This is a genomic window from Paenibacillus aceris, assembly GCF_017874035.1.
Classification (GTDB): Bacteria; Bacillota; Bacilli; order Paenibacillales; family NBRC-103111; genus Paenibacillus_E; species Paenibacillus_E aceris.
The window spans coordinates 1-57,671 of record NZ_JAGGKV010000017.1; the positions used below are offsets into that span (position 1 = coordinate 1).

Sequence of the window (57,671 nt, forward strand, 5' to 3'; positions counted from 1 at the left end):
CGTTGTTACGTTGTCTCATTCCGCTCGCCTCCCTTTATATGAATAGTACCTTATTTCCCTAGGTACTCTCCAATTTAATTAGGGGGCTTAATAGTGAAGGGACACTACAATCCTCTATTCTGCTATTTTCGCTGAAATGTAAGCTATTTCGGGCAAATAAGGCCCTGTAGTTCCCTCTGGGGGCTGAAATTGCCCGTTTTGCTCAAATAGCGCCCTGTAGTTCCCCTATGATCAAGCGAGAATCCCCTGCCAAGCACACAAAGGGCTGTACAGAAAGTAGAACTTTCCGTACAGCCCTTTTCTATTTTAGCTAGATCAAGCCGCTTTCTTGCTTTGATTGCGGCCCATCGCCCACAGGGTGAGCCAGATCAGGATGAAGCCCGCGAGCTGGCCTACGGTTAGCTTCTGCCCGAAGACAACCCAGTTCATGAGCACACCAACTGCCGGGAATGCCAGTTCCGCGAGTGTTGCGAAGAACGCCTTGGTCGAGGACAGCCCCTTATAATACAGGAGCATAGAGAGCAAGCCCGGGAAAAACGCCTGGAACAACAGATTCACCGCAATAAGCGTCAGTCCTCCGCCAGTGCCGGTTACGTGCCAGACATCTCCGCTCGCCAGAAGCACAACCGTCAGCAATGGAATAGCGAGCAGGAATCGAAGTGAAGTGACGATGGGGAAGTCCAGCTTTTTCTGCAGCAGGAACTTGCCCATGACGGTCGAGCCGCCCCATAAGACAGCAGCCAGAATCGAAAATAGGCAGCTTATAGTGCCTAAATCCTTGAGGCCCATTTCTGGCGATGAAAAGCCGAACGTCAACAGATACGTGCCAAGTAGCGCAACGGCAATATAAGCAAAAAATTTAGAAGGCAGCGTTTCTTTGAGCATCACGCGGGCCAAAATAATTGCGAATAAAGGCTGCAATTTCTGCAGGAGCAGTATGGCGTTCGCATTGCCGTGCGCAAAAGCCGCCGTGAACAAAATGGTCGCAACCGCCGATCCGCCCCATGAGATGAACAGCAAAGCGCCAATGACCGCAAATGTCAGCTTACCGGCTAAGGTCTTGCGGTACTTTACCAGTACCGGCAGCGCATAACAGGCAAGAAGCAAATGCTCGATAAACACGATTTGCGCCGAGGTAAAGCTTTTTAACAATAAGATCCGAAAGAGCGGGTCGAGCCCCCAGAGCGTGGCTCCAAGTGCCACATACCAAACTCCGCTGATACCGCCCCAGCGTGTTGAAACCACATCTGCACGCTTTGTTCCTAGCTTAAATGCATTTTCCAATTCAAAAACCTCCTAAGGAATTTTGAATTGAACCCTCTGAAAGAGACAATGCCCCCGCTCGTCGATCAGCGGGGGCATTGACAAACAGACCTGCCAAAAACATAAGTTTTCGGGCAAGCTGTTATTCACCTTCTCCCATCCGGACTTTAACCGTCGGCCTTGGAATTCCACCAAGTCAGTCCCAGCCTAACAGGCCGGGAGTCGCGGGCTTAGATACAAACGCACGTATCCTCACCGCCGGTAGGGAATTTCACCCTGCCCCGAAGGTTCAACTTCTATTGAAGTGTATCTTATCATGTTACAGTTTAACTGGCAATACATTTTTCGGACCGTTGGCGTGAAAAATCTAACAGCCTTTACTTCATTTTGGAAATCGGAATATGGAAATACAGGATCAAAAAGGCGGCTCCGGCAAAACACAGCAGCCACGCCCACAATGGCTTTGTAAAATGCAGGCGCAGCCCAATGAACATGAAAACCCAGACCGCAATGGACCACCAAAAATTCCAGTTATTATGATAGGTGAGCATTTTTATTAGCAAGAACAGACCTTCAATGCCTGTAAATATAGCAGACCAAATAGCAGCATAAACGATTTGTTTCCAAAGATGCGATTTGAACGGATACTTGGAAAGGTACACCAACACAATGCAAGGAAGATTAGTAAATGCAATAAGGAAATCTGCAATCGTATGATTAGGAGTGACCGCGGATTGATGAAATTTCCAAAGTGAATAATTATACATAAGAAGGCTGATGAAAAAGTCCACGCAGATAGCAAACAGAATGGTCGGATAATAGGTTCTCCAATTTCTCCAATCCCCTAAAAGCCAAGCTGCAATCAAGCATAACAAGGCAATAATTATAGGTAAATACGAAGCAATTAACGCTGTTACGTGACCCATCACATAGCTCCATTCCTGCAAAGTTTACTCCCCTGTTCAAGCTAAACAAATGATACTATGGTTATTATTTCTATTCATGCCGATTCGTATGAAACAGAGAGCAATTAACTTACAGGCCTGCACATCTACGCGGTTTTTCTTCTTTGCATCAACGGCTTCAAGCTGTCCAAATTCGCACAAATCGTTCCGGCGATAACGGTCAACACGCCTGCAGCCGTTACCCAAGTGATTGTCTCACCGTAAAAAACGACCCCAACGGCCAAGGCAATCAACGGAGATATGTACAGCCACGTTGCCGGAAAGACCGGGTTAGTTTTGGCAACTAACCAATAGAACAGACTATGTCCCACCATCGAGCCGATTACGATTAAATAGAGCAAAGAGCCGGCCGCTTTTGGAGAAAATATAAGCCGGACATCCACATGTTCTGTGAACAATGACAAAAGCAGCAGCAGCAAGCCCCCGCAAATCATCTGGGCCGCGTTCAACGCAATCGGCGAAGCCTCAGGGAATTGCTGAATGACACGTTTGGAGTACAGGGCGCCACAGCAATAGAACAGCTCACCGACCAGAATCGCCGTGCTGCCAATCACCCAAACGATATTAGCGGATACCGCGAGTTGCGGGAGCAGCAGGATGACAATGCCTGCGAAGCCAAGTATGCAGCCGAATACGGAGAGCGCTGTCGTCTTCAGCCGCAGCACAAAGGTTTGCAGCACGAGAATCATAATCGGACCGGTAGCCGATAAAACGGCGGCAATCCCTGAAGAAACATATTGCTCGGCCCAGTACAAGGTGGAGAAGGTTCCGAAGGTGAGACCGATCCCCGTAAGCAGCATTTCTTTGCGGAATAAAAGGCCTAAGCTCGCTTTTTTCCTCCAGATCAACCAACAGAACAGAAGCAGACCTGCAATGAAAAACCTCAAACCCGCTGAGAAAAAAGGTGGCGCAGAAGCATCTACCCCAACCTTAATCGCCAAAAATGTCGTGCCAAAAATAAGACATATAAGCAAATAATTAAAAATAATCATAGCTGTTCCCCCTTGGTATGTATCTTGGTATGTATCATACTAGGTAAGGAACAGAACAGTTGCTTGAGAGCAGAACAGATCCCCAATGATTCCTTTATTATAAAATTAAAAGAGGGGGGCACGATCGATGAAGAATTCGCTATCGTCCGGGAAAGAAACTAACCTGCTTTTCTTACAGGCCTATGACTATATTGTTACCCGAATGGATCGCGGGGAGTGGAAAGCACACGACAAGCTCCCCTCCATCCGGCTTCTTGCGCAGGAGCTGCAGGTGCACAGGCTGACCGTTTTTCGAGCTTATCAGCTGCTGAAACAGAATGAGAGAGCTTATGTCAAGGAGAAATCCGGCTACTTCGTAAGTCCTTGTAAACCGGAGGAGCATGTCCTGCCTGAGCATGCGGATGCGGAAAGCACCCGTTTGTTCACATCATCCAGCGCCTTAAAAAACTCCTTGTCTGAAATTCAACAGATACCCGTCGAATATCAATTCTCACAAGCACTGATCGATCCCAATCTGCTGCCGAATCTTTTTCTGTCTGAGCATGTGAAGAAGGTTTTCGACATCTATCCAAAGCTCATGGGCACCTATTCCAGCGCCCAAGGGGATGAAGAGCTTCGCGAGTATCTGTGCCGTTACATGGTTCGGCATCATAATATCCAGCTAACTGTAAACGATCTTCTGATTACCACAGGAGGCCAGCAGGCGATTGACCTCATTTCACGGATCTATATCCGTCCGCTGGATTCAATCTTAGTCGAGCGGCCGACATACAGTGCTGCCCTCGATATTTTCCGCCAGAAGGGAGCGCGGTTTATTCCTGTCGAAATCACCCCGGACGGCTATGATCTGGCGAACGTCGAGAGGCTCATGGAGAAACACAAGCCGCGACTTTTCTACATGAATCCCACCTTTCATAATCCAACGGGGTATACCGTCCCCGCGGCACAACGCAAGCAGCTGGTTGAACTGGCTGAACGCTATCGCTGTCTGTTGATTGAAGATGACGCCATCCACGAGATGTACTTGGATCAGCCGCCCCCTCAACCCATGTTGACTTACGACACAGAAGGATGGGTGGTGTACCTGCGTAGTTTTAGCAAATATATCGCGCCTGGGCTGCGTATTTGCGCTGTTATGGGAGGTCCCTCGATCATCAAGTCGCTCATTACGGCCAAATCGTTGGCCGACAACGGCACACCGCTCGTCAACCAGAAGATGTTCCTGCATTACTTTGAATCGCCCCGGATGCAGCAGCATTTGGAGAAGCTGCGCATCGCCCTGCAAATTAGAAAAGAAATCGTGGAAGAGGAATTGGCCTCTACGGGATGGCATTGGGTCAGTCCCCAAGGCGGCTTCAATCTGTGGCTCCAGCTCCCGGATTTCATACCGGTTGATCAGCTGTTGGAAGATTGCCTCCGGGAGTCTGTCTCTTTCGTACCGGGGGAGATCTGCGATCCGCTCAAGGAAATGAGGTCTTGGATCCGTTTAAGCTATTCCTTCGTGAATGAGGAGCATTTGCGGGATGGCGTCAGACGGCTAATAAAAATTGCCGGACGCTATGAAGCCCAGTAACATCATTAGCTTTAGGCAAGAAGCGAGGAAGAAAAATAGTTGGCGTAGACCGCGCCCATGTTGCGCACAATCCAATCCGCATTCACGCGCGCTTGCTGGGATTGATGAAAAAGGACGCAACTTGGATGTGAACGGCGAGGCTGAAATCTCTATGTTGTACTCTGTACAACATCTTGGCAGTGATTAAGCCCCGATAGCCCTCTATGTTGTACTTAATACAACGTTATGAGCGGAAAGAGGCCGATTTCGAGGCCATTCCGTTAAAATGATTGTATTTCATGCAATCAAATGCGGCTATACAGGGTGAATATGGCTTTTACATTGCACAAAATAGAACATAGACCCTAGCCCCCTTCCTTGCAAAAAAGAAAGCCAGCGCGATGTTTATTCACGTTCCCTTTTGAAGAAACTAACGGATAAACAATAATGGGTGTTTCTACTCACTTTAGGGGCTTTTTCCGTGATCTTATTTACCAATCTAATATTCGTGATAACTGCAATCCTTACACGAGCCTATAGACAATGGCAAAAATATTATGATGTCATGCTCTTTGTTTCTTTCTGCAACCTGCTCTATAACTTCATCTGTAAGGAACACTTAAATTGGGCATATAATCCCGATCTTTTGTTAACCCACAAAACGGCTGACATTTTGAATACATTCGTTTTGCTTCCCACCACAACTCTCCTTTATCTGTGCCACTTCCCTACTGACAAACTCAAAAAAGTAATCTATTATCTCATTTGGGTGACCGGTTTTTCGGCTATTGAATATATCTGGTTTTTTTTCGGCCGAATCACCTATCATCATGGATGGAATTTTGTATGGTCAATCGGATTCTACTTCCTCATGTTCCTTACGATCAGATTGCTTCACACCAAGCGCGCGATTGGGCTGTTTATATCTCTAATTTCGGTCGTGTTCTTGGTCATTTACTTTAAAGTCCCTTTGCAGGAATAAAAAAAGCTGTTCCAGTTGGTCAGATAAGACCTTCCGGGACAGCTTTTTAGTCTAGTGATTAAGCTTTAACCTTCGCTTTAATTTCTTCAAGCGGCTTATGATTACCGTATTTCGGATACTCACGGGTAGATGGAGCAGCCCACTGAACCGCATTGGAGATGACGCGGCGGATTTGCTCATTGTAGTACGTACGGTATGTCTCATGACCTGGGCGGAAGTAGAAAATCTTCCCGTTGCCGCGATTGAACGTACAACCGCTGCGGAATACTTCCCCGCCTTCGAACCAGGAAACCATAATCAGCTCGTCCGGCTGCGGGATATCGAAGTGCTCGCCGTACATTTCCTCAGCTTCAAGATCGATGTACTCCCCAATGCCTTCCACGATCGGATGGCCCGGAGCCACAACCCAAAGGCGTTCTTTCTCGTCCGCTTCACGCCACTTAAGATCGCAGGATGTGCCCATCAGCTTCTTGAACACTTTGGAGAAGTGTCCGGAGTGCAGCACGATCAGCCCCATGCCCTGCCATACACGCTTTTGAACGCGATCTACGATCTCGTCCTGCACATCGCCGTGTGCTTTATGTCCCCACCAGATCAGAACATCCGTGTTATTCAAAACTTCCTCGGTCAAGCCGTGTTCTACATCATCTAACGTCGCATAAGTGATCTCGACATTTCCGCTGATGCCTTCGCCAATTGCTGTATGGATCCCGTCCGGATACGCGGCGCGTACGATTTCACTTTCTTTTTCATGACGAAACTCGTTCCAAACCGTAACTTTTAGCTTCTGACTCATCTTCTTATTCCCTCCAAGAAAAGCGTATTCATTCATATTGTTGAGTATAGTCCGTCCCTTTCCTGAATGAAAGGCAAGATTGTGCCTATTTATTATTCAATAGTGTCCTTTGCATGTAAACAATGTTATACTTTCTCTTGATAAATCTTACCTTTAGCGACATTTTACATATTCAAAAATGTCCTTCCCCATAGAGAGGTACTAGAATCCATGGAATCCCTACACAGCGCTTTCACTGAAATTGTCAATGAAGAAGTCATCTATCAGAATCCGCTGCTCTTCCTAAAAATATGGGAGCTAAACTCGGACTCTGCCCTTTTCGGTCCGCCTGCCCCCTGGTGCTGGCATTCACATCGGCAAGTTGAATTCCTTGTCGTCATGGAAGGCCTGCTCGCTATTCAAACCAAGCACGAACATACGGTATTATCGGCTGGAGATGTGATGGTTTTAGGTTCCTCTCAGCCCCATCGGACGTACAAATACTCCGCAGGCCCCTTGCGCCAAATCGTTTTCCAAATCGATCTGAAGCAGCATTTTGACCTCAGTACGATGCCTTATCTACACTGCTTTTCGGAGCTGACGCACCCGCTTGAGCAGTTTAATGAGCTGTTTCGGGGCAACCCGGCTGTGAAGCAAGCGGCCTATGATCTCATTCTCCAGATTTACGAAGAGTCGCTATCCCGTAAGATTGGCTACGAACTGGCCATTAGCGCGGCGATTAAAAACCTGCTGCTGCTTTTGCTGCGCAATGACAATCGCGATCTATCTGCGCATGCCGAGGAGTCCGGAATCGCTCGCTTGCGCCCGGCGCTTGATTTCATCGATGAGCATCTGAGTGAACGGATTACGGTTGAAGACGTCTGCACCCTGCTCAATTTAAGCTATCATTACTTTATTAAGTATTTCAAAAAAGTGATGGGGATATCCTTCGTGGATTACGTGAATTACAAGCGCATCAAAAAAGCCGAGCGTCTCCTGCTAACAGGCGACCTCAGCATGATGGAAGTAAGCTTTGAGGTTGGCATCCTCAACATGGCACAGTTCTATAAGCTGTTTAAGCGGCATAATCAATGCTCGCCCAAAGAGTTCAAACAACGCATGCGCAGTCAAGCGGGGGCTCCCCCCCTTCTGACGCATGCGGATTAAATGCATCAGCCTGGCAAGAACCCTTGCTGGCTGACGAGGACACGCTCCTGCGGGAAATGCCGCAGGAGCTGTTCGTGCACGCGCTTGTAAGCATCCGGACTGTACCAGTCCAAAAGCTCCAGCGCGTCATAAATCGCGCGCACGCCGATACGTGCCGTGCGCCTGCCCCCACTGCCATCGCCCATGAAGTAATCGTCGATGCATACCCGCTCCACGATGCCCGCCAGCCGCTCGGCGAACTGCTCCGAGCTCGGCAGCGCCGGCGCAATCGTGGCCTGCACGGGAATGCCGCGTGCTGCCAGCTCGCGGAGCGCTTCCATCCGCGCCGGTATCGGCGGCGCGGACGGGGTGAACGCTCGGCGGACATCCTCGCGGTCCGTCTCCACCGTCATGCTGACTCGGACGCGGTCGCCGAGCAGCTCCAGAAGGTCCGCGTCCCGCTTCACCAGCGGGCTGCGGGTCTGAAGGAACAAGAAGTCCGGCGGCTGCACGGACATCGCCTCCAGGAGCGAGCGGGTGATCCGCTCCTTATGCTCGCTCGGCTGGTACGGGTCCGTCGCCGAGGACATGAAGATCGTGACCCGGCCTTTGCGCCTTGCCTTGGCCAACTCTTTCTCCAGAAGGGCGGCCGCATTTTCCTTCACGTCGACCCATGAACCCCAGGGCTCGCTGCGAAACAGCGCCACCGGCATCTGTCTCACATAGCAGTAGGAGCACGCAAAGGCGCAGCCGGTGTACGGATTCAGCGTATGCGTATATCCCTCCAGAAAGCCGCTGGCTTTGGTCAGCAGCTGCTTCGCCGACTTGCGGTTCACATCGATCTGCATGCGTTCACCTCTCTTTTCTCTTTCCCGTGCTCTCACAGGATCGCTTTTTCCAAAACCAACAGCTTCTTCTTATTCACCAATCCGCCTCGATAACCGGTTAAAGCGCCATTCTTGCCTACGACGCGATGGCATGGCACTACAATGAGCACCGGGTTAGCGCCAATCGCGGTGCCGACAGCTCTAACAGCGCTCGCTTTATCCAGCTTCTGAGCGATCTGTGAATAACTGACCGTTTCACCGTGTGGAATTTCGTTCAATGCCCGCCATACGTTTTGTTGAAACGCAGTGCCGCGCAGATCCAAAGGCAGCGTAAAAGTCTTGCGCAATCCTTGCAAATACTCTTCGAGCTGCTGCACATAAGGCTCTAACAAAGCCTGCTCCTCAGTCCAGCTATAATCCGGGAAATGATTACGCGCCAATTTGGTTAGTTCGGACCACGCATCCTCTTCGTCAGCAGTCCCCTGCTCAGCGTCTCCCTCCTGATATTGCAAATAGATGAGCCCTTCGTTCGTTGCTGCGATCAAAAAGCTGCTGTCCAACAAACGAGCGACTCCCCAGTAAATGGACTTAGCGGCTATCCCAGCTTCTTTCGTTTGCATCATGGAACCCTCCTCGGTTATGGTTAGATGGTGGAAGTTTGACGGTATTCGGATGGGGTGAAACCCGTCTTTTTCTGAAAAAGTGTGGCAAAATGGGCCGCGTTCGCAATGCCCACCTGTGCACCGATCACATTCACTGGCTTATCCGTTTCTATTAACAGCCGTTGAGCGGCTTCAATCCTGAGTTGTTGCAAGTAAGTGAGCGGCGTAACGCCCTTCACTCGTTTGAAAGTCCTTTGCAGGTGATAGACACTGGCATAGAAATGCTCGGCCAGAACCGAGAGCGTCAACGGCTCGGCATAATCTTCCTTCATATGGTCAGCTATCAGCTCGATCCACTCTTCATCCGGCAGGCGGATGCCGTCCGGCCTGCATCTTTTGCAGGGACGGTAATGTTCAGCGACCGCTTCTTGCCGATCATGAAAAACCCGGACATTCTCTCGCTTCGGCAGCCTCGATTTGCAGGAAGGTCTGCAGAAGATGCCTGTTGTCTTGACCGCATAATAAAACTTACCATCATAAGCGGTATCATTCGCCACAATTGCTTGCCAATATCTGTCTTGCATGACCATCCATCGCTCCTCTCAGCGCCTTTTCTCTACTAGCTCAGTATACCCAAACGGGTCCCTTCTTGTAAGGGATGCGAGATGAGAAAGCAAGATTACGAAAGTCCCTTTCAGCGATAATGGGGAAGACCAAATAACCGATTACAGGAGAACTGACGATGCAGTCCTTTGACCCTTCGCTTCTAACTTGGTGCGAGCAGACAAGCACCCTTACGCTGCCGCTGCCAAAGCCTTTTCAATTCGAGCAAAATCTTGGCTATCTGACTCGCTCCACGAATGAGTGCCTATTCTATGTGGATAACTCTGATATTTATAGGCTGCTTCTCATTGGGGATAACCGTGTACTTATCGCTGTCAACAGTGAGGATAACTTGGATCTACGTATTCGCATCCTGTCTACGGACAACGCCATAACCGAGGCTCTTCTTGAGGACACAGCTCGTTATGTGTGGGAATGGTTTGATCTTGGTACGGACCTTACGCCGTTCTATGAGCTAGCCGGGCATGATCCTTTGCTGCGCCAAGTCACCCAGGACTTTTATGGACTGCGCCTGCTCGGGATCCCCGATCTTTTCGAGGCGATGAGCTGGGGCATTATCGGGCAGCAGATCAACCTGACTTTTGCCTACACGCTCAAAAGACGCCTTGTCGAAGCCTTCGGCACGCAGCTGGATTGGCACGGACGAACGTACTGGGCGTTTCCTGCGCCTGAGCGGATTGCCGAGCTTGCTCCCGAAGCCTTGACCGCCTTGCAATTCACGGGTAAAAAGGCCGAGTACTTAATCGGCGTTGCCTGGATGATGGCGGAGGGTCGGCTTGCCAAGGACGAGCTGCTGCAGAGAAACGATTTTACAGATATGGAAAAAGAACTGCTAAGTATTCGTGGCATCGGCCCGTGGACAGCCAATTATGTGCTAATGCGCTGCTTGCGCAATGCAGCCGCCTTCCCGATCGCGGACGTTGGCTTGCACAACGCGCTAAAGCATGTGCTTGGCTTGGAGCAGAAGCCGACGCTTCCCCATATTCGCCAGCTTGCTGAGGGTTGGAAGGGCTGGGAGGCCTATGCTACTTTTTATTTATGGCGTGTCCTCTATTAGAGCGTAAGAAGGAGCGAATTCACCGTGAAATTTCTGGGGTTAATCGAACATTTATTTGCTCAGTACGGCTACTTGGTCCTGCTGCTCGGGCTGCCTCTGGACGTTATCGCGCTTCCAATCCCTCCCGGCAATACGACGATGACGTATACAGGATATTTAGCTTATAAAGGAGTGCTGAGGTGGGCTCCGGCGATGATTGCTGCCTGGGTCGGGTCGATGATCGGCATGACGATCACGTATTGGATCGGATATAAGCTGGGAACGCCGATTATCGAGCGTTATGGCAAGCTGCTGTTCCTGAAGCCCAGCCATTTGGAGAAGACGCGGAACTACTATGAGAAGTTTGGCAATAAATTGCTGCTTTTCAGTTTTTTCTTGCCTGGCATCAGGCAGTTTATTTTTTACTTCGTAGGCATCATCCGCATTCCATACCGTATTTTTGCGGTTTATGCTTTCACCGGCTCTGCGTTATGGGTCGTCGTCTTTTTTGGAATCGGCTACCTATTCGGTGATCAGTGGCATGCGATTTTCATGTGGGTGGAGCAGTTTTTGATTTATGCCATGATTGGCTTGTGTGCTGTGTTGGCGGGGATTCTGTTGTTTAAGTGGCGGAACCGCTTAAAGACGGGGATTTGATGGCGCTCTTAACATACAAAAAGGTTGCCCCTTCGTTCTTGAAGACCGAAAGAGGCAACCTTTTGTAGTAGATAAGAAAGTATAAGCTTTATACTTTTGCTTCGCATCTACCTCGACAAACGCGCTCGTCCTAAAAGGACGACGAAGTCGTTTATCCTTGGTTACTGTGGTGCTGCCGTTGGTGCCGGCGCTGCTGGCTGAGCTGGCTTCCCTTTAAACTTAAAGCCGTTATGCTCCGATTTCATCGTGGGCACGCCGCCTTTGCGCTCAACGAAGCTTTTCAGCTCATCCGTTAAATTGTCTTTGAGCTTAGCGATTAGCTGGTCTTCTGTGATTCCCTTATCCTGCGCGATTTCGGCAAGTGACTTTCCTGCTTTGCGCTGTGTGTTCAACTCATCTTCCGTGATCCCCAGGATCGTGGCGATTTCAGCTGAATTTCCGAACATTCCGCCAGGCATCATGCCTCCACGTGGTCCCGGCACCGCAGCGCCTTTGAAATCCATCACACGCGGTTTGGATTCGACGATTTTTTTCAAACGATCCGCCAGTCCCGCTTTCATCTTGTCGGCCTGCTCTTGTTTGATTTTCCCGGCAGCGAGCGCGTCGTCAATCTTTTTCGTCTCGGTTTCGGTTAATTTGGCCAGGAGCGCATCTTCCGTTAAATTCGCTTTGTCCTGAGCAATTTGCACGAGCGTTTTGCCTTGCTTGATCTCTTCTTTCAACACAGACGGATCAATGCCAAGAACGGCAGCGAAATCGAAAGGACCTCCTTTACCGAATTCAAAACCGCCTTTGACTGGTCCATGTCCCTGGTCTTTATGACCGCGGAAATCTCTATGCTGGTTATCCTTGAGTTTGTCCTGCTGTGGTGCAGGCGTTGCCGTACTCGTTTCATCCGCGAATGCCTGATTATGCTGAAGCACAAGGCCACCACTAATAAGCAAACCTGCTGCGAGCGTACCGACCAGCACTTTCTTGTGAATAAGCTTCATCCTGTAACTCCACCTTTTTCATGAAATGGTCTATTTTGCTTCAGTATACAGGCCAATTGTGAAAAAAATTTGAAGCTAATCGTCATTCAACAAAAAAGTTTACGCCGTCTTCCTGCCCTTCGTCATCCCTACAAAGCAAAGAATTGCCCCAATCTCCATCAAAACAATAATGATGCCCAGCGGAACTGCGGTATGGCTGCCGCCAAGACCAACAAACGGAGCAATCACGCCCCCGATGATAAAAGAAAGCAGTCCGAGCAGCGCTGCTGCGCTCCCCGCCGTTTTCCCTTGACTCTGCAGTGCGAGCGAGGAGGTGGCGACAGAGACGGGCCCCACGCTGGAAACAATGAAGAAAAACGCAACAAGAATCGCTGGAAGCCCCGCCCCGGTGAGAACGGCGATGAGCAGCAGCAGACCGCCACAAGCAGCCATAGCCAGTCCCCCGGCCAGTAAGCGATGGTCGCTCACCTTACCTGCAAGCCTTCCCGTCACTTGACCGGCAATGATGACACCCAGCCCGTTAACTGCGAAGCAAACGCTGAACATTTGCGGAGAAACCCCGTAAATCTCCTGCAGCACGAATGGCGAGCCGGATATGTAGGCGAACATGCCGGCAAAGACGAGCCCTTGCGTGAGCGCATAGCCCATGAACATCCGGTCTGTAAGGAGACCTCGGAACGTTCGCAGCGTGTTGGCTAGGCCGCCCTTCGAACGGCGCTCCGGCGGATGCGTTTCCTTCAGTCCCCACGTGGCGGCAATAAGCATGAGCAGGCCGATAATGCCGAGTACAAGGAACACGCCACGCCACGATGTGAACTGCAAAATCTGCCCTCCTGCGATTGGCGCAAGAATGGGCGCAGCCCCGTTGACCAGCATGAGCAGCGCAAAAAACTTCGTCAGCTCCACCCCTTCATACATATCGCGAACGATCGCTCGGGAAATGACGATCCCCGCTGCGCCTGCCAAGCCCTGAAGGAATCGGAGACCGAGGAACACCCCGATGGATGGCGCGAACATGCATAGGACCGACGAGACCGCATATAGGATAAGTCCGATCAGCAGCGGCATTCGTCTTCCGCGCACATCGCTCGCGGCCCCGGCTATGAGCTGGCCGATGGACATGCCGAGCATGCAGGCGGTTAGGCTCATTTGTGCCAGTGAAGTGCTGGTATGGAGATCGCTTGCCAGATCCGGCAGCGCCGGCAAGTACATATCCAGCGAGAGCGGCCCGAAGGACGCCAGTGAACCGAGCACGAGCACGATCCATAACCGGCTGTAACGACCTGCGGAAAGGCCGGTTTGGGAAGCCATTTGGTTGGACATCTTGATCACAAACTTTCATTTAGTAGTTAATTTAAGCTATCACTGTGCTTGGATTTTGTCTAGTCCGTTTGGGGCGGAGATGGTTGCGTTCAAACTCTAATTCAAGCAGCCCTCACGCTTGGTTTGAACCAAACGTGAGGGCTGTATGATAAATAACTTGTTGTTATATTCGGCTGCTAAGAGCGCCTTTTTCTGACCTCTCAACGCCTGAAGAGTCGCTTCCCCTTCCCGAGACGTCCAAAAAGGACTTCTCAAGTGTAAAAAGCTACTTCGTCACCTTCACTGTCAACTTCTCACTCGAGGTAACGCCGCCCGCATTGACCAATTCACAGCGGTACTCGTACACGCCAATGGCACGACCGGCGATCGCACTCACCGCGCTTTGAGCACTAGGCGAAGCTGCGCTTAACGCCTTCGTTTCGATCAATACTCCATTTTCGTATAAGCGGTACTCCGTAGCATTGGTGCCCCACCACATGTTCATCGACACCTTATAGCTGCCGTCTCCATCCCAATTGTCTTGGGAAAGCACCGGTTTGCCAGGTGCTGCATCGGTGATCTTCACGACAAGCGGAGCGCTTGTTGTCGTTCCAAAAGAATTAATAAGTTCACTTGTATACGTATAAGTGCCATTCGCTTTGCCTTTCACTTCCACTTTGGCCACTTGAGCCGCCGGAGATGCATCCGTCAGCGCTTGTGTATGAATGAGCGCGCCATTTTCGTACAGCTTGAACACGGAACCGTTGTTGCCCCACCACATGTTCATCGTCACTGTGAAGTTGCCGTCTTTCAAGCCAGTCGCTTGACCGCTGTTGTCCGACAGCACCGGCTTGCCTGGTGCCCCTAAGGACAATGGCTTCACAACTGTAAGGGTGACAGCGCCTGTTTGCACCGTTGTTCCATTCAAGGTTACGGCTGCTTTAATCTGCGTCGAACCTTCCGCCACCGCACTGACTTTGCCCTGTGCATCAACGGTCGCTACTGCTCCGTTACTTGTGCTGTAAACAATTGCAGCACCGCTAAGATCAGCAGGCGCTCCATTGCTTAACACACCCGCTACATGGGTAGCTGTCGTTTCGCCCGGTTTGAGCGAAGTTGCATCAGCCGTAAGCGTTGCTTGGCTGAGCGTAACACGCGCGCTCACCTGGAACGGCACGGATGCTTGCGCGATATTACCCGCTTTGTCCACAACTCGATACCCCACTGTGTGTGTGCCGAGCCCTAAGCTGCCTGCCGAAATCGTTTGGCCGCTGTTGATCGCAGCGCCATCCAAAGTCAACGACTGTTCGGCAACGCCTGAAACAGCATCGGTACTAACCAACGCAAAAGTTAACGTATCCGCATCCGTTACATCCCCAACCGGATGTCCGGACTGCGTTAAGACGGCTTCCGGAGCGGTTTTATCCAGTTTCACCTGCAGCGTTTTTAGAGCTTCGGCATTCCCAGCCGCATCGGTGGAAGAATAAGCCAGTGTGTTCGCACCTTCCGTTTGAATCACCACAGGCGCCTCATAAGGAACCGTTCCGCCGCCGTTCAAGCTGAATTGGGTTGTAACTGCACCTGCTTGATCATCCACTGCTGATAAAGAAACGGTTACATCATCCTTGAACCAGCCCTCGCCATTCGGAACACCTGACAAAGATGCCGTTGTCACAGGTGCTGCGGTATCCGCCGCCGCTGTAAAGTCGCTTAAGCCGCGTGGCTTTAACTGGAATACACCTTTAAAGATGGCAGCGACCCCTTTGATGCTCACCGTTTGTCCCACTTGATAAGGGAATGTGCTCTGTGTCAAACCGGTCCTAGCATCAACACGGATGTGATTGCTCACCGAGCCTTTTACTGCATCGAATTCAAAAGACCCCGCTGGTGTAGCGCTAATCACATTGCTCACAGTAACATTGCTAAGCTCGATCAGTTGTCCTTGATTGTCGCTCGTGACCGCTGCCACTGCTGCAGCCGCCGGAAGAGCAGAGACACCTGTTTTTTCAATAGCAACCGGATCCGTTAATTCCAGCTCCGTATTGAATACAGCTGTAGGTGCCGTAACCTTCACTTTATCCCCCTGATGAAAACCGCTCAAGCTTTGGAACACATAGATTCCGCCGGTTTCATCCTGCAGGTAGAATGCCTGGCCGCCAAAAGCGCCCGGTTCTGTCGTTACAATCCCTTCCACGGTCACTAAAGTGCCGGCTGCTTTACTCCGAGCATCGGAGATATCAATCTTCGCAGGGATTGGGTTTTGCTCTTCGGGTAAAGACTCCGCAGGTACGTTGCCTAGGGTAACACCCTCGGTTTTCAAATTCGTAGAAGCTTGACGCAGGCGTAAATTCGCCGCAGCCGTTGTTCCCGGCTTAATGCGAACCAACAAATCCTTCGTTGCATGGCCGTTGATATCCGAGGTCACACTGAACTGTGCACTATACCCGTATGCTGTAGGCCATGTGCCGTCTGCATTCTGAACCATCGCAATTTGCGTGCCACCGCTAGCCAAATAAATACCTACGTTGAACCCAGTAGCCGTCGTAGACGGAGGCAGGTTATCAACTACGACCCGCAGCGGGAAGTCCACTGCATTCGGCAGCGTCGCTTGATGCACGAAGCTGTAGGCCGCGCTCGCCGTTGCCGCAGGTCCACCATAGGAGCCCGCCTTGAAGGTGCTGCGGTCATACCATTTGTAGCCGGCATTTGGTGCAGCCCATGGCTCAGGTTGTGGCTCCGTGGAGGCAGCAGGCGCTTCAAAAGGCAGCAGCGCCGTCGGCTGATCCAACTGCAAGCCGCTAACTTCTGATAAACTTGTGTAGCTTTCTTTTTTCGAAAGCCAATTCACCATATTGATAAGCAGGACGCCATCGTCCACTTCTTTGAAACCGTCGTACGTCGTCTTCTTCGCACCTGTATCCTCGCGCAAATACTTCGGCGTCGCATCCTCAACCGGTGAGGAGTCACCGATGAATCCAGCTTTGCCTGCCCCTGATTTCGCTACGGCAACGAACGGGCCTTCGGCCACGCCGCCTCCGTTATATACACCTTGATCGACTGCATTCGCCCAAGCTTCGTTCGTTTGCGGCAGGTACACGATCCCTTTGGCTTTAGCAGGATCGATGATCGCCAGCGTTGAGCCTGCATGCATGGCTACACTCGATACGCCTGTCGTAATACCGAAAGATTGTGCAGGCGGAACGATCTGATTTGCATTAATATCGCCTAAGGCGTTGTAGCGGAAACGCAAGCCGAACTGGGTCGCCAACCAATCCGAGCTGGCTACATCCTGCATGGCCGATGAAGTGCTTTCTTCGGCGCTCATGCCGCTGGCCGGGTTCGTCCACGCACCGCGGCGATAGCCGTTAAACACTTCCGAACCGTCCCAACGGTTCTTATTGCGGTCCGCATTGTAATGATCTCCAATGAAGAAAATACTGCCGCCACTCTGCACATACTGTGCCAGAGCCGCTTGCTCGCTTGTCTTGTAAGGAACATTAGACTCCGCCACGACGAAAACATCATAGCCGCTCAAATCGCTGAGTGTGATGGGGGTTGTTTTACGCAGCTCTTTGACGTAATAGCCGTTATTCGCTAAAGCATTCGCAAAATCGGAAAAAGCACCGTCGATCACCCAATCCGCCGCTCCTGCGGTCTGTTCATGCGTGTTGTCGAACAGCACCTTCTTCCCAGCATTTTCGTTTACTACTTTGGCTTCAATGAAAGGAGCCGGATCACTTGGCCCTTCCGCCATTACCGCCTGCCAGCCGCTAGTCGCCAGCACTTGAAGAGGCAGCGCTACCGTCAATGCTAGCACTGTTTTTAACGCTTTTGCTTTCCATCCCGCTCTCTTACCCATTACAATTCCTCCTTAGCTACTAATGAGACAAGCCTAGTACCACCCCTTATTTTACCATGGTTCAAAAAGCAATAGTGCAATTATTTTGTAAAGATAAGGAAATTTGTGCAGACCGCCAAGATTATTTTCTTCGGTATTACAAACCTCCAAATCTCCAGATTTCATTTCTCCTCCGACTATCACATTGAATCATCCGTAGTCGTCCCATATTGTGTCATCAGGAACAACAGTCCTCTATTTGCCTCACATTCAGCCAACTAGCCAAGGAGAGGGAACCAGGGTCCGCTATTTTGCCCATTTTGGTCAGAAACAGCCTGCCAATAGCAGATAAGACCCTGCAGTTCCCCCAAGAACATGAAATCGGACCATTTAGCTCAAATAGCGCCCTGTAGTTCCTCATCGCAAAAAAAGAGGGCTGTCTCGGAAGGTCAGAAAGACCTGAGAGACAACCCCAAGATAACCCCATATATCGCTCGCTCACAGCAACTTAACGCTGTAAAATAAAACAACTTAAACTCATCCGCACACGCGACACTCATGCACAACAGCCCTGCGCCCAACAGCACTCACGACGACGGAGTCCCCTTGGTCTGCCCGCGAAAGACATTCGGCACTGTTCCCGTATGCGCCTTGAACAGCTTCCCGAAATAATTTTTATTTTCGTAGCCCAGCATATCGGCGATTTGTTCCACGGTTTTATCCGTGATTTCCAGTAACTCCTTCGCCTTCTCCATTTTCATTCGTGTCACATACTCCACGAAATTCTCGCCGGTTTCTTTCTTGAAGAGCCGGCTTAAATAGCTCGGATGAAGGTGCAGGTGCGCCGCTGCGTCTTCAAGCGATATTTTCATATGCAAATGATTATAAACGAAGCGCTGACACTCCAAAATCTCCCGGTTGTGCGACTCGCGATATACTTGTCCTGCCCACTGAATCGCCTGCTGCAAATAATCCTTCAGCCACAGCTCAAGCTCTCTCACGGAAGACAGCTCATGCACATCATGATGCAAAAGCTCAGAAGAGAACGTGGATTGGTAATGCTGCAGCGATTTAAGCCGCATGCGAACATCAAGAATCATCTTCAGCAGCCATTCCTTCACTTCCATTGGACGAAATCGGTGATATTGAATGAAATCAATCCACTTCGAGACATACATATCAATCAAATCCGACCGTTCATCGAACACGACACTTCGAAATTCCTCCAGTGTCTGAGCATATTCCGCAAGCAGGAGCCCTCCGTCTCCAAAGCCTGCCCGGACATGCTCCAGCTTCACGACTGAGCTTTCCGGCAGATAGAAGCGCAAGCTTCTCGCTTCCACCATCCGAATCAGCTGATCTTTCAAAGACCGCACGTCCTTGGCCGGACTTCCCGTAATGAACGAGAACGACACCTTCGCATATTGCTGCAAACAGCTCTGCAGATGACGCAGTGTCTGCTCGACTTTCTGGCTGTTGTTCACATGCATGCTGCCAAATTGCGGGAAAAACAAAATAATTTCGCCTGTATCATACGTGAACAGCGTCGTCTCCTTCTGATCGACGAGCAGCTCTTCGATAATATTTTGAATCGTATAATCGAATAGATCCTTCGTTTGGAAGCGCTGATTCGCCTCTTTCGCTCGATTGGCATAACCGAAAACCGGCAGTACGCCGTGCTGTCCAAGGCGCAGGCCGAATCCTTCCGCCTGTGCGCTCCACTCCTCCGAGTCGAATAACGGTTCATTCACCGTACTACGGATAAAATGGCGCTTGGACGAGCTGCGGTGCAGCGCGGCTTCCCTCTCGAGCTTGCGGCTTTTGGAGAGCACGTGATCCTCTGCATCAAGCTGCTCCTTCAGCCGGCCAAGCACCTCAGAAATGTTGCTTATATTCATCGTTTCTTTCAGGATATATTCGCTCACCGAAAGCTTCATCGCTTTTTGCGCATAGTGAAAATCATCGTGACACGACAGGATGACCGCCTTCACGTGAGGATCTCCTTCGCGGAGCGTCCGGATCAGATCCAGCCCGTTCATTTCCGGCATGCCGATATCACTGATCAGCACGTCGGTCTTTGTCTGCCGCCCCGCTTCCAGGGCGTCCAGCGGATTTTCAAAGGCTCCCGCCAAGCGGAACCCCAGCTCTTCCCATTTAATCGCAGAGCTTAAAAATTCAAGTACTGGTAAATCATCATCCACAATCATCACGGTATACATGCCTAGCCCTCCTTTCTTGCCTGCTGCGGAAAGCGCAGCACAATCCTTGTTCCCTGATCCGTCCCGATTTCGACTTCATAATCGAAACGATGGCCGTATATGATCCGAAGACGTTCTAATACATTGTGTAAACCAATTCCGGACAAAGTGGGGCTTCGTGAATCTTGGTGATGCTGCGCTGGTACGTTCACAAGATGTGTGCGGAGCTCTTCCAACCGTTCTTGCGTCATACCTACACCCGAATCCCTCACTTCCAGCTGCAGACGTCCATCCTCGCAGATCCTGGAAGCGATTGTAATTGCTCCCGGTTTGCTCTTAAGGCCGTGAATATAAGCATTCTCAATCAGCGGTTGAAGTAAAAACCTTGGGAGCTCAATTAGAAGCGTATCTGACGCAGCCGAGATGCGCAATTCTACCCGATCTCCGTGCCTGGAGTTTAGGAGGCGAACGTAGTGCTCGTTAATTTCAATCTCCTCGTGGAGCGGAATATATTCATTGTTACGATTGATCGTCATCCGCAAGAGCGACGATAGTGAAGAGATCAATTCCGCATTCTCCGAATCACCCTTCATCATAATCTTCAAACGAATAGAATTAAGCACATTAAATAAAAAATGCGGATTAATTTGCGCCTGCAGCATTGCAAGCTCTGCCATGCGTTTGAGCTCTTGCTCGCGGCGGTTTTCTTCCAACATGAGCTCAATACGGTCAATCATACGGTCGAACACATAACCAAGCCGCCCTACTTCATCCACTCCGCTAATGTTGGAGCGCTCGCCAAGCTGTCCGGATTCGATCCGAACCACCGTTTGAACAAGCCGCGCAATCGGCTTCGTGAGCGTTCTCACCATATAAAGTAGAATAACGGCGAATAAGATCAAGAAAAAGAGCTGAATGAGAAAATCCGTTTTCCGGAACGACTCAATTTTCTGTGCAGCTGTTTTGTAAGGACTCATGTTTATAAGCTGCCACTCCGGCGTGACATGGCTGCTAAGCAGAATGTAGTCTTCCCCTTCGACTTTCACAAAAGAGGAGCCGTCCTCCTTCGGAAGCTGGTCGAAATAAGGAAAAAGCGTTCCGATTGTTGAAGAATCTTTATCGACCAAAATCCGCCCCTGCTCATCGATGATGGCCATAGACTCCTTATTATGATATTGACTGAACAGATCTTGAAGCGATCCCGGCTCAAGTCCGACAATGACATATCCATAGGTTGTATCGTTCTTTCGGAGCGGCTTAGCTGCCGACAATAGATAAGGCTGGTTGGTCGTTTGACTGTAGTTGGGCTCTACCCCAATCCACTTTACATTATATCCTGACACTTGCTCCACATCGCTAAACCAATCTTTTTTCAGAAAATCAGTCGGATTAAAAGAGAAGGTCGTGTAGGAGGCAACGTACTCATTATTTGGCAGCAGTACCGTCACATTCAGATTGCCGAAGGAATCAATCACCGTCGACATTCTTTTAGCAATCGTCTGTTTATACTGCAAGATATCTCCCATATCTGTTCCCTCATTAGCCTTGCCTAATTCCCGGATGGACGGCTGCAGTTCCTCGTCAAATTGAATGAAATTCATGACATAAATCATGTTTTTCATTTGCGTGTTAACAATTTGACTTACGATCCGCATCGATTCCCGTGAAGAGTCCGTCACCTGCGTTCTTACCGCGTCCCGTGTAAACAGACTGGAGACATTCATAGAAACGAGCGATGGCAGAACGAGACAAACCAGAATCGTCAGCACCAATTTATTGCGTAATGATAACCTGCGAAGCCAACCCGGCACTGCGTTCTCCTGCCTTTCTGATGCACCTTTGAAAATGGGAAAAAGAGGAGCCTAGGGCCTCCTCTTTTCATTATACCAATAATCATGCTGGATTCGTTACATTTGTGGCTTTTGTTACTGCTTATTTGGCGTTGCTTTTACGGATATCTTCAATTTTTGTTTTAGCCGTTTGAATCGTTTTCTCCAAGTCCTGCTTACCTGTCAAGAACAGCTCAACTTGCGTTAAGTATTCTTTCTCTTGTTGCAGCGCGTACGTTGGAGGAACAACCAGCTTCGTTGCTTTGTTCACTTTCAAAGTTGCAAGCAAGGACTCTTTATCGATCATAGCGACTTGTTCTGGTTTACCGCTTTTCAGAATCGCGTCAACATTTTTCTCGACATCGGCTTTTTTCCAACCGGAGAAGAACAGACCTTGCGTCTGAATACCTTCAGTTGTATACCATTTCACGAAGTCGTAAGCCGCTTGTTTGTTTTTGGAGTTCGCAGCTACACCCATGAAGTCAGCGCCTACTTCTGTCAGACCGTTTGCATCCTTCGCATCATATTTCGGATATGGAGCGAATACGGTTTTGAACTTCGCGTTTTGCGCCAGCTCGCCAACCATCCAGTTACCTGTTGCCAGCATCGCTGTTTTACCTGCGTAGAATACATCACGGTAAGCCATTTTTTGCGATACAACTTCGAAGTATGGAACGGATGTTTTATCTACGTTTTCCATTTTGTTTCTCAAATCAAGGGAATAACGAACTTTCGGATTATCGATGTTTTGCGTTCCATCGGATTTCACAAGGTAAGGATTCTCCATATCATTGTTCAAACCAAGAAGCGCGTAGTCTTTCCAGTTATGGAAGTAAGAACCGTAAGCTTTCGAAGCACCTTCGCCTTTAGTCATTTTCTTAGCGTATTCCGCATACTGATCCCATGTCCACTCTGTTGGAACCGGAAGTTTCGCTTCATCCAGTTTGTCCTTGTTCAAGAGGACGAACCATTCAATCATTTTACCAGGCAGCGCATAATATTTTCCGTTGACTACCGGATCAAGCTTATATTCATCTTTAACAACAATGTTATCTTTTTTCAGGTAATCATCAAGCGGCTCCAAAATTCCTGCGCCAACACGTTGAGCGAAATCGGATGCGCTGGAATACATCACAACGTCCATTTGCTCGCCGGAAGCAGCTAGAAGGTCAAGCTTTTTCATCCCTTCTTGGGAATCGCCTTTTTCGGACATGCTTTCATACACAACTTTTACGTTCGGGTGTGTTTTGTTATATGCATCAACCGTTGCATTCCAGTTCCCTTGCGCTTCCGTGTACCAAGCTTGTACTTTAATGGTAACTGGAGCTTTCGTTCCGCCTGCTGCGCTACCGCTATCTGTTGCTGCTGGTGTTTCGCTTTTATTACCGCAGCCTGCAAGTGCAGTACTGATAGCAAGCACACCGCTTAGTACTAATAAACTCTTTTTCATAGGAACCCCTCCAAAGTAAGCAATGATTTTGTTTGAAAACCTTTACATGACCGATCGTATCAAACTTACAGTGAGCACACGAGGCACTATTTTAACCTCATGCACTCATATTTTGACTTTTCCAGCTTAGCCCTTAACGCCGCCCATGGAAATACCTTCGATAACCTGTTTCTGACCGATGATGAAAATAATCAGGAGAGGTACGATCGCCGATACGGATGCAGCCATGATCAGAGAGTAGAACTCACCGTTCAAATCAGCAAAAGACCGGATACCAAGCGGAAGTGTGAATAGATCTTTGGTTCTTAAGAAAATCAATGGATTCTGGTAATCGTTCCATGTCCAGATAAAACGCAGAATCGCATACGTAGCAATGGCCGGGCGTACAAGCGGTGTACAGATGGACCAGAAAATTCTCAAGTGTCCTGCACCGTCGATCCGCGCTGACTCCATGTACTCATCGTGAATACCGAGATAGAACTGACGAAGCATGAATGTTCCAAGAACGCTGAAGGAACCTAACAGAATCAAACCAAAGTGGCTGTCAAACAAGCCAATCCAACGGAACAGCAGGAATTGCGGAACGAGAATTGCTTGGCTGGGAATCATATAGATGGCCAAAATGAGCACGAATAGTCCATTACGGCCGCGGAATTTAATCTTTGAGAAGGCATAAGCCGCCATCGATGAAAGCAGGACGGATAACGCCGTCGTCAACACCGAAACCTTAATGGAGTTCCAGTAATACAGCGAGAATTTTGTTTCCCAAACCGCTTTATAGTTTTCAATCACATTCCAATGCTGTGGTATCCACTGGATCGGATATACGAATACGTCGGCTTCCGGTTTCAATGAAGCAGATATCATCCAGAGGAAAGGAGACATAAATAGTATGCCAACTACAAGCATTACTAATGTAAGGAGAATTTTTTTCAAATTTTGATACTTATCCATCGGGTATTCCTCCTTCTCTTTAGTAGTTCACCCATTTACGTTGTCCGACCCATTGCAACAGTGTAATCAGAAGCACTAGCACCAGAAGTACAATCGCCATAGCGGAAGCATAGCCGGATTGCAGGTTAACGAAGGCTGTTTCATATAGGCGATAAACAACCACGCTCGTGGAGTTCGCCGGACCACCCCCGGTGAGGACGGAAATAACGTCAAACGCTTTAAATGTACCGATAATCCCCGTTACAAGCAGGAAGAATGTCGTTGGCGACAAGAGCGGAACGGTAATGCTCATGAACTGTTTAAATTTCGATGCTCCGTCAATGTCCGCCGCCTCGTAGAGGTCTTTCGGAATCGACTGCAAGCCGGCCATGAAAATAATCATGTTATAACCGATACTGATCCAAATCATAAGACCCATTACGCAGTATAAAGCAACATCCGGGTCAGCAAGCCATTTCGGCGGATTCGCGAAGCCTAGATCCATTAGAATCTGGTTAATCGGCCCGTACGTCGGATGAAACAAAACTTGAAATACGATAGCTACAGCAACAACGCTGGAAATGTAAGGAATGAAGTAAACAACCTTGAAGAAATCTTTTAAATAGATCTTTTTATCGATAACGACCGCAAGAATAAGCGAGAAAATTAACGTTAAAGGAACGACGATCATCAAAATCATGTTATTTTTAAGGGACGACAGGAAGACTGTATCTTTAAAAAGCTTAATAAAGTTATCTAAGCCGAGAAATTTCACCTTGGAAAAACCGGCAACAAAGTTCCAATCCGTGAAGCTGAGGAAGAAGGAAGCTATAATTGGAAATAAAGTAAAAACAAATAGTCCAAGCACCATCGGAGCCACGAACGCATATCCGGTTAGATCCTCGCGAATTTGCTGCGTCGAACTTTTCCGTTTCACTTTTTTGGCTGAAAGGGTGCTCGAATGTGCATGTGTATTGTTGGCCATATATTATTCACCCCATGTGTTGTGTTTTCTATAGTCTACCCTGCGAGGACGAATCGGGTAAGTCAAATAATTTACTCTTTTGAGTAAATTTTTAACCTGCGGCAAGCCTTAAACACCCCCAACGAGTAAAAAAATATCCGCTAAGCCATGTGGCCTACCGGATATTCTACCCTTACTTATTTGCTTCATGCACTTTCAGCAGTTTCCCTTTGATCGTGGTATTTTTCATAATTTTAAGTACCATCGGACCCTTACCGTTCAAAATATCCACATACGAAACATTATCCTGAATCGTAATGATGCCGATATCTTCTGCCGTCACGCCTTCAATTTTGGCTAGCGTCCCGACAAAATCTACCGCCCTGATCTTCTTCTTTTTCCCGCCGTTAAAATAGAGCTTCATGATGCCCTTATTCAATTGGTCGCTTCGATCTCGCTTAATCACTGGCGTTGCCTGCATTTTCCGATCAAAAGCTGACTGGCCGTTAGCGACCCCCTCTTCGGTGGGAGCATCTTTGCGCGGAATTTCGAAGCCCAGATAGTTTTCGATATCGGACAGATACCTCAGCTCATTCGACGTTACAAAGGTAATGGCTTTCCCCGTCTTGCCTGCGCGGCCGGTTCTTCCGATGCGATGAACATAGCTTTCCTTCTCAAGCGGAAGGTCATAGTTAATGACGTGCGTAATATCCTCCACATCGATTCCTCGCGCCGCGACATCCGTAGCGACCAGGAAACGGAACTCGCCTCTCTTGAATGCGTTCATGACCAGGAAACGATCGTCCTGTACCATGCCGCCGTGGATTTTATCACAGGGGTACTCGAGGAGATCCAATTCCCGGAATACATCATCCACATGCTCTTGCGTCCTGCAAAAAATGATGCAATTATCGGGATTCTCGGTTACGAAGACATCCTTAAGCACATTAAATTTCTCAGTTTCCTTTACCGTGATCAGCGAATGCTCAATCTGTACTTTGGCTGCTTCCGGCGTTTGAATTTCAATATCTATCGGGTTATGCAAATATTGATGGCACAATTGCTCTACATCTTCCGGAAGTGTTGCTGAAAATAACATCGTCATGCGGTCCGTCGGAACCTCATCAATAATCGCTCCCACCTGCTCAATGAAGCCCATCCGCAGCATCTCATCCGCTTCATCGATGACGAGCATTTTCACTTTTTCCAGATCCAGCGTCCCCTTCTGAATATGATCCAACACCCGTCCAGGCGTGCCCACGACCACATGGCACTTCTGGTGCAGCTCCAGCTTCTGTCTGGCAAAAGGCTGCTTGCCGTACAGCGCCACCGCTTTAATCCGCTTGAACCGCCCAATGTTCGTAATATCCTGCTTCACTTGATCCGCGAGCTCTCTCGTCGGCGTCAAAACCAGCGCTTGCGGCCGATTCTCCTGCCACTCTGCCAGCTCACAAATAGGGATGCCGAACGCCGCCGTCTTCCCGCTTCCCGTGCGCGACTTCACCGTGAGATCTTTCTCCTGAAGCGCAATCGGGATCACTTCGTGCTGTACATCAGTCGGCTGCTCATAGCCTAGGCTCTGCAGTGCCCGGATAATATCCTCACTCAGTTGATAATCCGTAAAACTTCTTAATACCACTAAATAACTCCCCCTCATTAATAGGTGCATAGGAGTTAACCCCAAAACGCGCCTGTTTCTTCCCCCCACTATCTCATAAACAAACCAAAAAAACCATCAGAAGCGGCGCACGTTCGGTTTAAATTCAGCTCGAGGGGCCAAAGAAAAAGAAGCTGCCGCGGCAGCTTCTTCATCCTTCTAATTCCGTTACTTCTTTAAAAGCTTGCACAGCCTGCTCCAACTTCGCAAAGTTCTCCTCATTTTCCGGGAGCGCCTTGTCTGAACGAATCGCCTGCAGCACATGAAGCAGCAAATATTCCGGCATATCCGCATCAGTGGAATTCGCGGTTAATGCCACGATCAACTGAAGCTCAGGGACAACGAAAATGCGTCTTCCGCCCGAACCCGAGGCATAGAACATGTTGTACTGCTTTTTGCTTCCTCTTACGATTCCTTTGGGCAGCGTCTTGGTCCACCAAAACAGACCGTAGCCCCCCTGTGTACCGTTGCTGTAATTCAGGGTTACTCGCGCTTGAAGCGAATCTCGAGTCCATGTTTTTGGGACAATCGTTTGATCTTCCCACTGCCCCTGTTTCATATACAGATAGCCAATCTTAGCCATATCCCTCAGCGTTAAAGCCATTGCCCAAGCGCCAATGGTTCGTTCTCGCCCATCAGAATTCCAGCTCACCTCTGTAATGCCGAGTGGTTCAAACAAGCGGGACTTGGCATAATCGAACATCGACTCGCCTGTCGCCTTGTGCATTATAGCTGACAGTAAATGCGCATCACCATTACTATAATTAAACAGGGAGCCTGGCACCGCATATCCAGGGCGTTCCAAAATGTATTGCACCCAATCGGACGAATACATCATCTCGGTTGAGGACTTTTCATTCGTATTATCCCAATCCAAGCCTGAGGTCATGCTCAGCAAATGCTTAATTGTCATTTTGGACTTTAATGGATCACTCGCAAGCTCAGGGAAAAAATCGGTAACCCTTTGATCCAAACTGCTCAGCTTCCGCTCAGACAGGGCAATACCGACCAGCGCAGATGTTATGCTTTTGGTTACGGATTTCACATCTTGGGGGATATCTGCCTCTGTGCAGCTATTATAAGCCTCCGCAACTAAATGGCCGTTTCGAACTACCGCGATACTGCATACCTGCCCGCTGCTGAACATATCGAGCGACTTGGCTAACGTACCTGAGAACATCCCTTGTGCCTCTGGTGTGCTAGTTCTCCAACCCTTAGTCGGCCAATATTCGGCTGTTAATTTGGCATTCTCATTGACTTGTAGTGGCAATATGTTGTTGTTACCCGATTGTAACGTATTTTGTGGGGTTCCGGACATCTCTATCTATCCTTCCAGTATCGTTTTAACCCTCTCTCTATAGAAGTAAGCTTACTATGAAATTATGAAGCAAATATGACGTAAACCTTAAAGTAAGCTTAACTTAAGCTTAACGTAAGATAAATTAGGGGTGTGAAATCGCTCTTATGTTACAATATTCCTAACTATCCCTGTAACAGGACTCATATTGGAGGTTTACATGCGCAAACTCATCTTCTTCCTAGGCCCGGCAGGGGCCGGTAAAACAACACTGGCCAAAGCATGGGCCAGCAAGCATGGCGGCGCCTTTTTGGACATGGACACTTTGCTGCGCCCCGCGGCGGAAGCATTGATGACGTTAGCCGGCCAGGATCCCGAGGATCGGGATTCTCCTTTTTATAAGCAGCACTGTCGCGATCTGGGCTACCGTATCACCATGAATGCCACGCTAGAGAATCTGTCTTTAGGCTTGGATGCCGTCGTTATCGGGCCTTTTACCCGAGAAATCAATGATCCGCTGTGGCTGAACCAAGAACTATCCACTATCAGCGCGAGCCCTATAGATGTAGAGATCAAAATTGTCTACGTTTACCTTCCATCTGAGGATGCCTACCATGCGCGTATCAAAGCGAGAGGCTCCGCTCTTGATGTATGGAAGCTGGACAATTGGGCGCAATTCAGCTCCTCCCTTCGGCGGAGTGAAATCCAATGGTCGCTTAACCCCTCCTCCATTCTCTATTTCGACAATTCAGGCCCTCTTTCGTCTGACAAGTTGAAAATGCTTGAAACATTTATTCACAGTCTAAATTGACAACTTTATTTCGTAAAGTTAACTACTAGATAAATTATCTTTACAAATACACCTTTGAACTTTACAATTCAAATTGAATTTACTTTCCGCTCAAGGGGTATTTAGCCAAATGAACTCGAAAACCTCCATGCAAGACATTGCCGATCTACTGGGCATTTCCAAAAATGCTGTCTCCCTGGCCCTTAATCATAAAGCCGGCGTCAGTGAAGAACTGCGGACCCGTGTGTTTGAAGCCGCGCATCAGCTCAAGTACCGCACGGAAGCAAAGGCGAAGAAAAAGCAGAGCCACCTTCTCGTCTTATTTCCTGAATATATCCAAGATGATAAAACCTTTTATTATGAAGTGTTCTGGTCCATCGAAAAAAAAGCCAAAGAGAACGGCTACACGGCCATCATTAGCGGGGTATCGAAAGAAATGGAGCGCCTGCTGATCCTGCCCGATCTCTATCATGAGATGGCATTGGGCGGCGTATTGATCATTGGCGCCTTCCACCCAGACTACGTTAGCAAGCTAAAGGTACTGGGGACTACGCTCGTCACAGTGGATCATTGTTACGACAGCCTCCAGCTGGATGCCGTTGTGACGGCGAATGCAGAAGAGGCTTACAAAATGGTCACCCATCTCGTCCGGAAGGGGCACCGGCAAATTGGCTTTATAGGGGCTGGCAGCATGTCCAAGAACTTCAAGGAGCGATGGTATGGATTCGAAACTGCCATGTCAGATGCGGGGCTCGCGGTTGATCGGATGTCCGAAATACCGGAAAATGCTCTGGACGATTTAGCCACCTTTCTGGAGGCAATGAACAAAGACACCATGCCAAGCGCTTGGTTCTGCGCCAACGACCGGCTTGCCATTTCCCTGATTCAGCATCTGACCGCCAAAGGCTATCGCGTACCGGATGATGTTTCCGTCGTCGGCTTTGACGATATCGAGGCTGCCCAATTGGTCATGCCCCGTCTCACCACGATTCAAGTGCAGCGGGAGCAGCTTGGTTATGAAGCAGTTGAATTGTTGATTCGCAGGATCGAAAAAGGCGGCGGCCCGTCGAAAATCTCGATTTACGGCGAGCTGATCGAACGAGATTCTTGCCGGGAGATACGCGGGTAAACGAAGCATTTCTCTTTTTATGGAAAAATGGTACGCTATCGATTAGACGAAGAACGTCCTCGAACCACTCGGTTCGGGGCGTTTTTTATTTCATTCAGCGGAAGGAGGCCATCTGGCTTGGAATTTGAAACATTTGAACAAGCGCATCATAAGTTCTTGGAGGGCCACCTCGGTCGCCGAACCGGTGAGCGAAAGGGCCGCTTAGTCAGAGGGCACAATTTCGCAGAAAAATTGCTGCTTCAAAACGTATGGTGGCCCTTATTCGGAAACTTTGATAACCTGCATTCGGAAGTCGCAGTTCCTCGACTTTGCATTCCTCCCCCCGTATGGCCGCTTCGGCATTGAGTGCGACGGTTTTCAAAGCCACATTAAAGAGATGGACCGCGAAGGGTTCAGCTACGCTCTGAATCGGGATACCTTTCTCACCGGGATGGGTTGGAAAATGATCCATTTTTCCTTCGATGATATCCGGCACCGCCCCGAGATTTGCCGAATGCTGCTCCAACTGGTGATTGGCCCCAATCTGATCCGCAATTCCTTACCCTCTGCCCTTTCTCCTGATGAAAAAGAAGTGCTCCGACTGGCTATCCACCTAAGTAAGCCTATTCGTCCCATAGATCTCATCTCGCAGTGCGGGCACAATTTTCGCACAGCACGTAAACGGCTGCTCAGCCTGGCCGAGAAGGGCTTACTTCGCCCAATCGGGCACGGTAAAGTGGTTCGGTACTACGAGCTGAAGGAGGACGCTTGGCATTATTTGCTTTAGGTGCGCCGCTTCACAGGCATGTGTGGGCTGCGCGGGGCGGAGACGCAGGACGGGGACGCGGGGCGGGGCGGGGACGCGGGGCGGAGACGCGGGGCGGGACGCGCATCAAGAGCATGCTGAGGAATTTCGGCGTCGCTATGTTGCACTTTGTGCAGCCATTTTGACCTAATTCCACTGTATTTACTTGCTATGTTGCACTTTGTACAACCATTCGCTCTCAAAAACCAGCATTCAGCCCAAAACTAGCAAAATCATTGTATTTTGTACAATGAAGTGAGGAGATAGCTGCAAAACCCCTGGATAACATTGCACAAAGTGCAATATAGCCCGCACGGTGAGCCGCATGAGCGGCTCTTTGCCCCCTACTCCAATATTCCCACTCACTTCGCTAATCCGCTTCAACTATGCTGCTTCAATCATCTTTTGTATCGACTAACATTGCACTTCCCTATTCTACACTAGCTACTTTACCATCCATCGAATACACTGCCTCACCCTGCTACATTGCACTTGTGCAACCATTTTGACCTATTTGCACAGTATTTACTTGCTTGTTGCACTCTCTACAACCATTCGCTCTCAAAAACCAGCATTCAGCCCAAAACTAGCAAAATCATTGTATTTTGTACAATGAAATGAGGTGAAGCTGCAAAACCCTGCATAACATTGTACAAAGTGCAACATAGCGCACACCGTGAGCCGCATGAGCGGCTCTTTGCCCCTACTCCAATATTCGCACTCACTTCGCCAATCCGCTTCTACTATGCTGCTTCAATCATCTTTTGCATCGACAAACATTGCATAGCACCATCTAGCTTAACTACCCTATTCAACACTAGCTACATTAACATCCATCGAGTACACTGCCTCACCCTGCTACATTGCACTTTGCGCAACCATTTACCACCCGCTCCACATCAACTCACTCATTGTTAAATTAACCTGCAAGTTATACAATAAACATAAAAATTATAGATTGAGGTATCCCCATGCACATTGAAGTGTCCACTAAAAATATGGCTTTTCTCGAATGCTTCTCCTCTGAAACGCGTGTGAAAATGATCGAGCTCCTTGGGCAAGAGCCTCTTAACATCAAACAGCTCTCGCAGAAGCTTGAAATTTCATCGGCGATTGTGACTAAACATATCCAAAAACTCGAACAAGCCGGCATCGTCTTCTCCGAAAACACGACCGGTGTTCGCGGAACCCAAAAGATCTGCCACTTGAACATGGAGCAAGCCGTCCTTCAGTTCAAACCCAGGAAGCCGAGCGAGCTTCCAACGAATACGGTAGCCATCCCGGTCGGGCAGTATGCCTCCTTCGAAGTGAAGCCAACCTGTGGGCTAGCCTCTCCGACCCAGCTTATCGGCGTGCTGGATGACCCGCGCTATTTCGCCGATCCGGGACATGTCCATGCTGGAATCCTGTGGTTTGCCAGCGGTTACGTGGAGTACAGGATCCCTAACTTCCTGCACAGCAACCAGAAGCTTCGCACGCTTGAAATTTCCTTTGAAATTTGCTCCGAAGCACCGGGGTACAACGAGAACTGGCCGTCGGACATCTCGTTCTACATGAACGGCATTCCGCTTGGAAGCTGGACAAGCCCTGGCGACTTCGGCGCTCAACGTGGCGTGCTTTCGCCCGATTGGTGGAGCAGCAGCAATACGCAGCACGGTCTGCTCAAAGTCATAACCGTCAGTCCCACGGGCTCCTATCTGGACGGAACGAAAATATCCGAAACCACGATCCAAGACCTAGCCGTCACTTTCGGCAAGGATATCCACTTCCGTATCGCATCACTGGAGAGCTCTCCCAACTGCGGCGGCATCACCTTATTCGGCAAAAGCTTCGGCAACTACGCGCAGGATATCGTCGTCACCATGCATGAGGACAAGTAGGCGACCATAGCTGCTTTACAAAAAGAACACTGTCAAGCTCACCTGCAAATTTAGTAATTGAGCATGGATTTCAGAATCTTAAAATGCAAATTGACAGCATGCTTGACAATACAAAGCGAATACGCGTTTTTTCGCGAAAATTAGGTGTTTTTGAAGGGTAAAAAGAGGGAGGAAGCGCCCCATCTAGCCGTTGGCATAGGCGACGCGCATACGATCTGACATAGGGATGAAATGATGGTGCGTATCAAAAATGGCACGAAGCATATGATGGGCGTCCTGATGCTGCTGACTCAGCTTCACATTCTCTTTCAGCTTCGATAAGAGGGATTGATTGGCGATCACTTCAAGCAGTTGGCTTTTCAACTCCAATGCATTCTTCACTTCGATCGCAGCTCCTAAACCGACCAGATACGCAGCGTTTTCCTGCTCTTGCCCAGGGATGGGTTTATACAGCATCATGGGAAGCTCCAAGGCCATCGCTTCAGAAATTGTAAGACCTCCAGGCTTCGTTATGATCAGGTCCGATAAAGCCATCAGCTCATGGACATGGTCCACGAACCCGGTCACCTTCACGCGATGCCTGGTTTTCTCGCCGCCGAGTTCCTCTTCAAGAAGCTGCTTCAGCTTTTCATTGCGCCCGCAAACAAAAACAAACTGCACCGGCTCCGCCAGTTCTTCCGACTGCAGGACGGACTTGAACTGCTTGCCGATTAGACCATGGCCTCCGCCCATTACCAACACAGTCGGCATCTCGCGATCCAAACCATGCTTATCCCGAAGCTCAGCCCGATCATATGCCTGTGTAAACGGCTCACGGATCGGAATTCCCGTAACCACGATGCGCTGCTCCGGAACACGGTATCTCAACAGCGCTTGCTTCACGTGCTCAGCACCGACTAGGTAACGATCCGTTCCCGGGTGAACCCAATAACTGTGGTCCGTATAGTCAGTCATCACAGTCACGGTTGGCACCGTCACGAACCCATTGCATTTTAAGTACGACATCGCCGCGGCCGCCCCCGGAAACGTGCACACGACCTCGGTCGGCTCCTCCTCATGAAGCAATTCCAGCATCCGGTCGGTGCTGAATGATTTCATTTTTTTAAACATATGGGAAAATGTATTATCATCACGTGTTTTGCGATACAAATAGCCATAAACGGACGGCAGGCTCTTCACCCAGCGCATATAACAGTATTTGCCCACGCCATGCAAGTAAGGATGCGTCCACTCTAAAAAGTCGACCACCTTCACGTCCACATTCGGTTTATGCAACCTCGTCGCTTCGAGTATCGCCTGCGCCGCTTTATTATGTCCATCACCTAGACTTCCCGTCAGGATCAAGAGTTTTTCTCTGCGTTTCATTGTCTTAGTCCTCCTTCGAGATTGTTTTGTTGTGTCTGCACCTTGATGTGCGACTCGGTTAACCAGCCTCTACGTACACGATCCAAGGCATAAACAACACCCTCCGCCACAAGAACGGCGCCTACGATATCCAGCAGAACATGCTGTTTCACAAACTGTGTGGATACAATGATGAGCAGCGACATGCCGGAGACAATGATTTTATTCCTCATCGCCACCTGAGTCGACCGCAGATAGGCTCTCATCATGAGATACGAGGTTAGCACATGCGTGCTTGGAAAACAGTTAAACGGTTGATCAGATCGATACACCCACTCCACCATCTGCAGCAGAGGGTCGCTCCCGGCTAGATCCGGCCGAGGTACAGTAGTTTGATAAATCGCATACACACCATAACAAATCAACAAGCCTATAACAGACTCGACTAGCGTTATATAGTAATTTCGGCGATCCTTGTACGCCAAGTACAGGAAACCGACGAACAAAAATCCGTACCACGACAGGTAAGGTACAACAAATCCTTTCAAGAACGGAATTTGCCGATCCAGATCGGTCACCAGACTATAGGCCATCGTGCCCTCCTGATTCAGATGAATATAGATAAGACCCACTAACGGGATCAACAGCAAAGCGCTGCAGGCTATGTAGTAGGACCACCACGATGCTAATTTCACACGAATCCCTCGCTCTCCTTAACGTTATCTTCATCATAATGGAGAACCCCCCTCATCTAAACGCTCTAAGGTACTGTCTTTCGTTAGCCAAAGGTCTTGATAAAACCTAGACCAAAGGCTAAGTTCTGTTCTGCGTTACTGCAATCTCCACAACCTATTATGAGAGAAATCCTTCGCAATACTCGTTCTATCTTGGCATAGCAAAAACCCAAGGCGCCGCCTCAGGTCATTGCGTACTCTGTCCTACTCATTCTTCCCTTTTCTCTTCTTCCCGAAACGTACCCCGCCATACACCAAAGCGCTCAGCGCGCACATTAGAATAACAGGCAGCTTCCAATGCGACGGCGCACTTTCATTTGTCACCGGCACCTCAGCTGCTTTGAGGGGAATTTCCTTTTCTTCGAGAAAGCTAATTTCTTGAGAAGCATTCCCTGCCAGCTTCGTTGGCGAGCACAGTGGATTTTCCCAGCCGCCTTCTTTCTTTTTCAAAAAGAAAAGATACTGCTTGCCTCGCTCACTCATCCCCCAGGTGACGTCCTCCGCCACGGCAACGTTTCGATCCACCATTCCCTTAAAGCTCGATAGCACAGTTAACTTCAGTTCCTTGTTGTTCTTCTTACGAATCACATCATCCACATTGGCCACAACCACGGCGTCATAGAGCTCGTAGCTCTTTTCAATGGAAGGCGGCCTCGCGCAAGAAAGCGCTGAAGCATGAGCGGGTACTAGAGCAGCCCAAACAACAAAGCAGATCCATAGCATTCTTATTTTCATATCAGCACCGTCCTCTACCATCAAAGACGAACTAAAACGTCCGTTGTTTCACCGAACCAGCGCTTTTTTTCAAGAAATCAACTTCGTCATCTTCGCCTTTTCAGCGACACGCTTCGTATATCCACTGAGCGGCTTTTTAAGCGCCAACGCCAACACATAGCACACCAAAATGAACATGCAGAGGCACAGGATATCCTTCAATACGACACCAATCAGCATCCCCCCCACGGCCTCTCGCAGCAACCCAACTGCATAGGTAAACGGCACGAAGGGATTCAGTTTTTGAAAAAAAGGCAATGCGGTGCTCACCGGGAATGTCCCTCCCGAGCTGGAGAACTGGAGCACAAGGAAAATAACCGCGATCCCTTTGCCGATATTGCCAAACACAGAAACCAACGTATACGTGATCGTGATGAACACAACGCTGATTAACATAGCAAAAATAACAAACCATAACTTATCCACAACATACGTCCCCAAAAGAAAGATATCCCCAATGGTGACTATTAGCGCCTGAAAAAATCCCATCGTCAAGAAGATCATCATCCGCCCAAAGTAAATCTGATGCGTCTTGAAAGCACCGTCCAAGTTATCCACATCGACTCTCAACAGAGAGACGAGCAGCATAGCGCCTACCCATATGGAAAGTGTTGTATAAAAAGGCGACATCGCCGAGCCGTAGTTCGGGATGGGAAATTTTTTGTCCTCTTTGATCAGCACCGGATTAGAAAGAAAATCACTCTGCTTCTGAATGTCGTTCTGAAGCAGACGGAGAATTTCCTCAATACTGCCACTTCCTTGGAAATTGCGTATCTGGTCAGCCGCCCTGTGCACGGCCGCTTCAAATTCCGGCAAATCGCTGCGCACAAGATTTGCCGCCAGATGGACAGCGCTCTCCACTTCAGGGAGCTTCGTTTGGTAGAGATCCGCCACTTTGCGGATGTCCTCCTCCGCCGCAGGGAGATCATTTCGAATAAAATCCGCAGCGGCATGCAGCTTCTGTTCCACACGCGGCAGGTCATTGCGGATGAACGGAGCCGCCTCGTTGATGCCTGTCGTGAACGCATCGAGCTTGCTTTGAAGCGTAGACGACGCTTCATGCACTTTCGCCCGGATATCCGGCAGATCCTTCTGCAAGGTATCCAGCTGCGTTTGGGCAAAATGAATACCATTTTGCGCATCCGTCAAAATTCCTTTTATATTGGGCAGCTGATCTTTCAATGTTTGTAAAGCGGCCCCTGCATTCTGAGCTATGGACATGATTTGGCCTAGTGCCTTGGTCATATTAGGCACAATCTCCGTATCGTATCTGGCCAGTATATTTCCTAATGCAGCGCTTGCCTCCTTGGACAACGTATTCAGGTTGTTCACAATGTCCTTCGCCGGCTTCTCGCCGCGCCCGATGGCACTTTGTACCTTACTCAACGTTTGAATTTGGTTAGCCATATTCGATCGAAGACCCGTTAGCCGGGAAATGGTATCCGTGAACGGACTGCCAGGCAAATACGTATTCAAGCGTGTGAACACGTCAATTGTATTATCCAACACTGCTGCGCCGGACGTAAGGCGTTCAGTTAGAAAGGCAATAGCCGCCAGTGCTTTCTGGGGGTCCAGGTTTACATCCTGCAGGATCCCAGTAAGCTGTGTGACAGCGTCTGCCGTTTGCTGAAGCAGGAGCAGATTTTGCTTCACTACGGGGGTTAGCGTTTGAAAGGCCGCCTCATTTTTTTGCAAAAAGCTCGTTAATTGATCGGCAAAAGCTGCCCCCTGCGTCGCAATCTCCTCGATTCTCGGCAGCGTATTCAGCGCGGCGCTTACAATTTCATCAGCTTTACGCGACTTGTCGATGGCGGTATTCAACACCTCCTCCACTTTGCCGAAGTTCTGGTCCAGCTCTGCGACACGACCTGCAGCCTTCTGAATCTCAGGCAGCTTCTGCTGAATGAGCAGCACTTCCTTCGCCACCTCCTGAATCTTCGGCCAGCGCTCTTCAATCTTCAAAACCGTATCCGCCGCGCGGTTAATATCGGGGATTTTTTGCTCAAGTTGGACGATCTTCTGCCCCTTTTCTTTGAGTTCAGGCAGCTTCTGTTCGAGCTCCAGCGCTTTATTTCCCATGGACGCTATCTCCGGTAGCCGCTTCTCCAGCTCCAAAATCTTCCCTTCCATATTGCGAATCGTCGGCAGCTCCTTCTCAAAATCGATGCCGATCTCCTTCATTCGCGTCAGGATCGAGCTGCTTACCGTTTTAATAAAATTTTCACTGATTTGCTGTGTCACGCTGGAAGCGCCTTTGCTTGTAATTTTGGGCGCTACAGCATTGATTTTCTCATTCACGGTATATAGAATTTCCGGCTTTTCCATCGTCCCGTCGACAATACTCGTGATTTTTTTCGAAAAGTCTTCGGGGATAATCAAACTCGCATAATAATCCCCGCGCTCTACGCCGCGCAGCGCCGTCTGTTCGTCAACAAAGGTCCAACCAAGCGAATGATTGTTTTTCAAATTATCCACAACCTCGTCTCCGATGTTAATGGCCTTATCCTCAATCTTCGCCCCCTGATCGTTGCTTGTTACCGCAATTTTGATCCCTGATGTATTAGAATAGGGATCCCACATTCCCTTCAGGTTTATCCAAGCATAAACAGACGGCAGAATGGCAAGCGCGGCCATGAGTAAAAGACCTGTAGGCACCCTCCACAAGTTGATTAGATCCGTCCGATAGATGCTGAAAATCTTCTTCATCGACGCCCCACCTATCCCTTCACATTTGGTTATTAATGTAACCTGACAGCTTCCATCGCATACAAAATAGTTCCAACCTCCTATGGACTGAACAGATACTCCCATGTGGATAACCTTATCTGTGGATATGTGCACAATGATCGGCAATCCTTATGCACAGCATCATTTGTGGACATGTTGATACTGTGGGTAATTTTGTGGATAAGTGAGCGAGAGGTGGGAATAGTGCCCGAAAAAGAGGGAGGGCGTGGGGGGAGGTCCGGTGGGATTGCCGTGGAAAATGAGCTAGGGTGTGAGTTTGAATTGAATGAGGCAGGATCAAGGAAGGAACACGAACTGAACACGAACTGAGCAAGAATGAGAAGGAATGAGGGAGGGAGGAATGAGCGAGGAATGAGTATGGAATGAGGGAGGAAAAAGTGAGGAAGGAAAATGGGGTACAAGTGGAAAAAGCGAAGAAAAGAGGGTGAGAATGAAGGAGAAAATGAAGGGAAAAATACGATGCAAAAGAGGGAGGAACGCCGAAGTCTCGGCGCGCGCAGTACCTCTAAGATCTCTAAGCTGCTCAAGCCCGACTTTTCAAACGCGATTTTCAAGCAGGAACTTAAGTCTTTTCAGATCTTTATTGTTCGCCCTTTTCATCATCAAAGCCATAAAAGGAGCAAAAATCATTGAGAACCCCGAGGGAATGCCTTTGTTACGCAGTGTCATATGAGTAGCCTGTCCATTCACCGATTCCCATATATACGTGGTTTCCATCGGAAAGGGACCGTCCGCCGTTTTCATGACAAGCTTACTACCTGGCACGTATTCGGCGATTTGATAAACATAGGAGAGTTCCTTGCCTAAGAACGCTGCCTTAAACGCAATTTTTGAACCGAGCTTGAGCGGTTTTGGCGTTTGCCACACTGCCGATTGGATATTTACATACCATTCAGGGGCATGATCCGGGTTCGCCGCATATTCGGAAACTTGATCGCAAGAACGATTAATCACTATCTCTGTTACAACATCTACCACCTTCGAATGCCTCCTTGAAAAATATGAAAAGCGCGCATGAATCACGCGCGCCGCTAAGATGATTAAGCTAATAGCTTCTTGATAGGCTCCCAGTAATTAGCATGCCAACCGGTTGCAAGGTGATCGCCTTGACCTTCTGGGAAACCCGTATGATCGAATAACAGCAGAGTTTCGGAGCCCTGCTCTTTGAGCTCGAATTTAGCAACGGAGTAAAAACCCTCTTCCCAATTAGCAGGACGCCATGCTTGTACAACGCGCTTGTTCGGGACAAGCTCAATATTGCGTCCCACGATCATACCTCCAAAACAAGAGAACGCGCCGCCTTCTACTGCATGAATATCCGTCGGAGCGCCTCCTGTGGCCTTGCTGAAAAGCTCACTGCTGATCAAAACTTCATAAACACGCTCAGGGCTAGCCATAAAAGTAACTTCTTGATGGATTGTATTAGACAACCTAAGCACCAACCTTTAACTGCTCATCCTTATTCATTAGCCACTGCTCGAGCATCTCAACTGACATGCTTTTCAGCATCTCGCTATGATCCTGAATGGCGTGGTGCCACATGGTAGCCTCTACTTTATATTTATTTTCATCCGTTACGTTAAACCCGCAATTGCAAGATAGTGTTTTCATTTGATTTAGGCTCCTTTAATAATAATCAGCATGATGGAATGAAATTAATGCATGGCCTTTTCAGACCACGGGTCGATACCCGGATCTTGGCCCTGCGCCACCATTTGAATACGAGGCATATAATGCGACCAACCTTGAATGTGGGAGGCAACCTCTGTCCCAGGCAAGTTATAGTGAGTTAGCACCAAGAGAGTGCCGTTATCTTTAGGAGTCAACTTAAACTCCACGGTACTGGAGCCGGGAGGGACAACCTTGGATCGCTCCCATCCCCATGTCATAACAATTTTCTCGTTAGGAATAATCTCCTTGTACTCGCCCATCGCAATATCGCTGCCGTTCACATCGATGCGGTATTTCCCTCCAAGACTTGGATCGAGCAGGACGTGTCGCCCCATCCAACGAACTAATTTATCCGGATCTGTAAAAAATGAGAACAAAGTCTCCGGACGGCATTCGATAAAAATTTCCTTCTTAATCGTTTCATTGCTGCTTACTGTTTCCATGATTTCTCCTCTCTTCCTCTTCCGCAGCTTCTTTCAGGCGCAATAAACTGTCATCCCAGAAGCTTTCGATATATTGCATCAATTCAGCGAAACCTTCCCTCCTAATCCCATAGAATCGTTTGGTGCCTGCCCGTCGAACCACAACGAGTCCGGCTTCCTCAAGAACTTTAAGATGCTGCGAAATAGCCGGTGCTGAAATGTCAAAATGCGAAGCAATGGCGCTAGAGGTCAGCTCCCCATCACGGACGAGACGTAAAATATCCCGGCGCCTTGGTTCCGTTATCGCTTGAATGGCTTTATCGATCATGACGTTAATTTAGCATACACTTAATTAAGTGTCAACTTAATTAAGTGTGTAAACCCATACTTCCTGCAAAATAAGACTACAGATCGTTCATCGTCCGCACAAAATCCGAGCTCATTAACAAACAATAAATACATATAAAACCTGATCTCTTCGATCAGGCTTCCCTTGTGTGTTATTCTGTACAAGTATAGAAAAACTAAAAGGAGCCATGACATGTCCTCTGAGCTAGGCACGAAAGAAAACCCTTGGAAATTAAAGACGCCGCCTCAAACTTCGGAATACGAAATGTTTCAAACTGAAAAAGATGGCAAAGCCATTCTTGTTTGCACCGTAGGCAAAACAATTTTGCATTATGACTACCGCTGCATTGAAGATTTACACGCTATGCTCAAGCAGCACGGGGATTGGATGGAGCTCGGCAGCGCCGATGAGCAAAAGCCAGCCAAAGAAGGTACCGTCGAAGCTTGGGGACGGTCTTCCGAAAATCCAGTCGGCGGCTGGTACGGCTTGAAAAAAGGGTTCCGCGGCCGTCTTGGCATGTACATCCCGCCGCTGCTAGAAGTATTAGGGCTTGCAGAGGTCGAGCACAATCCAAGGAACAACCGCATGCGTGCAATATAATAGGAGTGACTCGCATTAACGCATAAATACAGCCCTATTGCCAACTTGGCAGTAGGGCTGTTTGTGATTCCCCCTGCCATACGACGAGGGAAAAATAGTGAATGTGTACAGCGAGCTTAAGAAACGGTCAACTTGGAGACGACTCCCGAAATCCGCCGCTCACGGGTTTCTTGCGTTTTGGCATCCTCGACCTGGCGCGATCGATGAGACTTCATCCGAGTAACCGGAAAAACTCCAGTTATTTTGCACTAGTAAGTGCGAATCGGCCGATTTAACGGAAGAATTTCCAATTAACGTTTCTTGGAGCGACGATATACTGAAAGTAGCTGAGTCTTTCCAGCTAATTGGCCCTACGATTGGCGGCGTGGTTGCTATGGCGGGGGCGATCGCCCATCACTCTGCCGCCAGCGGCACCACTTGGCGCCAGCCGCCAAGCGCCGTCACATCTTCCGCGCCCGCGGCCGCGTAAGCTTCGCAAACAAAGCCCGGGACCTCCGAACCGTCCCGGAGCTCGACCCTCCCGATCCCCAGCGGAGCCGGGATCGCGGCTGTAAAGCCGCCGAATGCCTCCAGCGGCATTTCCCAAACCTCCAGGGCGATCGCTGCGCCGCCCTGGGCCCGCTTCACGAGCCCCGGCTTCGCCGGCGTGGTCGGCAGCTTCACGAGGCTGTACTTCGCCGCGGTTTCATCCTCACGGATGAACCGCGCTCCACAGCCTAGCATCTGCTTCTCCAGCGGGTAGCCGCGCATGTGCAAGCCGCAGACCGCGATGAGCGTCGTCGCCTGTGCTCCCGCTGCACTTGCTCCGGCATCGGCGGTCACCGATGCACCCTCGCTCGCGCTGGCAGCCTCGCTTGCTGCGCCCTCCAAGATCAGCTCGGCTGCGCCGCAGATCAAACTCTCCTCTTCGGCCACCCCGAAGAGGGTGATGCCAAAAGGCGTGCGCGGAGCCGCATCGCCTGCAGGCACGGCAACCCCGCACAAATCCAGCAAGTTGCAATGATTCGTGTAGCGGCCCATCTCCCGATTCGTTGCAATCGGGTCGGCCAGCACCTGCTCACGGGTCCATGCGCCTCCGCAGGTTGGCATAACAAGTACCGCGCCTTGCAGCAGCTTACGAGCTTCCAGCTTGATATGCTGCAGTTTGTGCATCGCATGGAATACGGAAGCCGCATCGTAATCGGCCGCAGAGCCGGAACGGAGAATTTGCTCCGTTACCGGGTAGGCGATCCCCGGATTCGCTTCGATAAAGCCGCCCAGAGCCGCCCAACGCTCAGCGACCCAAGGCCCCTCGTATAGAATCGCTGCCGCTTGTGAGAACATCGTGATATCCACATAGGCGATAGGTAGATTGATCCCTTTTAATTGTTCCACGATTCTCTCCCATGCCGCTTCATACTCGGCGGCATAAGGACCGTAGAACCCGAGCGGACCTTCCGGCAGCAGCAGGGTATGCGGAAGGCGGGACGCCCCTCTGCTCACGCTGCGCGACCACGGGTCGTCCTCGTGAAGACCGCGAACCACGCCGTCTACGGCGAGCGTGTCCTCCAAGCTGTGCGCAAAGACGGTTACACAGTCTAAACTCGCACAGGCAGGCACGACCCCTTTGGTTGGCCAGGCGCCGAGACTCGGCTTATAGCCAACCAATCGGTTTAGAGCGGCTGGCACGCGGCCCGAGCCTGCTGTGTCTGTACCAAGCGAGAACGCCGCTTGGCCGCGGGCCACAGCGACGGCGGAGCCCGAGCTCGAGCCGCCGCTGATCAGTTCCGGGCGCAGCGCGTTATGCGCGTCGCCATAAGGGCTTCTTGCGCCAACAAGTCCCGTCGCGAACTGGTCCAAATTCGTTTTGCCGACCGGAATCGCTCCTGCGGCAATCAATCTTTCCACCACGCCCGCGTGCTCCGCCGGAGTATAAGCATACTCCGCGCAGCCTGCCGTTGTCGGCACTCCGGCGAGATCAATGTTATCCTTGATTGCGAACGGGATCCCCCACAGCGGCGCATCTGCCGGATACACCCCAGCCAACGCCTCCAAATAGGGCTGAATGAGCGCCATAGAAGGCGGCGTAATCCAAATATTCATTTCCGCGTCGTCTGCTGCGCGCTGCACAATGGCCGAGATGACCTCTCGCGGCGTCAATTCGCCGTTCTTGTATTTCTCCTGCAGCCAAGAGATCGTAAGTTCCAACGGGAGCTGGATATGGACTGTGTTTCCCACTTTTTCGGCTTTTGTCATCTACGAACACCTCTCCTTAAGCAGATTGGGCAATACCAAGAATGAGCTGGCCTGCATGAACTTGATCGCCCGGCTTCACGTGAACGATAGAGACAAAGCCGTCGCATGGAGCATGCTGCGGGAACTCCATTTTCATGCTCTCCAGAATCGCCAGTTGATCACCTTTCTTCACTTGCTCACCTGGTGAAACGAGTACCTTCCACACGCTTCCAGGCATGATTCCGCGCACAGCGATTGTACCTGCCGGCAGTTCATCTTCGGGCTGTTCACTTGCCGTTTCTTGTTCAGAGACGTACTCCGCTAAGCCTTTGGCCTTCCAGCTCTCCCGCTCTTCGTTGAACGCGATTTGCTGCTGTTTGCGGAATGTTTCTGCACTTTCTTCAATAGAGCTTAAGAATTGCAGATATTCGCCTAAGTCAAAAGTGGTTTCCTGAATATCCGCTTCATACCGGCCACGCGGAAAATCTTCACGCAGCTGAAGAAGCTCCTCAGCACTCACTTCATAGAACTGAATTTGGTCAAAAAATCTCAGCAGCCACGGCTTACCTGCCTTAAAACTCTCCGTAGACCGCAGCCGATTCCACATCTGAATCGTTCGTCCGACAAACTGGTAGCCGCCCGGTCCTTCCATCCCATACACACACATGTAAGCTCCACCGATGCCAACAGCATTTTCCGGTGTCCATGTACGAGCCGGGTTATATTTCGTGGTTACTAAGCGGTGACGCGGGTCAACCGGCGTGGCGACAGGGGCGCCCAGGTACACATCACCTAAGCCAAGCACCAAGTAATTGGCATCAAAAACAATCTTTTTCACATCATCAATCGCATCTAATCCGTTAATACGTTGAATGAACTCAAGGTTGCTCGGACACCAAGGGGCATCCGGACGAACCCCCTGCTGGTAACGCTGAATTGCGAGCTGTGTCGCCGGGTCATCCCACGAAAGAGGCAGGCGCACTATCCGAGATGGAACACGGAACTCTTCAAGCGGCGGCAGAGCTGCGTCGATTTCCACAACTTTCGCGCATGCCTCGCTGACTGTGATTTGGGACGGATCGATATGGATTTGCAAAGAGCGAATGCCAGGGGTCAAATCCAGCACCGGAATCGAGCTGCTTTCCACGATCGCTTGCATCAATGCCTGTACTTGGAAACGCAGGAGCAAATCCAACTCAAGCTCGCCATACTCCACGAGCAGGTTCTGATCGCCACAGCAGCGGATCGTGATCGGGAATCTGCGATTAGCTGTTTCATGGAAAAGTCGCGGATACTCCGGCTTAATCTCTTTATTAACAACAGGAAGCCCACACCCGACTAACCTTTCAAAATCCCCCTCTCCAATAGCTTGCAAATCCCCCTCCTGCACCTCACGCAAAGCCTCCGCTTCTTCAAGCGTCAGCAGGTGAAAGCGAATCGTATCGCCCGGATGCAGCTGACCCAGCTTCCAGAATTCTGCCGAAGCCGTCGTCACCGGACAAACGAACCCGCCAAGACTAGGACCATCCGGTCCAAGCAGGATCGGCATGTCTCCCGTCAAATCCAGCGTCCCAATCGCATAAGCATTATCATGGATATTGGATGGATGAAGCCCGGCTTCTCCCCCGTCTTCACGCGTCCACAGCGGTGCCGGCCCTATCAAGCGAACTCCGGTTCTGGAGGAGTTAAAATGTACTTCCCAGCTCGTTTCAGTCAACTGCTCCAAGTACTCCGCACGCAGGAACTCCCCTGTGCAATGAGGTCCAGGAATGACGCCAATCGTCCACTCCCTTGTCATTCTGGGACGGAACTGCACAGCAAGCTCTGCCGTTTCCTGCACAGGGCTGCCGCCCGCGTTCACGCCAAGCACGTCGCCGGTTCGCAGCGCACGGCCGCCGTGTCCGCCGAATCCGCCCAGCGTGAAGGTCGAGGAGCTGCCGAGAATTTTCGGCATATCGAAGCCTCCGCTGACCAGCAGGTAAGTCCGCATGCCTTCTTTCGCTTCGCCAAAACTGAGCACTTGCCCGCGAGCCGCAAATGCCGGCTTACAGAGCGGGATTGTTTCTCCGTCCAGTTCGGCTTGCATATCCGCACCAGTGACGCAGAACCACAAGTCGCTGCGGAACTTGTAAGAGCCTCCGCGCAGCGTCATTTCGAGTCCGGGGGCGTCATCGGCGTTACCGAGCAGCTTATTGCCGATCCGGAACGAGAACGGGTCCATCGGTCCGCACGGAGGCACGCCCACATCCCAGTGGCGAATGCGCCCAGGGAAGTCCTGCACGGTGGTTTGGATGCCGCCGTCTACGACTTCCAACGCCTTTTCAACAGGCTCGAATGTATTTAATAACTGCGTGAAGACGTTGCCGTCTACGCAATCTTGTTCTTGCAGAAGAGCTTGCAAATATTGCAGATTCGTTGTAATTCCATACATACGCGTCTCGGACAAAGCCTCGATCAGCTTCCGAATGGCGTCCATACGGTCCGTCCCGTGGACGATGATTTTGGCCAGCATTGGATCGTACAAGGTCGTGACCGTCAAGCCGTCTCTCACCCATGTTTCGTTGCGCGCCCCGCTTGAAAATACCGCACGATCCAGCTGCCCCGCACTCGGACGGAACTGCTGCAAGCAATCCTCGGCGTAAATGCGCGCTTGCATGCTGTGGCCGATCGGCTTTCGAATGAGCGATTGAATGTCCGTCAGCTCGTTCGCCGCTTCGCGTACCATCCACTCGACAAGATCAACTCCCAGCACTTCCTCCGTCACGCCATGCTCCACTTGAAGTCGTGTGTTCACTTCCAGGAAGTAAAACTCGCACATTTCCGGATCATACAAATATTCCACCGTACCTGCGCTGCGGTAGCCAACTTCAGCCGCCAGACGCTTTGCCGAGGCAAACATTGCTTCACGCACGTCATCCGACAGATTCGGGGCTGGACTTTCCTCCATCACCTTCTGGTTGCGGCGTTGAATGGAACAGTCGCGTTCACCGAGTGTAACGACTTCCCCGAAGTTGTTCCCGAAAATCTGCACCTCGACATGGCGTGCTCTGGCGATATATTTTTCAAGGAACATGCCTCCGTTCTTGAAATTCGTCTCAGCCAAGTGGCGCACGCCGTCAAAGGCCGCCCTTAAAGCCGCCTCATCCGCGCAGACGCGCATGCCAATGCCGCCGCCACCTGCTGTGCTTTTGAGAATAACCGGATAACCAATCCGCGCAGCTTCTGAAAGCGCAGTTTCAAGCTCTGTGATGAGCGGGGTTCCCGGAAGCATCAGCACACCAGCTCTTTCCGCTATTTCGCGCGCGGAGTGCTTGAGCCCGAACATTTCCATTTGTTCCGGTGTAGGTCCGATGAACACAATCCCATGGTCGCGGCAAGCACGGGCAAACTCGGCATTTTCACTAAGAAAGCCGTATCCGGGATGTATCGCCTCAGCACCGGTTTCCAGTGCTGTTTTCAAAATTAGCTCGGTATTCAAATAGCTTTCCTTCGCCGGCCCCTCGCCGATCAGAACCGCTTCATCCGCTCCGTCCACATGCAAGCTATCTTGATCTGCTCCTGTATATACAGCCACGGATGCCACTCCGAGCTTGCGCAGCGTGCGCTCAATGCGCACAGCGATGGCACCGCGATTAGCGATTAGTACTTTAGTAAACATCGTCTCCACACCCCTTTGAATTTCTATTTATCCCAAATTAGCACCTGAATCGGCGTTGGATTGTATGCATTGCAAGGATTGTTAAGCTGCGGACAGTTACTGATCAGCACCATGGAGCTTCCCAGCGACTGAACTTCCACATAGCACCCCGGTGCGGAAACACCGTCATCAAACTTCAGGCCGCCATCTGCGGTTACCGGCACATTCATAAAAAAGTTAATATTCGGCGCCAAATCCCGCTTCGTATACGCCCCATCCCACTGCGCAAGCTGCAGCATGAAGGTGTCCCGGCAGTTGTGCATCGACAGTTTATCGTGCGAATAACGCACTGTATTACTTTGAGCGGAGCACGAGCCTCCAACGGTGTCATGACGCCCGCACGTATCTGCTACGATTCGGAGCAGCTCCTTGCCGGATTCGGCACGCAGCACCGACCCTGTGCTTAGATAAATATTGCCTTGGCCTGCAATCGTCGCCACAGCGCTATAGTGATCCTCCGGATTATCAGCATCGTAAAACAGGGTATCCGCCGCCTGATTCCCTTCCAAATCGACGATGCGAAGCACTTGACCCGGCTTCAACACGCGCATCCATCCGTCCCCCGCTTGAATGATTTCGCTATAAATGGCCTCCTCGGCATTGCGAGGGCTCTCTACTCGATTAAATACCGCCATATCCGTTCCTCCTCCGTGTTTTTATTAACTAAGCAATGCGTGATATTCCCATGTATTTTCAAAAGCCCGGCGATTCTCCGAGCGATAATTGACACAATGGTCATCCATGCCTACAGGATCAGCCTGAAGTACCTCGATGTTAACCGGTACGGATGGATAAGAGGTTCTAGGATCAAGCGGATTAGGTGTATTGGAAAGAACAAGCAGCGTATCTAATTCTGTTCGAAGTGTTACTGTAGCACCTGCCGGGCAATGCGTTAGACTGAAATGCATATCGCCCTGCTCATCGCAAAACACCTTCGAGAATAAGTTGAGGACAGGCATCATGTCGCGCATGCTAAGCCCGTTACGAACAAGCTCCACAGCAAAGTTTTCTTGCCCGCTTCGCAGCCACTCGTTTCGCAGCTCCTGATAATTGGTCGCACCATATTTGGCATCCGTCGTTGCACGGCTTGTGTATCCACTAAGGGGATCATGCCAGCCTACGCTATCCTCCACGATGCTAGCGAGCACTCTTCCGTTATCGCTCATCAGCACATGCCCCCTCGTCAGATGGGAAGTGTACTGCGCCTTCAGCGTATCCGGCATATTGTAGCGCTCCGTCAAATCTCTCGCGTGGAACAATTGAATGGACACATTCGCGCCCGCTTCCAGCGCCGTAAACCGGATCAATTTCCCTTTGCCAATCACGCCTGACCACTTGCCTCCCGGACCTATCTTTTTGCTCCACACGTTAGTCATCGTCCCCATCTCCTCCTGAATTCTGATTAAACAAAAAGGGAGACATCACAAGACGTTGTCGTCTTGGTGATATCTCCCAGGTTTTTATCCTTCCGTGTCGCTCCTTGTTCAGGAACGGTTTACTCTCGGACCAGCCCGGTCATCTGCCGGCGGAACCCTAGTAAACAATCGTATTCGTTTGTGTTATTAAACATAACATCGATAAATGAAAGTGTCAATAACTTCTAACGAATTCACCTTTTTCGTGTAAAATACTTCCCACGACCCCAATAATGTGTTATATTAACTCACATAAATGACATATAGTTAACACCGAGGAATCAGGACGTCCGTTTTAAAATTTTAAGTAATGATTCATGACATAAACGGTTTTCTAGGGTTCCGTGAGCGCCTCAAGCCTCAGTCTGGACCGAGAGAAAACGCACAGCTAACCCTGTGTTCACGGAGGGATAAAAGCCCGGGAGGATATCTGTTTCATAGATATCTCCTTGGCTTTTTTGCATATCAGACCCTGATGATTGATCACAGGCACTAACGATAAGGGAGTGTTCCATCATGACAACCGAAGCCACACTACGGAAATCCTTAAGCTTATACCAAGTCGTTTATATGGGGCTTGCGTGGATGACACCAATGATTTATTTCTCCATCTATGGGATTGCTTACGAGAATGCCCATGGCATGCTGACGCAGGCTTACCTGCTCGCTTTCATCGCTATATTCTTCACGGCTTACAGCTATGGCGTCATGTCCAAATCTTTTCCTACATCAGGTTCCGCTTACACGTATACGAAAAAGAGCATCCACCCCTATCTCGGATTCCTCGTCGGTTGGGCGCTGCTGCTGGATTACTTTTTCTCCCCGATTATCGCTTGTCTCACCTTCGGCATTTATCTGCACGCGCAGTTTCCATCCGTCCCGGCTTATGTCTGGATCATAGGACTCAATATAATCCTTGGTATCGTCAATGTTATCGGCATTAAATTTTCCGCCAATATCAGCAAGTTGTTCGTATGGATTCAAATTCTGTTTATCGCTGTCTTCTGTTTCTTCCTTTTCCGCAATTTGACGGGAGATGTTCATCCGATGGGACTTTTCCTTCAAACCGATGTACCGTTCTCCACGATTCTGGCCGGTGCTTCAATCATCTGCTTCTCTTTCTTAGGCTTCGATACGGTAACAACCATGTCCGAAGAAACGGTCAACTCTGAGAAAACGATCCCCCGGGCCATCATGATTATCATTATTACAGCCAGCATTCTTTACTTGGTGCCATCCGTTTTAACTCAGCTCATTTATCCGCACCTAACCTTCGTCAATGTGGACTCAGCCGGCTTCGAGATCGTGAAGCTTGTAGGTGGGGCCGCTCTCAGCTCCGTCTTTATCACCGTACTCATACTCGCTATTTTCACCCAAGGCTTGTCGTCCGTAACGAGTGTTTCCCGCCTTCTCTATGTGATGGGGCGCGATTCCATTCTGCCCAAAAGGGTGTTTGCCTTTCTACATCCAAAGTTCAACACACCGGTGATCAACATCGCGATCGTCAGCTGTGTCTCCCTTTTGGCACTCGTCATCTCCTTGGACAATGCGGTCAAATTCGTCAATTTCGGGGCATTAACGGCTTTCTTCTTCGTGAACATTTCTGTCATCGCGCAAAAATACATCAAAGAAAACCAACGTTCCGTGAAGACCACGTTTTTGTATCTGGCACTTCCGCTCGCGGGAGCCGGCTTCATTGGTTATCTGCTGTCGCTGCTTGATCGGGACGCCTTATGGATGGGCGGTGTATGGCTCATTATCGGGGTTGCATATCATCTGATTCGAAAAAGAATTAGCACTGAGACTGGAGCCGTACTCGCTCCTGTGTCAATGCCTGGCAAGTCTATGCGGACCTCCAGTACTATAAAATAACAAAAAAAACCGAGCGAACTCAGGACCGTTTCCTGCCTATCGCTCGGTTTATTTATTTGCGGTCTGCGGGGAATACAAGCCCCATCTGTTTTCTAGCCTCGTCCATAATCGCCATCGCGATGCTGGAATTGGCATGTGAGTTCGTCTCGGACTCTAACGCTCCGCTTTGGATCAAGCGGATAAACTCTTCTGCCTCGTAACGCATCGTTCTATCACTCTGCTCACGCGTCAGATTTTCCACAGAACCGTCCCGGTAGCGGATTTCCACTTTTTCCGGCTGGTTGATTTTATCAATGACCATCGTTGCGTGCTCGCCTTGAATTTCTGACGGCAAATAGGAGCTTGCGATTTTGGAATGCATGATGACCGCATCCATCTCTTTGTAGCTCAGTAAGAGACTGCCTTCACCGTCGACACCGGACTCCAGCAGCATGCCGCTTGCCTGCACGCGCTCCGGAGTGCCGAACAGCACCGCGAGCGGATAAATGCAATACACACCAAGGTCCATTAAGGAGCCATTGGAAAAAATGGGATTGAACGCATTCAGCACCGTGCCCTGCTTATAGGCATCATACCGCGAGGAATATTGGCAGTAGCTTGCAAAATAACGGCGGATGGGTCCAAGCTTCGGCAGATTCTCTTGAATCGCTTTGAAATTCGGCATGAGCGTGGACTTCAGCGCCTCCATGAACACGACCTTGTTGCTGCGCGCAGACTCAATCATCGCGGACAGCTCAGCCGTATTGGACGCTGCGGGCTTCTCGCATAGGACATGCTTCCCGTGATTCATGCAGTGAATTGCATACTGTGCGTGAAGCGAATTCGGGCTCGCAATGTAAACCGCATCGAAAGCGTCGCTTTGCGCGAAAGCGTCCAAGTCCGTAAACCGGTGAGCGGCCTCGAATTTATTGGCGAATTCCGCCGCCTTCTCCTCTGTGCGTGAGTACACGGCTGTTAAGGTGAATTCTCCCGTTTCGCGGGCGGCGTGAATGAATTCCTCTGTAATCCAGTTGGTTCCTATTACTGCAAAACGTATCATAGTATCTCCTTTGTTTTGTATGTTTTTTCATTGGTATGGCCTTGGTTTGGGGCTAGAAATGGATCGGGAAAGCCCTCACGAGTTAGATGTTTGGACTAAAGAAACTTCAGTCCTCTATTTGGACGGAAAATGGCCTTTGGGTCGGTGAGAGGAAACTATGATCCTCTATTTTGCCATTTAGGCGGAAATGAGGTGCCTAGCGGGTAAATAAGACCTTGTAGTTCCACTTGCGCCCGGAAATGTGCCACTTTGGCTGAAATAGCGGACTGCAGTTCCACATGCTGTGCGGTGTCGGCTATGTTCAGCCAATTTATTCTTATTACTATACCTGATTTGGGATCGTTGATAAAGGTATACCCAAAATTGAAAGAACCAAAGCCCCCTTGGTTGGGCGCTTTGGTTCTTTGAAATAGCAACAGCCGACGCTTATCTGAAATCCGGCGGAATACGGCGTGAAACTCCCGTTAAGATGGCTGCTTCAACGACGGCATTCCTGACTTTGACAACCACTTGCTCGTTAAAAATACTCGGAATGATGTACTGGTCATTTAACTCGCTTTCGGAAACAACGGAAGCAATCGCTCGTGCCGCCGCCAGCTTCATCGGTTCGTTGATCCTGCGCGCACGGCAATCGAGCGCCCCTCTGAAAATCCCCGGAAACACAAGCACGTTATTGATTTGGTTCGGATAATCGCTCCGTCCGGTAGCAAATACGCGAACATGCGGGAGTGCTTCCTTCGGATCGATCTCCGGAACCGGATTCGCCATAGCAAATACGATGCTGTTCGGGGCCATCTTCTGCACGTCGCTTCCGCTCAACAGCCCGCCTCTTGATACTCCGATGAATACGTCCGCTCCGCTAATCACATCGCGTAAGCCGCCTGGAGTAGCTTCAACCTGCGGCTGCTCCGCAAGCCACGCCCACATCGGATGCGAGTATTCGCCTCCGCGAATGATGGCGCCGTCCCGGTCAACAGGGACAAGCCTTTTCACGCCTGCGGCCAGCAGCATTTTACAGATAGAAACGCCTGCTGCCCCAATCCCGTTGACGACGATTCGAACTTGGTCCATCCGCTTGCCAACGACTTTGAGTGCGTTCAAGAGGCCGGCAATGACAACAATGGCGGTACCATGCTGATCATCGTGAAAGATAGGGATATCCAACTCTTCGGTAAGCCTTGTTTCAATTTCAAAGCAGCGCGGGGAGCTGATATCCTCCAAATTAATTCCGCCAAAAATAGGACTAATCGTTTTAATTGTGCGGATGATCTCTTCTGTATCTTGTGTGTCCAAGCAGATCGGAAAGGCGTCTACCCCGGCAAGCTGCTTAAAAAGCATCGCTTTCCCTTCCATCACAGGTGCGGCTGCGTGCGGGCCAATGTCGCCTAAGCCTAATACAGCAGTACCGTCTGTTACGACCGCTACGGTATTTCTTTTAATCGTTAAAGAATATGCTTTTTGAGGATCTTCATGGATGGCTGTGCACACGCGGGCCACACCTGGCGTATACACGATGGACAAATCATCCCTATTTTTGATTGGAAGTGTCGGTTGTACAGAAATTTTGCCCCCGAGATGCGCTAGAAACGTTCGGTCCGATACGTTGATGAGACGAATACCGTCCAGCGCTTTAATCGCTTCCACCACTTTGGTTTCGTCTGTATCAGCCACATTTACCGTGACGTCACGAACGGTTACTTCCTGCCCAGGGCGAATGATGTCTATGGAAGTAATATCTCCACCGGCTTTAGTGATCGTAGAAGCAACCTCACCAAAATTCACTTTATTGAGACTTAATTCCAGACGCAGAATGATACTGTTATATGCCATGTTCTGATCCTCATTTCTACTCTTTTTTTAGATGCCAATGACAAAAGATGATGTTAAATCCCGAAGAGTTTTGATCACACTCATCGCCACGATATATCCGGTTTTTGGATTGCCGGCGGAAGGCGTGTTTCTAATTTGCAGATTGATTTGACCGAATTTCCCCTTCGCTTCGATTTCATGCGTGTTTTGGGTGATGTGAGGATCTACGAATACTTTCACTTTGGTCTGATCAAATCCTACACCAGCTAGACTTAGTGCCGCAGAAACATTCACGCTCTCCGGAAATAAGCGGGCGGAATCGCGTGCCACTCCGTCAAACGCGCAAAATGGCTCCGTTAATTCAGCCAAATTCACCTGCTGCTCGATAACTGTGCCAATCCAAGCCTTAGGAGGTTTTCTTGTCACTAGTGTTACTTCGTCCATCGGGCCTACACTTCCTGCTGCGATCCGATCTAAACCTCCAATTGCGGCTGAAGGAACGATCACTTTCCTGCCTGTTTCCCGTGCCTTCTTCATGATCCGATGCAGCAGCGGCTCGTCAGCCAGTGCGCCAACACTGACCAAAATAAGATCCGCTCCGTACGCCAGAGTTTTCTCGCCATATTTCACTACGGCCTCATGGCCGGCACTCTCCACAACAACATCAAGTTCCTGGGCAAAGAACACATCTTCATTCGAAGTCATCACACATCCTGATCCTGGATGACAGGCATCAGGATATTTATTCTCGTCACGGACCAGTATCGCCCTTAATTGGGCAGCCCCCGCATCTCCTTGTAAAATAACGCGAGCCACATCCTCACCGATGGTTCCATATCCGATAATGCCTACTTTTATCATAAGTCATGAATCCTCCTGTAATGGTTAATGGTTTCAAGTTTGCTTCCTCTGTTTCTCTATCATATCAAAAATAATGTATTTGGTATACCATAAACCAATTAAATGTGATATACTAACACTACTAAGACATGGGGGGATGCCAAGTGCCATCAGTGACTTATCTTACATCAGGAAAAACGATAGAAGTCGAAAAAGACGCCAATCTCTTAAGAACATCGATCCGATATGAAGGGTCTGTACCTTACAAATGCGGCGGTGGCCTTTGCGGAACTTGCCGTGTACAGATCGTGGACGGGCATGAACACTTAAGCAGAATTATGAAAAAGGAAGTCGACCGACTCGGTCAGGAGAAGCTGGACCAAGGTTTCCGCCTCGCCTGCCAAACTTTCATCACCGGTGACGTGACGATCTCCTGGGGCGAAGAAGATCTTAGCCGTCTTAACAAAATCGCCCAACGAAGAATTAACGCAGCCCAATAGGTTGAAAATCAGGCAAGCAGTCCGAGAGGACTGCTTTTTTGCATGGGATAAATCTAAATTAAAAAAAACGCAAGCTCCCAGAGCCTGCGCTTTTACTTTATGCTATTTTCACAATCTTACTGTCCTTGTCGACATCCAGTTCATAGATCTCTTTCTCAATCTGAGCGGTGGAATCAAACTTTGGAAATACCTTGAGCGGAATGCTGTTGTCTGCGAATTTCTCAGAAACCCCTTGAATGATGATTCTTGTATCTTCACCAACAATTTTGCATACTTCAAACAGTGTTTTTTTCTTGCCGAAGAAGTAATACTCGTATGCTGCCACTAACTCTAAGTTCGGATTATTCGTCACCGTCCGGTAACGATCAGTTGTGGATACTAGAATATATTCGCTCATATGAAGCCCTCCGCTCAATTATTTTATATATGTTGAATCACTTTACTCATAACTCACAATCAATTCTACTTCTACTGCAGCACCGCCGGGCAACGTAGCAACGCCAATAGCGGACCGGGCATGCAGCCCTCTGTCTCCGAATACTTCAACTAACAGATCTGAGGCGCCATTCAAAACGTAAGGCAGATCGTGAAACCCAGGATTCGCATTAATGAAGCCTTCCATTTTAACGATGCCGGTTATGCGATTCAGATCTCCCAGAATAAACTTTAAAGTACTTAGTTGATTAATCATGCATTGCCTGGCTGCTTGGTAACCTTCTTCTTTGGAAAACTCTTGTCCTACTTTGCCTTTGTATTGAAGCACTCCACCCGCCTTCGGGGTTACGCCACTTAAATAAATCAAAGGAGGCAAAAGGGTATAAGGCAGATAATTCCCACTTGGTTTAGGCGGAGAGTCCAGCAGAATGTTCAGTTCTTCGAGTCTGGCTTCAACTTGTCCATGTAGTTGCACAATAAGTCATCCCCCATATAGGCTGCTGTCTCTGACTGTCCCTATTCCTGTCGGAGCTCAATATCTTCCGAAATATATAACTGGCATGCTAGACGAAATCCTTCATTAATTTTATCGCCCAGCATCTTATTTTCTTTCCAATTGGGTTCTTGAAGCTTATCGCCGCCGGTAACGACTTTCACCATACATTTCGTGCACTTACCCATACCACAGCCATATTTCAGATGGGGGAATTTCTTAATTCCCGCTAACACCACCAAGTTACTGTTCTCATTCACTTCTTGTTGATACACTTGGCCATTCTGGTGTAATGTCACATTCGGCATATCACAACCTCCATACAGCAGCATGAATATAGGCAATCACGGTCTTTATTCTCTTTCTAAAGCTTCCATGTAGGCCTTTTTAGAATTTTCGACGTGAATTTTCGTTAAATTTTCAGCAAACTCCGCTTCACCGTTCAGAACGGCTTTGATAATTTCTCTGTGTTCCTCCATCGCTTTGCGTTGGCGCCCAGGAAGCTCGTAGCCTACATGAACGAAAGCGCGGATATAGTCGGATAAACCGTCCAACATTTGCGTTAACCTCGGGCTCTTCGCAGCACGGAAAATAACTTCGTTCGCCTCAAAGTGATATTTCCAGTCGGATTGCTCGAACGTAGGTTTTGCTAAAGCAGTGTCAATCTCTACAATTATTTGGCTTAGTTCCTCTCGTTGAGCCTGTTCGACTTTCTTGACGGCCAACTTCACGGCCAGACTTTCAAGAGATGACAAAATCGTGAATATTTCGATTATCTCATCCGGAGATAGTTTAGAGACAACCACTCCCTTACGCGGAAGCGTCTTTACGAAGCCTTGTGACTCAAGCCGAAACAGTGCTTCCCGGATGGGAGTGCGGCTAACATTTAATTGATCGGCCAATTCCCTCTCGATAATCCGGTCACCTGATTTGTATATACCTTGAACGATAGCTTGTTTAATATATTGATACACTTTATCCCTGATCGGGCTTAATTCCTCTTCTTTCCAAATCACTGGATTGTCCGGCATATGGTATACCTCCGCGTATGCGTTTTCTTACAGTTTAATCGATACACCATAACCAATCAACATTAGAATGTGGGGTATACCTGCCGGATCATCCCAGAACAAAAGCTCCATACACTAAACCCAGCCCCACAACAGCCGCTGGATGTACTTTCCATTTCTCCAGAGCAACAAAACTAACCGCTGCAAGCAAGGCCGTCTGCCATATTCCCGCCGATTGATAGGCGCTGGTGAAAAACTGCAGCGCCAATGTGCCGAGCAGAACAGCGACGATTGGACGAACGATTAGTGTCATCGCCATGACTTGCGGAGCTCCTTTGAAAAAGTTGATGAACTTGAACAAGAGAACCATCGCAAGAGCCGTCGGCAGGATGGTAGCGATTAGCGCGACTAACGCGCCGGGAATGCCGGCCACCTGGTAGCCGATATATCCTGCAAGCTTGGTGGCGATCGGACTTGGAAGGGCATTGCCGAGAGCCAGCACATCGCCGAACTGTTCCATGCTCATCCATCCGAAATGATCAACCACTTCTGCCTGAAGCAACGGGATAATCGGCGGCCCGCCACCGTAACCTAATATGTTAGGAACAAAAAAGGCCCAAAATATTTCTAATAGCGTCATGCGGAAAAACCCCTGTCTGAATTGCCCTGCTGCTGTTTACGCTTCTTTTTGTTAGTCAAATAGGTGGACTCAGTGAACGCGTAAGCAAGCGCGATGCCAATCAGTAATCCTGGGTTTAAGTTAAGCAAAACGAGCGCAATGATCGAAATGAGCGTCCACGCCAGCGTTTTGCTTTTCACCCAGCTTTGCCAAGCTTTTTTGAAGAAATCGTAGGCCATAACCGCCATCATCACGCCGATGACCGGCTGAATGCCGTGCGTCATGCCGCCTACAATACCGGAATCCTTTAATTTATAAATGAGTCCTAGAAGCAAAATCATACCAATGAGCGCGGGAATGACCATCGCTGTAATCGCAATAAATGCGCCCATATAGCCATTCACTTTGTAGCCGATATAACCTGCCATTTTCGTGGCGATCGGGCCAGGCAACGCATTCCCCATCGCAAGCACATCTGTAAATTCATCGTCCGTCATCCACTGATACTTCTGAACAGCCTCCGCATGAACCAAGGGGATCATCGTTGGCCCCCCGCCGTACCCCAGAAGCCCAATCCGGAAAAACCCGAGGAACAGATTCCAGTACGCCATCTTCCCTCTTC

At 49.6% G+C, this 57,671-nt stretch carries 52 protein-coding genes and 3 riboswitches; of the genes, 13 read left to right on the forward strand and 39 right to left on the reverse strand.

Features of this window, described 5'->3' with window-relative positions; translation table 11 throughout:
- Positions 1-315: 315 nt before the first annotated feature.
- The 3 genes from J2Z65_RS24855 to J2Z65_RS24865 form a co-directional block, all read right to left on the reverse strand.
- Positions 316-1,245: an EamA family transporter gene (locus J2Z65_RS24855; RefSeq protein ID WP_167055933.1), complete on the reverse strand. Its 930-nt coding sequence runs from the start codon at positions 1,243-1,245 to the stop codon at positions 316-318.
- A 162-nt stretch (positions 1,246-1,407) separates the two neighbouring features.
- Positions 1,408-1,556, reverse strand: a riboswitch (FMN riboswitch).
- An 84-nt stretch (positions 1,557-1,640) separates the two neighbouring features.
- Positions 1,641-2,210, reverse strand: coding sequence for a CBO0543 family protein (locus J2Z65_RS24860; protein ID WP_167055902.1), 570 nt, complete (start codon positions 2,208-2,210; stop codon positions 1,641-1,643).
- A gap of 104 nt (positions 2,211-2,314) precedes the next feature.
- Positions 2,315-3,220 carry a DMT family transporter gene (locus J2Z65_RS24865; protein WP_167055898.1) on the reverse strand — a complete coding sequence of 302 codons (906 nt, stop codon included), beginning with the start codon at positions 3,218-3,220 and terminating at the stop codon, positions 2,315-2,317.
- A 127-nt stretch (positions 3,221-3,347) separates the two neighbouring features.
- Here J2Z65_RS24865 and J2Z65_RS24870 point away from each other — a divergent pair, with 127 nt between their 5' ends.
- Together J2Z65_RS24870 and J2Z65_RS36175 are read left to right on the forward strand one after the other, a co-directional pair.
- The gene (locus J2Z65_RS24870; RefSeq protein WP_167055894.1) at positions 3,348-4,793 is read left to right on the forward strand and encodes an aminotransferase-like domain-containing protein; all 1,446 of its coding nucleotides are present in this window, start codon (positions 3,348-3,350) and stop codon (positions 4,791-4,793) included.
- 487 nt (positions 4,794-5,280) lie between these two features.
- Positions 5,281-5,754, forward strand: a complete 474-nt coding sequence (locus tag J2Z65_RS36175) for a CBO0543 family protein (protein ID WP_425326210.1) — start codon at positions 5,281-5,283, stop codon at positions 5,752-5,754.
- 58 nt (positions 5,755-5,812) lie between these two features.
- Here J2Z65_RS36175 and J2Z65_RS24875 read toward each other — a convergent pair whose 3' ends face one another.
- Complete coding sequence (locus J2Z65_RS24875; RefSeq protein WP_167055891.1) at positions 5,813-6,550, reverse strand: ThuA domain-containing protein; 738 nt, start codon at positions 6,548-6,550, stop codon at positions 5,813-5,815.
- A gap of 210 nt (positions 6,551-6,760) precedes the next feature.
- On the opposite strand from J2Z65_RS24875, the gene J2Z65_RS24880 reads away from it, so the two are divergent.
- A complete protein-coding gene (locus J2Z65_RS24880) occupies positions 6,761-7,696 on the forward strand; it encodes a helix-turn-helix domain-containing protein (protein ID WP_167055888.1) in 936 nt (311 codons plus the stop codon).
- Positions 7,697-7,701: 5 nt separating this feature from the next.
- On the opposite strand, the gene J2Z65_RS24885 is transcribed toward J2Z65_RS24880, so the two are convergent.
- Genes J2Z65_RS24885 through J2Z65_RS24895 form a run of 3 tightly spaced genes read right to left on the reverse strand, consistent with a single transcriptional unit; the run spans position 7,702 to position 9,694 of the window.
- Positions 7,702-8,523: an SPL family radical SAM protein gene (locus J2Z65_RS24885; RefSeq protein ID WP_167055885.1), complete on the reverse strand. Its 822-nt coding sequence runs from the start codon at positions 8,521-8,523 to the stop codon at positions 7,702-7,704.
- A gap of 32 nt (positions 8,524-8,555) precedes the next feature.
- Positions 8,556-9,125 (reverse strand): methylated-DNA--[protein]-cysteine S-methyltransferase, encoded by a 570-nt coding sequence (locus J2Z65_RS24890; protein WP_275691021.1) that lies wholly within the window; start codon positions 9,123-9,125, stop codon positions 8,556-8,558.
- A gap of 20 nt (positions 9,126-9,145) precedes the next feature.
- Positions 9,146-9,694: a bifunctional transcriptional activator/DNA repair enzyme AdaA gene (locus tag J2Z65_RS24895; RefSeq protein ID WP_167055882.1), complete on the reverse strand. Its 549-nt coding sequence runs from the start codon at positions 9,692-9,694 to the stop codon at positions 9,146-9,148.
- Between the two features lie 152 nt (positions 9,695-9,846).
- On the opposite strand from J2Z65_RS24895, the gene J2Z65_RS24900 reads away from it, so the two are divergent.
- Together J2Z65_RS24900 and J2Z65_RS24905 are read left to right on the forward strand one after the other, a co-directional pair.
- Positions 9,847-10,785, forward strand: a complete 939-nt coding sequence (locus J2Z65_RS24900; RefSeq protein WP_167055879.1) for a DNA-3-methyladenine glycosylase family protein — start codon at positions 9,847-9,849, stop codon at positions 10,783-10,785.
- 24 nt (positions 10,786-10,809) lie between these two features.
- The gene (locus tag J2Z65_RS24905; RefSeq protein WP_167055876.1) at positions 10,810-11,421 is read left to right on the forward strand and encodes a VTT domain-containing protein; all 612 of its coding nucleotides are present in this window, start codon (positions 10,810-10,812) and stop codon (positions 11,419-11,421) included.
- Between the two features lie 161 nt (positions 11,422-11,582).
- Here J2Z65_RS24905 and J2Z65_RS24910 read toward each other — a convergent pair whose 3' ends face one another.
- The 10 genes from J2Z65_RS24910 to J2Z65_RS24955 form a co-directional block, all read right to left on the reverse strand.
- The gene (locus J2Z65_RS24910; RefSeq protein WP_167055873.1) at positions 11,583-12,413 is read right to left on the reverse strand and encodes a hypothetical protein; all 831 of its coding nucleotides are present in this window, start codon (positions 12,411-12,413) and stop codon (positions 11,583-11,585) included.
- Positions 12,414-12,512: 99 nt separating this feature from the next.
- On the reverse strand, positions 12,513-13,724 hold the full coding sequence (locus tag J2Z65_RS24915) for a multidrug effflux MFS transporter (RefSeq protein WP_420850783.1): 1,212 nt from the start codon (positions 13,722-13,724) through the stop codon (positions 12,513-12,515).
- A gap of 277 nt (positions 13,725-14,001) precedes the next feature.
- Positions 14,002-17,574 (reverse strand): OmpL47-type beta-barrel domain-containing protein, encoded by a 3,573-nt coding sequence (locus tag J2Z65_RS24920; protein WP_167055868.1) that lies wholly within the window; start codon positions 17,572-17,574, stop codon positions 14,002-14,004.
- A 566-nt stretch (positions 17,575-18,140) separates the two neighbouring features.
- Positions 18,141-19,772, reverse strand: coding sequence for a helix-turn-helix domain-containing protein (locus J2Z65_RS24925; protein ID WP_167055865.1), 1,632 nt, complete (start codon positions 19,770-19,772; stop codon positions 18,141-18,143).
- 2 nt (positions 19,773-19,774) lie between these two features.
- Positions 19,775-21,562 (reverse strand): histidine kinase, encoded by a 1,788-nt coding sequence (locus tag J2Z65_RS24930; protein ID WP_167055863.1) that lies wholly within the window; start codon positions 21,560-21,562, stop codon positions 19,775-19,777.
- A gap of 121 nt (positions 21,563-21,683) precedes the next feature.
- Entirely contained in the window at positions 21,684-23,030 is a 1,347-nt protein-coding gene (locus J2Z65_RS24935) for an ABC transporter substrate-binding protein (protein ID WP_167055859.1), read from the reverse strand.
- 126 nt (positions 23,031-23,156) lie between these two features.
- Positions 23,157-23,984, reverse strand: coding sequence for a carbohydrate ABC transporter permease (locus tag J2Z65_RS24940; RefSeq protein WP_167055856.1), 828 nt, complete (start codon positions 23,982-23,984; stop codon positions 23,157-23,159).
- Between the two features lie 19 nt (positions 23,985-24,003).
- Positions 24,004-24,948, reverse strand: coding sequence for a carbohydrate ABC transporter permease (locus J2Z65_RS24945; RefSeq protein ID WP_167055853.1), 945 nt, complete (start codon positions 24,946-24,948; stop codon positions 24,004-24,006).
- 172 nt (positions 24,949-25,120) lie between these two features.
- On the reverse strand, positions 25,121-26,566 hold the full coding sequence (locus J2Z65_RS24950; RefSeq protein ID WP_167055850.1) for a DEAD/DEAH box helicase: 1,446 nt from the start codon (positions 26,564-26,566) through the stop codon (positions 25,121-25,123).
- A gap of 169 nt (positions 26,567-26,735) precedes the next feature.
- On the reverse strand, positions 26,736-27,902 hold the full coding sequence (locus J2Z65_RS24955; RefSeq protein WP_167055847.1) for a serine hydrolase domain-containing protein: 1,167 nt from the start codon (positions 27,900-27,902) through the stop codon (positions 26,736-26,738).
- A gap of 199 nt (positions 27,903-28,101) precedes the next feature.
- Here J2Z65_RS24955 and J2Z65_RS24960 point away from each other — a divergent pair, with 199 nt between their 5' ends.
- The 5 genes from J2Z65_RS24960 to J2Z65_RS24980 all read left to right on the forward strand — a co-directional run bounded on the left by J2Z65_RS24960 (position 28,102) and on the right by J2Z65_RS24980 (position 32,464).
- Positions 28,102-28,692, forward strand: coding sequence for a P-loop nucleotide/nucleoside kinase family protein (locus tag J2Z65_RS24960; RefSeq protein ID WP_167055844.1), 591 nt, complete (start codon positions 28,102-28,104; stop codon positions 28,690-28,692).
- A gap of 109 nt (positions 28,693-28,801) precedes the next feature.
- The gene (locus J2Z65_RS24965) at positions 28,802-29,800 is read left to right on the forward strand and encodes a LacI family DNA-binding transcriptional regulator (RefSeq protein ID WP_167055841.1); all 999 of its coding nucleotides are present in this window, start codon (positions 28,802-28,804) and stop codon (positions 29,798-29,800) included.
- Positions 29,801-30,242: 442 nt separating this feature from the next.
- Positions 30,243-30,566 carry a hypothetical protein gene (locus J2Z65_RS36180; protein WP_420850782.1) on the forward strand — a complete coding sequence of 108 codons (324 nt, stop codon included), beginning with the start codon at positions 30,243-30,245 and terminating at the stop codon, positions 30,564-30,566.
- Positions 30,548-30,730 carry a hypothetical protein gene (locus J2Z65_RS24975; protein ID WP_167055838.1) on the forward strand — a complete coding sequence of 61 codons (183 nt, stop codon included), beginning with the start codon at positions 30,548-30,550 and terminating at the stop codon, positions 30,728-30,730. Before J2Z65_RS36180 ends, J2Z65_RS24975 begins: the two co-directional genes overlap by 19 nt.
- A gap of 825 nt (positions 30,731-31,555) precedes the next feature.
- Entirely contained in the window at positions 31,556-32,464 is a 909-nt protein-coding gene (locus tag J2Z65_RS24980; protein WP_167055835.1) for an ArsR/SmtB family transcription factor, read from the forward strand.
- A gap of 183 nt (positions 32,465-32,647) precedes the next feature.
- Here the strand turns inward: J2Z65_RS24980 and J2Z65_RS24985 are convergent, their stop codons facing one another.
- The 9 genes from J2Z65_RS24985 to J2Z65_RS25025 form a co-directional block, all read right to left on the reverse strand.
- On the reverse strand, positions 32,648-33,829 hold the full coding sequence (locus tag J2Z65_RS24985) for an MGDG synthase family glycosyltransferase (protein WP_167055831.1): 1,182 nt from the start codon (positions 33,827-33,829) through the stop codon (positions 32,648-32,650).
- Entirely contained in the window at positions 33,826-34,503 is a 678-nt protein-coding gene (locus J2Z65_RS24990) for a phosphatase PAP2 family protein (protein ID WP_167055828.1), read from the reverse strand. Before J2Z65_RS24990 ends, J2Z65_RS24985 begins: the two co-directional genes overlap by 4 nt.
- Positions 34,504-34,746: 243 nt before the next feature.
- A complete protein-coding gene (locus J2Z65_RS24995; protein WP_167055824.1) occupies positions 34,747-35,277 on the reverse strand; it encodes a hypothetical protein in 531 nt (176 codons plus the stop codon).
- A 69-nt stretch (positions 35,278-35,346) separates the two neighbouring features.
- A complete protein-coding gene (locus J2Z65_RS25000; protein ID WP_167055821.1) occupies positions 35,347-38,022 on the reverse strand; it encodes a YhgE/Pip domain-containing protein in 2,676 nt (891 codons plus the stop codon).
- Positions 38,023-38,601: 579 nt separating this feature from the next.
- A complete protein-coding gene (locus tag J2Z65_RS25005; RefSeq protein WP_167055818.1) occupies positions 38,602-39,042 on the reverse strand; it encodes an SRPBCC family protein in 441 nt (146 codons plus the stop codon).
- A gap of 62 nt (positions 39,043-39,104) precedes the next feature.
- Complete coding sequence (locus J2Z65_RS25010) at positions 39,105-39,494, reverse strand: SRPBCC family protein (RefSeq protein WP_167055815.1); 390 nt, start codon at positions 39,492-39,494, stop codon at positions 39,105-39,107.
- 1 nt (position 39,495) lies between these two features.
- Positions 39,496-39,675, reverse strand: a complete 180-nt coding sequence (locus J2Z65_RS25015; protein WP_167055812.1) for a hypothetical protein — start codon at positions 39,673-39,675, stop codon at positions 39,496-39,498.
- A 44-nt stretch (positions 39,676-39,719) separates the two neighbouring features.
- Positions 39,720-40,178: an SRPBCC family protein gene (locus J2Z65_RS25020; RefSeq protein ID WP_167055809.1), complete on the reverse strand. Its 459-nt coding sequence runs from the start codon at positions 40,176-40,178 to the stop codon at positions 39,720-39,722.
- A complete protein-coding gene (locus J2Z65_RS25025; RefSeq protein WP_167055806.1) occupies positions 40,156-40,485 on the reverse strand; it encodes an ArsR/SmtB family transcription factor in 330 nt (109 codons plus the stop codon). The genes J2Z65_RS25020 and J2Z65_RS25025 overlap by 23 nt, the downstream gene beginning before the upstream one ends.
- Positions 40,486-40,698: 213 nt before the next feature.
- On the opposite strand from J2Z65_RS25025, the gene J2Z65_RS25030 reads away from it, so the two are divergent.
- Positions 40,699-41,106, forward strand: a complete 408-nt coding sequence (locus tag J2Z65_RS25030; protein ID WP_167055803.1) for a DUF6855 family protein — start codon at positions 40,699-40,701, stop codon at positions 41,104-41,106.
- Between the two features lie 393 nt (positions 41,107-41,499).
- Here the strand turns inward: J2Z65_RS25030 and atzF are convergent, their stop codons facing one another.
- From atzF to J2Z65_RS25050, 4 genes are read right to left on the reverse strand one after another with little or no spacing between them, the layout of a single operon-like run.
- The gene (gene atzF / locus J2Z65_RS25035) at positions 41,500-43,341 is read right to left on the reverse strand and encodes an allophanate hydrolase (RefSeq protein ID WP_167055800.1); all 1,842 of its coding nucleotides are present in this window, start codon (positions 43,339-43,341) and stop codon (positions 41,500-41,502) included.
- Positions 43,342-43,357: 16 nt separating this feature from the next.
- Entirely contained in the window at positions 43,358-46,978 is a 3,621-nt protein-coding gene (gene uca, locus J2Z65_RS25040) for an urea carboxylase (RefSeq protein ID WP_167055797.1), read from the reverse strand.
- Positions 46,979-47,001: 23 nt separating this feature from the next.
- Complete coding sequence (locus tag J2Z65_RS25045; protein WP_167055794.1) at positions 47,002-47,652, reverse strand: urea amidolyase associated protein UAAP2; 651 nt, start codon at positions 47,650-47,652, stop codon at positions 47,002-47,004.
- Positions 47,653-47,676: 24 nt separating this feature from the next.
- The gene (locus tag J2Z65_RS25050) at positions 47,677-48,393 is read right to left on the reverse strand and encodes an urea amidolyase associated protein UAAP1 (RefSeq protein ID WP_167055791.1); all 717 of its coding nucleotides are present in this window, start codon (positions 48,391-48,393) and stop codon (positions 47,677-47,679) included.
- 71 nt (positions 48,394-48,464) lie between these two features.
- A riboswitch (guanidine-I (ykkC/yxkD leader) is annotated at positions 48,465-48,565 on the reverse strand.
- 190 nt (positions 48,566-48,755) lie between these two features.
- Positions 48,756-48,859, forward strand: a riboswitch (guanidine-I (ykkC/yxkD leader).
- 89 nt (positions 48,860-48,948) lie between these two features.
- On the opposite strand from J2Z65_RS25050, the gene J2Z65_RS25055 reads away from it, so the two are divergent.
- Complete coding sequence (locus J2Z65_RS25055; RefSeq protein WP_193580856.1) at positions 48,949-50,304, forward strand: APC family permease; 1,356 nt, start codon at positions 48,949-48,951, stop codon at positions 50,302-50,304.
- A gap of 52 nt (positions 50,305-50,356) precedes the next feature.
- On the opposite strand, the gene J2Z65_RS25060 is transcribed toward J2Z65_RS25055, so the two are convergent.
- The 3 genes from J2Z65_RS25060 to J2Z65_RS25070 form a co-directional block, all read right to left on the reverse strand.
- Entirely contained in the window at positions 50,357-51,343 is a 987-nt protein-coding gene (locus J2Z65_RS25060) for a Gfo/Idh/MocA family protein (RefSeq protein ID WP_167055789.1), read from the reverse strand.
- Between the two features lie 426 nt (positions 51,344-51,769).
- Positions 51,770-53,173 (reverse strand): NAD-dependent malic enzyme, encoded by a 1,404-nt coding sequence (locus J2Z65_RS25065; RefSeq protein WP_167055786.1) that lies wholly within the window; start codon positions 53,171-53,173, stop codon positions 51,770-51,772.
- Between the two features lie 27 nt (positions 53,174-53,200).
- Positions 53,201-54,013 carry an aspartate dehydrogenase gene (locus J2Z65_RS25070; protein ID WP_167055783.1) on the reverse strand — a complete coding sequence of 271 codons (813 nt, stop codon included), beginning with the start codon at positions 54,011-54,013 and terminating at the stop codon, positions 53,201-53,203.
- Positions 54,014-54,156: 143 nt separating this feature from the next.
- Between J2Z65_RS25070 and J2Z65_RS25075 the strand changes: the two genes are divergently transcribed.
- Positions 54,157-54,492 carry a 2Fe-2S iron-sulfur cluster-binding protein gene (locus J2Z65_RS25075; RefSeq protein WP_167055780.1) on the forward strand — a complete coding sequence of 112 codons (336 nt, stop codon included), beginning with the start codon at positions 54,157-54,159 and terminating at the stop codon, positions 54,490-54,492.
- 97 nt (positions 54,493-54,589) lie between these two features.
- Here J2Z65_RS25075 and J2Z65_RS25080 read toward each other — a convergent pair whose 3' ends face one another.
- From J2Z65_RS25080 to J2Z65_RS25105, 6 genes are all read right to left on the reverse strand, one after another.
- Positions 54,590-54,889, reverse strand: coding sequence for a hypothetical protein (locus J2Z65_RS25080; RefSeq protein ID WP_167055777.1), 300 nt, complete (start codon positions 54,887-54,889; stop codon positions 54,590-54,592).
- 42 nt (positions 54,890-54,931) lie between these two features.
- Positions 54,932-55,402, reverse strand: a complete 471-nt coding sequence (locus J2Z65_RS25085; RefSeq protein WP_167055774.1) for an Atu1372/SO_1960 family protein — start codon at positions 55,400-55,402, stop codon at positions 54,932-54,934.
- A 41-nt stretch (positions 55,403-55,443) separates the two neighbouring features.
- Positions 55,444-55,728, reverse strand: a complete 285-nt coding sequence (locus J2Z65_RS25090; RefSeq protein WP_167055771.1) for a 2Fe-2S iron-sulfur cluster-binding protein — start codon at positions 55,726-55,728, stop codon at positions 55,444-55,446.
- A gap of 45 nt (positions 55,729-55,773) precedes the next feature.
- On the reverse strand, positions 55,774-56,451 hold the full coding sequence (locus J2Z65_RS25095) for a GntR family transcriptional regulator (RefSeq protein WP_167055768.1): 678 nt from the start codon (positions 56,449-56,451) through the stop codon (positions 55,774-55,776).
- A gap of 88 nt (positions 56,452-56,539) precedes the next feature.
- Positions 56,540-57,070 carry a chromate transporter gene (locus tag J2Z65_RS25100; RefSeq protein ID WP_167055766.1) on the reverse strand — a complete coding sequence of 177 codons (531 nt, stop codon included), beginning with the start codon at positions 57,068-57,070 and terminating at the stop codon, positions 56,540-56,542.
- Complete coding sequence (locus J2Z65_RS25105; RefSeq protein ID WP_167055763.1) at positions 57,067-57,660, reverse strand: chromate transporter; 594 nt, start codon at positions 57,658-57,660, stop codon at positions 57,067-57,069. The genes J2Z65_RS25100 and J2Z65_RS25105 overlap by 4 nt, the downstream gene beginning before the upstream one ends.
- Positions 57,661-57,671: the final 11 nt, after the last annotated feature.

What these genes read in the sequence shown, in the direction of transcription:
- J2Z65_RS25070 (WP_167055783.1), bottom strand. Translation starts at nt 54,013, where the DNA reads ATGATAAAAGTAGGCATTATCGGATATGGAACCATCGGTGAGGATGTG.
- J2Z65_RS24945 (WP_167055853.1), bottom strand. Translation starts at nt 24,948, where the DNA reads ATGGCCAACAATACACATGCACATTCGAGCACCCTTTCAGCCAAAAAA.
- J2Z65_RS24890 (WP_275691021.1), bottom strand. Translation starts at nt 9,125, where the DNA reads ATGATGCAAACGAAAGAAGCTGGGATAGCCGCTAAGTCCATTTACTGG.
- J2Z65_RS24960 (WP_167055844.1), top strand. Translation starts at nt 28,102, where the DNA reads ATGCGCAAACTCATCTTCTTCCTAGGCCCGGCAGGGGCCGGTAAAACA.
- J2Z65_RS24925 (WP_167055865.1), bottom strand. Translation starts at nt 19,772, where the DNA reads ATGTATACCGTGATGATTGTGGATGATGATTTACCAGTACTTGAATTT.
- J2Z65_RS24885 (WP_167055885.1), bottom strand. Translation starts at nt 8,523, where the DNA reads ATGCAGATCGATGTGAACCGCAAGTCGGCGAAGCAGCTGCTGACCAAA.
- J2Z65_RS25090 (WP_167055771.1), bottom strand. Translation starts at nt 55,728, where the DNA reads ATGCCGAATGTGACATTACACCAGAATGGCCAAGTGTATCAACAAGAA.
- J2Z65_RS25055 (WP_193580856.1), top strand. Translation starts at nt 48,949, where the DNA reads ATGACAACCGAAGCCACACTACGGAAATCCTTAAGCTTATACCAAGTC.
- J2Z65_RS24870 (WP_167055894.1), top strand. Translation starts at nt 3,348, where the DNA reads ATGAAGAATTCGCTATCGTCCGGGAAAGAAACTAACCTGCTTTTCTTA.
- uca (WP_167055797.1), bottom strand. Translation starts at nt 46,978, where the DNA reads ATGTTTACTAAAGTACTAATCGCTAATCGCGGTGCCATCGCTGTGCGC.
- J2Z65_RS25050 (WP_167055791.1), bottom strand. Translation starts at nt 48,393, where the DNA reads ATGACTAACGTGTGGAGCAAAAAGATAGGTCCGGGAGGCAAGTGGTCA.
- J2Z65_RS24955 (WP_167055847.1), bottom strand. Translation starts at nt 27,902, where the DNA reads ATGTCCGGAACCCCACAAAATACGTTACAATCGGGTAACAACAACATA.
- J2Z65_RS24995 (WP_167055824.1), bottom strand. Translation starts at nt 35,277, where the DNA reads ATGAAAATAAGAATGCTATGGATCTGCTTTGTTGTTTGGGCTGCTCTA.
- J2Z65_RS24920 (WP_167055868.1), bottom strand. Translation starts at nt 17,574, where the DNA reads ATGGGTAAGAGAGCGGGATGGAAAGCAAAAGCGTTAAAAACAGTGCTA.
- J2Z65_RS25065 (WP_167055786.1), bottom strand. Translation starts at nt 53,173, where the DNA reads ATGGCATATAACAGTATCATTCTGCGTCTGGAATTAAGTCTCAATAAA.
- J2Z65_RS25095 (WP_167055768.1), bottom strand. Translation starts at nt 56,451, where the DNA reads ATGCCGGACAATCCAGTGATTTGGAAAGAAGAGGAATTAAGCCCGATC.
- J2Z65_RS24915 (WP_420850783.1), bottom strand. Translation starts at nt 13,724, where the DNA reads ATGGCTTCCCAAACCGGCCTTTCCGCAGGTCGTTACAGCCGGTTATGG.
- atzF (WP_167055800.1), bottom strand. Translation starts at nt 43,341, where the DNA reads ATGACAAAAGCCGAAAAAGTGGGAAACACAGTCCATATCCAGCTCCCG.
- J2Z65_RS24980 (WP_167055835.1), top strand. Translation starts at nt 31,556, where the DNA reads ATGCACATTGAAGTGTCCACTAAAAATATGGCTTTTCTCGAATGCTTC.
- J2Z65_RS25030 (WP_167055803.1), top strand. Translation starts at nt 40,699, where the DNA reads ATGTCCTCTGAGCTAGGCACGAAAGAAAACCCTTGGAAATTAAAGACG.
- J2Z65_RS24940 (WP_167055856.1), bottom strand. Translation starts at nt 23,984, where the DNA reads ATGGATAAGTATCAAAATTTGAAAAAAATTCTCCTTACATTAGTAATG.
- J2Z65_RS24865 (WP_167055898.1), bottom strand. Translation starts at nt 3,220, where the DNA reads ATGATTATTTTTAATTATTTGCTTATATGTCTTATTTTTGGCACGACA.
- J2Z65_RS25025 (WP_167055806.1), bottom strand. Translation starts at nt 40,485, where the DNA reads ATGATCGATAAAGCCATTCAAGCGATAACGGAACCAAGGCGCCGGGAT.
- J2Z65_RS24965 (WP_167055841.1), top strand. Translation starts at nt 28,802, where the DNA reads ATGAACTCGAAAACCTCCATGCAAGACATTGCCGATCTACTGGGCATT.
- J2Z65_RS25105 (WP_167055763.1), bottom strand. Translation starts at nt 57,660, where the DNA reads ATGGCGTACTGGAATCTGTTCCTCGGGTTTTTCCGGATTGGGCTTCTG.
- J2Z65_RS25060 (WP_167055789.1), bottom strand. Translation starts at nt 51,343, where the DNA reads ATGATACGTTTTGCAGTAATAGGAACCAACTGGATTACAGAGGAATTC.
- J2Z65_RS25000 (WP_167055821.1), bottom strand. Translation starts at nt 38,022, where the DNA reads ATGAAGAAGATTTTCAGCATCTATCGGACGGATCTAATCAACTTGTGG.
- J2Z65_RS24985 (WP_167055831.1), bottom strand. Translation starts at nt 33,829, where the DNA reads ATGAAACGCAGAGAAAAACTCTTGATCCTGACGGGAAGTCTAGGTGAT.
- J2Z65_RS24900 (WP_167055879.1), top strand. Translation starts at nt 9,847, where the DNA reads ATGCAGTCCTTTGACCCTTCGCTTCTAACTTGGTGCGAGCAGACAAGC.
- J2Z65_RS24875 (WP_167055891.1), bottom strand. Translation starts at nt 6,550, where the DNA reads ATGAGTCAGAAGCTAAAAGTTACGGTTTGGAACGAGTTTCGTCATGAA.
- J2Z65_RS25020 (WP_167055809.1), bottom strand. Translation starts at nt 40,178, where the DNA reads ATGGAAACAGTAAGCAGCAATGAAACGATTAAGAAGGAAATTTTTATC.
- J2Z65_RS25080 (WP_167055777.1), bottom strand. Translation starts at nt 54,889, where the DNA reads ATGAGCGAATATATTCTAGTATCCACAACTGATCGTTACCGGACGGTG.
- J2Z65_RS36180 (WP_420850782.1), top strand. Translation starts at nt 30,243, where the DNA reads ATGATCCATTTTTCCTTCGATGATATCCGGCACCGCCCCGAGATTTGC.
- J2Z65_RS24880 (WP_167055888.1), top strand. Translation starts at nt 6,761, where the DNA reads ATGGAATCCCTACACAGCGCTTTCACTGAAATTGTCAATGAAGAAGTC.
- J2Z65_RS25045 (WP_167055794.1), bottom strand. Translation starts at nt 47,652, where the DNA reads ATGGCGGTATTTAATCGAGTAGAGAGCCCTCGCAATGCCGAGGAGGCC.
- J2Z65_RS24895 (WP_167055882.1), bottom strand. Translation starts at nt 9,694, where the DNA reads ATGGTCATGCAAGACAGATATTGGCAAGCAATTGTGGCGAATGATACC.
- J2Z65_RS24935 (WP_167055859.1), bottom strand. Translation starts at nt 23,030, where the DNA reads ATGAAAAAGAGTTTATTAGTACTAAGCGGTGTGCTTGCTATCAGTACT.
- J2Z65_RS24910 (WP_167055873.1), bottom strand. Translation starts at nt 12,413, where the DNA reads ATGAAGCTTATTCACAAGAAAGTGCTGGTCGGTACGCTCGCAGCAGGT.
- J2Z65_RS25015 (WP_167055812.1), bottom strand. Translation starts at nt 39,675, where the DNA reads ATGAAAACACTATCTTGCAATTGCGGGTTTAACGTAACGGATGAAAAT.
- J2Z65_RS25100 (WP_167055766.1), bottom strand. Translation starts at nt 57,070, where the DNA reads ATGACGCTATTAGAAATATTTTGGGCCTTTTTTGTTCCTAACATATTA.